General features: G+C 73.0%; 52 protein-coding genes (1 of these 52 only partly in view). 20 read left to right on the top strand and 32 right to left on the bottom strand.

Annotation, left to right across the window (positions count from 1 at the left end; translation table 11 throughout):
* From hypF to ABT095_RS13490, 12 genes are all read right to left on the bottom strand, one after another.
* Window positions 1-43, bottom strand: the beginning of a protein-coding gene (gene hypF, locus ABT095_RS13540; protein WP_350529523.1) for a carbamoyltransferase HypF. Its footprint begins 2,288 nt before the window's first position; the window shows 43 of its 2,331 coding nt (coding positions 1-43); it begins with the start codon at window positions 41-43; its stop codon lies beyond the left edge, outside the window.
* Entirely contained in the window at window positions 40-783 is a 744-nt protein-coding gene (gene hypB, locus ABT095_RS13535; protein ID WP_350529522.1) for a hydrogenase nickel incorporation protein HypB, read from the bottom strand. The genes hypF and hypB overlap by 4 nt, the downstream gene beginning before the upstream one ends.
* 6 nt (window positions 784-789) lie before the next feature.
* Entirely contained in the window at window positions 790-1,161 is a 372-nt protein-coding gene (locus tag ABT095_RS13530; protein ID WP_502884870.1) for a hydrogenase maturation nickel metallochaperone HypA/HybF, read from the bottom strand.
* 127 nt (window positions 1,162-1,288) lie between these two features.
* Window positions 1,289-1,393, bottom strand: a complete 105-nt coding sequence (locus ABT095_RS38850) for a DUF6893 family small protein (RefSeq protein ID WP_502884869.1) — start codon at window positions 1,391-1,393, stop codon at window positions 1,289-1,291.
* Window positions 1,387-1,893: a hydrogenase maturation protease gene (locus ABT095_RS13525; protein WP_350529520.1), complete on the bottom strand. Its 507-nt coding sequence runs from the start codon at window positions 1,891-1,893 to the stop codon at window positions 1,387-1,389. The genes ABT095_RS38850 and ABT095_RS13525 overlap by 7 nt, the downstream gene beginning before the upstream one ends.
* A complete protein-coding gene (locus ABT095_RS13520) occupies window positions 1,890-3,248 on the bottom strand; it encodes a hypothetical protein (protein WP_350529519.1) in 1,359 nt (452 codons plus the stop codon). The genes ABT095_RS13525 and ABT095_RS13520 overlap by 4 nt, the downstream gene beginning before the upstream one ends.
* A complete protein-coding gene (locus ABT095_RS13515; RefSeq protein WP_350529518.1) occupies window positions 3,245-3,889 on the bottom strand; it encodes a DUF6084 family protein in 645 nt (214 codons plus the stop codon). The genes ABT095_RS13520 and ABT095_RS13515 overlap by 4 nt, the downstream gene beginning before the upstream one ends.
* Window positions 3,886-4,533: a DUF5947 family protein gene (locus ABT095_RS13510; RefSeq protein ID WP_502884868.1), complete on the bottom strand. Its 648-nt coding sequence runs from the start codon at window positions 4,531-4,533 to the stop codon at window positions 3,886-3,888. The genes ABT095_RS13515 and ABT095_RS13510 overlap by 4 nt, the downstream gene beginning before the upstream one ends.
* Window positions 4,530-4,997, bottom strand: a complete 468-nt coding sequence (locus tag ABT095_RS13505; RefSeq protein ID WP_350529517.1) for a NifU-related iron-sulfur-binding protein — start codon at window positions 4,995-4,997, stop codon at window positions 4,530-4,532. The genes ABT095_RS13510 and ABT095_RS13505 overlap by 4 nt, the downstream gene beginning before the upstream one ends.
* A complete protein-coding gene (locus ABT095_RS13500; protein ID WP_350529516.1) occupies window positions 4,994-6,778 on the bottom strand; it encodes a nickel-dependent hydrogenase large subunit in 1,785 nt (594 codons plus the stop codon). The genes ABT095_RS13505 and ABT095_RS13500 overlap by 4 nt, the downstream gene beginning before the upstream one ends.
* Before the next feature lie 82 nt (window positions 6,779-6,860).
* Entirely contained in the window at window positions 6,861-7,916 is a 1,056-nt protein-coding gene (locus ABT095_RS13495; RefSeq protein WP_350529515.1) for an NADH-quinone oxidoreductase subunit B family protein, read from the bottom strand.
* A 138-nt stretch (window positions 7,917-8,054) separates the two neighbouring features.
* On the bottom strand, window positions 8,055-9,713 hold the full coding sequence (locus tag ABT095_RS13490; protein WP_350529514.1) for a hydrogenase maturation protein: 1,659 nt from the start codon (window positions 9,711-9,713) through the stop codon (window positions 8,055-8,057).
* 263 nt (window positions 9,714-9,976) lie between these two features.
* On the opposite strand from ABT095_RS13490, the gene ABT095_RS13485 reads away from it, so the two are divergent.
* From ABT095_RS13485 to ABT095_RS13455, 7 genes are all read left to right on the top strand, one after another.
* Window positions 9,977-10,126 carry a hypothetical protein gene (locus ABT095_RS13485; protein WP_350529513.1) on the top strand — a complete coding sequence of 50 codons (150 nt, stop codon included), beginning with the start codon at window positions 9,977-9,979 and terminating at the stop codon, window positions 10,124-10,126.
* 114 nt (window positions 10,127-10,240) lie between these two features.
* Window positions 10,241-10,405, top strand: coding sequence for a hypothetical protein (locus ABT095_RS13480; protein WP_350529512.1), 165 nt, complete (start codon window positions 10,241-10,243; stop codon window positions 10,403-10,405).
* Between the two features lie 87 nt (window positions 10,406-10,492).
* The gene (locus ABT095_RS13475) at window positions 10,493-12,838 is read left to right on the top strand and encodes a DUF4135 domain-containing protein (protein ID WP_350529511.1); all 2,346 of its coding nucleotides are present in this window, start codon (window positions 10,493-10,495) and stop codon (window positions 12,836-12,838) included.
* Complete coding sequence (locus ABT095_RS13470) at window positions 12,835-14,019, top strand: hypothetical protein (RefSeq protein ID WP_350529510.1); 1,185 nt, start codon at window positions 12,835-12,837, stop codon at window positions 14,017-14,019. The genes ABT095_RS13475 and ABT095_RS13470 overlap by 4 nt, the downstream gene beginning before the upstream one ends.
* Complete coding sequence (locus ABT095_RS13465; protein ID WP_350529509.1) at window positions 14,016-15,341, top strand: JmjC domain-containing protein; 1,326 nt, start codon at window positions 14,016-14,018, stop codon at window positions 15,339-15,341. The genes ABT095_RS13470 and ABT095_RS13465 overlap by 4 nt, the downstream gene beginning before the upstream one ends.
* Before the next feature lie 74 nt (window positions 15,342-15,415).
* Window positions 15,416-15,973: an RICIN domain-containing protein gene (locus tag ABT095_RS13460; protein ID WP_350529508.1), complete on the top strand. Its 558-nt coding sequence runs from the start codon at window positions 15,416-15,418 to the stop codon at window positions 15,971-15,973.
* Between the two features lie 19 nt (window positions 15,974-15,992).
* Window positions 15,993-16,547: an RICIN domain-containing protein gene (locus ABT095_RS13455; protein ID WP_350529507.1), complete on the top strand. Its 555-nt coding sequence runs from the start codon at window positions 15,993-15,995 to the stop codon at window positions 16,545-16,547.
* Between the two features lie 118 nt (window positions 16,548-16,665).
* On the opposite strand, the gene ABT095_RS13450 is transcribed toward ABT095_RS13455, so the two are convergent.
* From ABT095_RS13450 to ABT095_RS13430, 5 genes are all read right to left on the bottom strand, one after another.
* Window positions 16,666-17,412, bottom strand: coding sequence for an MBL fold metallo-hydrolase (locus tag ABT095_RS13450; RefSeq protein WP_350529506.1), 747 nt, complete (start codon window positions 17,410-17,412; stop codon window positions 16,666-16,668).
* A 110-nt stretch (window positions 17,413-17,522) separates the two neighbouring features.
* Window positions 17,523-18,497 (bottom strand): GlxA family transcriptional regulator, encoded by a 975-nt coding sequence (locus tag ABT095_RS13445; RefSeq protein WP_350529505.1) that lies wholly within the window; start codon window positions 18,495-18,497, stop codon window positions 17,523-17,525.
* Between the two features lie 100 nt (window positions 18,498-18,597).
* On the bottom strand, window positions 18,598-19,644 hold the full coding sequence (locus tag ABT095_RS13440; protein ID WP_350529504.1) for an NAD(P)-dependent alcohol dehydrogenase: 1,047 nt from the start codon (window positions 19,642-19,644) through the stop codon (window positions 18,598-18,600).
* 203 nt (window positions 19,645-19,847) lie between these two features.
* Window positions 19,848-21,512: a flavin monoamine oxidase family protein gene (locus ABT095_RS13435; protein ID WP_350529503.1), complete on the bottom strand. Its 1,665-nt coding sequence runs from the start codon at window positions 21,510-21,512 to the stop codon at window positions 19,848-19,850.
* A gap of 79 nt (window positions 21,513-21,591) precedes the next feature.
* On the bottom strand, window positions 21,592-22,350 hold the full coding sequence (locus ABT095_RS13430; RefSeq protein WP_350529502.1) for a TetR/AcrR family transcriptional regulator: 759 nt from the start codon (window positions 22,348-22,350) through the stop codon (window positions 21,592-21,594).
* Between the two features lie 107 nt (window positions 22,351-22,457).
* On the opposite strand from ABT095_RS13430, the gene ABT095_RS13425 reads away from it, so the two are divergent.
* The 6 genes from ABT095_RS13425 to ABT095_RS13400 are packed head-to-tail and all read left to right on the top strand — an operon-like array spanning window position 22,458 to window position 29,394.
* Window positions 22,458-24,143, top strand: a complete 1,686-nt coding sequence (locus tag ABT095_RS13425) for an amidohydrolase (RefSeq protein WP_350529501.1) — start codon at window positions 22,458-22,460, stop codon at window positions 24,141-24,143.
* Between the two features lie 17 nt (window positions 24,144-24,160).
* Window positions 24,161-25,789 carry an ABC transporter substrate-binding protein gene (locus ABT095_RS13420; protein ID WP_350529500.1) on the top strand — a complete coding sequence of 543 codons (1,629 nt, stop codon included), beginning with the start codon at window positions 24,161-24,163 and terminating at the stop codon, window positions 25,787-25,789.
* Window positions 25,786-26,739, top strand: a complete 954-nt coding sequence (locus ABT095_RS13415) for an ABC transporter permease (RefSeq protein ID WP_350529499.1) — start codon at window positions 25,786-25,788, stop codon at window positions 26,737-26,739. Before ABT095_RS13420 ends, ABT095_RS13415 begins: the two co-directional genes overlap by 4 nt.
* A complete protein-coding gene (locus ABT095_RS13410) occupies window positions 26,736-27,581 on the top strand; it encodes an ABC transporter permease (protein ID WP_350529498.1) in 846 nt (281 codons plus the stop codon). Before ABT095_RS13415 ends, ABT095_RS13410 begins: the two co-directional genes overlap by 4 nt.
* On the top strand, window positions 27,578-28,564 hold the full coding sequence (locus ABT095_RS13405) for an ABC transporter ATP-binding protein (RefSeq protein ID WP_350529497.1): 987 nt from the start codon (window positions 27,578-27,580) through the stop codon (window positions 28,562-28,564). Before ABT095_RS13410 ends, ABT095_RS13405 begins: the two co-directional genes overlap by 4 nt.
* Window positions 28,561-29,394: an ABC transporter ATP-binding protein gene (locus tag ABT095_RS13400; protein ID WP_350529496.1), complete on the top strand. Its 834-nt coding sequence runs from the start codon at window positions 28,561-28,563 to the stop codon at window positions 29,392-29,394. The genes ABT095_RS13405 and ABT095_RS13400 overlap by 4 nt, the downstream gene beginning before the upstream one ends.
* On the opposite strand, the gene ABT095_RS13395 is transcribed toward ABT095_RS13400, so the two are convergent.
* From ABT095_RS13395 to ABT095_RS13380, 4 genes are all read right to left on the bottom strand, one after another.
* Window positions 29,375-29,632 (bottom strand): hypothetical protein, encoded by a 258-nt coding sequence (locus tag ABT095_RS13395; protein ID WP_350529495.1) that lies wholly within the window; start codon window positions 29,630-29,632, stop codon window positions 29,375-29,377. The two genes, ABT095_RS13400 and ABT095_RS13395, sit on opposite strands and share 20 nt — an antisense overlap.
* Window positions 29,633-29,779: 147 nt before the next feature.
* Window positions 29,780-32,506: an Ig-like domain repeat protein gene (locus ABT095_RS13390; RefSeq protein WP_350529494.1), complete on the bottom strand. Its 2,727-nt coding sequence runs from the start codon at window positions 32,504-32,506 to the stop codon at window positions 29,780-29,782.
* A gap of 118 nt (window positions 32,507-32,624) precedes the next feature.
* Window positions 32,625-33,050, bottom strand: a complete 426-nt coding sequence (locus tag ABT095_RS13385) for a carboxypeptidase-like regulatory domain-containing protein (protein WP_350529493.1) — start codon at window positions 33,048-33,050, stop codon at window positions 32,625-32,627.
* 85 nt (window positions 33,051-33,135) lie between these two features.
* Window positions 33,136-35,250 carry an alpha-galactosidase gene (locus tag ABT095_RS13380; RefSeq protein ID WP_350529492.1) on the bottom strand — a complete coding sequence of 705 codons (2,115 nt, stop codon included), beginning with the start codon at window positions 35,248-35,250 and terminating at the stop codon, window positions 33,136-33,138.
* Window positions 35,251-35,416: 166 nt separating this feature from the next.
* Between ABT095_RS13380 and ABT095_RS13375 the strand changes: the two genes are divergently transcribed.
* Genes ABT095_RS13375 through ABT095_RS13365 form a run of 3 tightly spaced genes read left to right on the top strand, consistent with a single transcriptional unit; the run spans window position 35,417 to window position 37,551 of the window.
* Window positions 35,417-35,908, top strand: coding sequence for a MarR family winged helix-turn-helix transcriptional regulator (locus tag ABT095_RS13375; protein WP_350529491.1), 492 nt, complete (start codon window positions 35,417-35,419; stop codon window positions 35,906-35,908).
* Window positions 35,898-36,749, top strand: a complete 852-nt coding sequence (locus ABT095_RS13370) for an ATP-binding cassette domain-containing protein (protein WP_502884867.1) — start codon at window positions 35,898-35,900, stop codon at window positions 36,747-36,749. The genes ABT095_RS13375 and ABT095_RS13370 overlap by 11 nt, the downstream gene beginning before the upstream one ends.
* The gene (locus ABT095_RS13365) at window positions 36,709-37,551 is read left to right on the top strand and encodes an ABC transporter permease (protein WP_350529490.1); all 843 of its coding nucleotides are present in this window, start codon (window positions 36,709-36,711) and stop codon (window positions 37,549-37,551) included. The genes ABT095_RS13370 and ABT095_RS13365 overlap by 41 nt, the downstream gene beginning before the upstream one ends.
* A 204-nt stretch (window positions 37,552-37,755) precedes the next feature.
* Here the strand turns inward: ABT095_RS13365 and ABT095_RS13360 are convergent, their stop codons facing one another.
* The 3 genes from ABT095_RS13360 to ABT095_RS13350 form a co-directional block, all read right to left on the bottom strand.
* Window positions 37,756-38,697: an alpha/beta hydrolase fold domain-containing protein gene (locus ABT095_RS13360; RefSeq protein ID WP_350529489.1), complete on the bottom strand. Its 942-nt coding sequence runs from the start codon at window positions 38,695-38,697 to the stop codon at window positions 37,756-37,758.
* Window positions 38,698-38,776: 79 nt separating this feature from the next.
* Complete coding sequence (locus ABT095_RS13355) at window positions 38,777-39,955, bottom strand: glycoside hydrolase family 1 protein (RefSeq protein ID WP_350529488.1); 1,179 nt, start codon at window positions 39,953-39,955, stop codon at window positions 38,777-38,779.
* Window positions 39,956-39,982: 27 nt separating this feature from the next.
* Window positions 39,983-41,227 (bottom strand): MFS transporter, encoded by a 1,245-nt coding sequence (locus tag ABT095_RS13350; protein ID WP_350529487.1) that lies wholly within the window; start codon window positions 41,225-41,227, stop codon window positions 39,983-39,985.
* A gap of 130 nt (window positions 41,228-41,357) precedes the next feature.
* On the opposite strand from ABT095_RS13350, the gene ABT095_RS13345 reads away from it, so the two are divergent.
* Complete coding sequence (locus ABT095_RS13345; RefSeq protein ID WP_350529486.1) at window positions 41,358-41,969, top strand: TetR/AcrR family transcriptional regulator; 612 nt, start codon at window positions 41,358-41,360, stop codon at window positions 41,967-41,969.
* Between the two features lie 54 nt (window positions 41,970-42,023).
* Here the strand turns inward: ABT095_RS13345 and ABT095_RS13340 are convergent, their stop codons facing one another.
* Window positions 42,024-44,018, bottom strand: coding sequence for a ricin-type beta-trefoil lectin domain protein (locus tag ABT095_RS13340; protein WP_350529485.1), 1,995 nt, complete (start codon window positions 44,016-44,018; stop codon window positions 42,024-42,026).
* A gap of 294 nt (window positions 44,019-44,312) precedes the next feature.
* On the opposite strand from ABT095_RS13340, the gene ABT095_RS13335 reads away from it, so the two are divergent.
* From ABT095_RS13335 to ABT095_RS13325, 3 genes are all read left to right on the top strand, one after another.
* Window positions 44,313-45,569, top strand: a complete 1,257-nt coding sequence (locus ABT095_RS13335; protein WP_350529484.1) for an extracellular solute-binding protein — start codon at window positions 44,313-44,315, stop codon at window positions 45,567-45,569.
* An 89-nt stretch (window positions 45,570-45,658) separates the two neighbouring features.
* Window positions 45,659-46,612, top strand: coding sequence for a carbohydrate ABC transporter permease (locus ABT095_RS13330; RefSeq protein WP_502884866.1), 954 nt, complete (start codon window positions 45,659-45,661; stop codon window positions 46,610-46,612).
* Window positions 46,612-47,436, top strand: coding sequence for a carbohydrate ABC transporter permease (locus ABT095_RS13325; RefSeq protein WP_350529483.1), 825 nt, complete (start codon window positions 46,612-46,614; stop codon window positions 47,434-47,436). The genes ABT095_RS13330 and ABT095_RS13325 overlap by 1 nt, the downstream gene beginning before the upstream one ends.
* A 33-nt stretch (window positions 47,437-47,469) precedes the next feature.
* Here the strand turns inward: ABT095_RS13325 and ABT095_RS13320 are convergent, their stop codons facing one another.
* The 7 genes from ABT095_RS13320 to ABT095_RS13290 all read right to left on the bottom strand — a co-directional run bounded on the left by ABT095_RS13320 (window position 47,470) and on the right by ABT095_RS13290 (window position 56,257).
* Window positions 47,470-48,453, bottom strand: a complete 984-nt coding sequence (locus ABT095_RS13320) for a zinc-binding dehydrogenase (RefSeq protein ID WP_350529482.1) — start codon at window positions 48,451-48,453, stop codon at window positions 47,470-47,472.
* 87 nt (window positions 48,454-48,540) lie between these two features.
* Window positions 48,541-49,125, bottom strand: a complete 585-nt coding sequence (locus ABT095_RS13315) for a TetR/AcrR family transcriptional regulator (RefSeq protein WP_350529481.1) — start codon at window positions 49,123-49,125, stop codon at window positions 48,541-48,543.
* Window positions 49,126-49,181: 56 nt separating this feature from the next.
* Window positions 49,182-50,507, bottom strand: a complete 1,326-nt coding sequence (locus ABT095_RS13310; protein ID WP_350529480.1) for a serine/threonine-protein kinase — start codon at window positions 50,505-50,507, stop codon at window positions 49,182-49,184.
* Window positions 50,504-51,250 carry an FHA domain-containing protein gene (locus ABT095_RS13305; RefSeq protein WP_350529479.1) on the bottom strand — a complete coding sequence of 249 codons (747 nt, stop codon included), beginning with the start codon at window positions 51,248-51,250 and terminating at the stop codon, window positions 50,504-50,506. The genes ABT095_RS13310 and ABT095_RS13305 overlap by 4 nt, the downstream gene beginning before the upstream one ends.
* A gap of 136 nt (window positions 51,251-51,386) precedes the next feature.
* A complete protein-coding gene (locus tag ABT095_RS13300) occupies window positions 51,387-53,408 on the bottom strand; it encodes a DUF8189 domain-containing protein (RefSeq protein WP_350529478.1) in 2,022 nt (673 codons plus the stop codon).
* Between the two features lie 15 nt (window positions 53,409-53,423).
* A complete protein-coding gene (locus ABT095_RS13295) occupies window positions 53,424-54,872 on the bottom strand; it encodes a DUF8189 domain-containing protein (protein WP_350529477.1) in 1,449 nt (482 codons plus the stop codon).
* Between the two features lie 11 nt (window positions 54,873-54,883).
* A complete protein-coding gene (locus ABT095_RS13290) occupies window positions 54,884-56,257 on the bottom strand; it encodes a DUF8189 domain-containing protein (protein ID WP_350529647.1) in 1,374 nt (457 codons plus the stop codon).
* Window positions 56,258-56,340 lie beyond the last annotated feature (83 nt).

Raw genomic sequence — 56,340 nt, 5'->3', positions numbered from 1 at the left:
CGACCCGCCGCCGCTCGGCCGCCTCGGCCTGGCCGACCGTCACGACAGGTCCACCGGTACGGCGTGCGCGTGCGAGTGGCCGTGCTCGTGCGCGGGGGCGCCGGCCATCACCGGCCGGTGCGCGGGAGCACCGTCCAGCACCGCGCAGGCCCGGTCGAGCAGTGCCCCGGCCCCCTGCCCGGTACGGGCCGAGGTGAACACCACCTCCACCCCGGGGTTGACCCGGGCGACGTTCGCCAGGAAGGCCGGCCGGTCGAACTCCACCGCCGCCGCGAGGTCGGCCTTGGTGACCAGCACCAGGTTGGCCAGCCCGAAGGCGGTCGGGTACTTGAGCGGCTTGTCCTCGCCCTCGGTGACGGAGGCGAGCGCGACCCGCAGCGACTCGCCGAGGTCGTAGGAGGCGGGGCAGACCAGGTTGCCGACGTTCTCCACGAACAGCAGCCGGGTGCCGGCGGGCAGCCAGCCGTCCAGCTCCGCGGCGAGCATCGCCGTCTCCAGGTGGCAGAGCCCGTCGGTGAGCACCTGCTTGACCGGCGCGCCCGAACGGGCGAGGCGCCGGGCGTCGTTCTCGGTCGCGAGGTCGGCGGTGAGCGCGGCGACCGCGAGGCCGCGCTCCCGGGCCAGAGCGAGCTCGGCCTCCAGGAGGGCGGTCTTGCCGCTACCCGGGCTGGAGAGCAGGTTCACCGCCACGGTGCCCTGGGCGGCGAGCCGCGCGCGCAGCTCGCGGGCGCCCTCGTCGTTGCGGGCCAGCACCGCCTGCCGGAGTTCCACCGTGCGACACATGGGTTCTCAGCCTTCCTGTCCGGCCCCGGCCGCCGCCGGGCGCTCGGCCCAGTCGACGCCGAGGATCTGCAGCTCGCGGCCCGCCAGCAGCTCGACCCGGGAGCCGGCGCAGCCCGGGCACCCCAAGTCCGGCGGCATCCCGACCGCCCACTCGAGCTCGCAGGGCAGGCACCTGGCGCGGGCCGCCACCGCCTCGGTCTCCAGCACCGCGCCCGCCACCAGCGTCCCGGTGCAGGCGAGTTCGAAGCAGAAGTCGAGGGCGGAGGGCACCACCCCGGCCAGCTCGCCGACCTGCAGCCGCACCCGTGCCACCGCGCTCACCCCGTGCTCGCGCGCGGCGGCGTCCACCTGCTCGACCACCGCCGTCGCGATCGACATCTCGTGCACCGGCCCCGCTCCCGCCGCTGGAGGGCAATGGGCTCCATTACAGAAGGTGGCGGCGGCAGCGGCCCGAAGCCGCGCCGCCGCCACACCCGGGGCTACGCCGTTCGCAGCAATCCGGACCTCACATCCGCGAGATCCGCAGGTAGCGCTTCAGGTCGTCCAGGTTCTGCCGGACCAGCGCCGCTACGCCCGCCAGCACGGCCAGGCCGAACAGGTACTTCACCATCTCGATGCCTCTCTCTCCACGGGCGCCTCGGCGCCGACCACTTCGAGGACCAGGCGGACCGCCTCCTCGACGGCGGCGGCCACCGGTGCGCTCAGCCCGATCCCCTCCGCCAGCGACTGCGGCTCGCAGCCCACCACCAGCACCCGCTCCGGCGGCGAGCCGTCCGTCCCGGCGGCCAGGGTGCCGAGCAGGGCGAGCACGGAGTCCGGCCCCATCCGGTGACCGTCCATCACCAGCTCCTCCACCGGGCCGGCCTCGGGCTCGATCAGGTAGACCGTGCCAGGCTCGCCGCCCCGCGCGGTGGCGTCGACCAGCACCAACAGCCGGTATCCGTCGAGGACCTGGTAGGCCAGGTGGACCCCGCGTACCCCGACGTCGAGCAGCTCGACCGCCGGCGGCAGCGGGTGCTCGCGCAGCCGCCGCAGGGTCTCCACCCCGAAGCCGTCGTCGCTCAGGAAGATGTTGCCGATCCCGGCGACCAGCACCCGGCCCGCACTCACGGCCCCTCCAAGGGGGAGATCTCGTCCGGCTGGAAGTACCGGAAGCGCCCCTGGGCCCGCCAGAGGTCCGCCCCGGGGTCGTCCTCCACCGTGACCGCCAGGTGCACCGAGCCGTCCACGTCGTGCAGCACGGCCTCCACCACGGCGGTGCGCCCGGCCAGGAAGAGGTCCTGGGCGTCGGTACGCCGCTGCCCGGGCCGCAGCAGCACACGGCTTCCGGCGCCGACCTGCCGGCCGTCGACCACCACCTGGTCCTTCGAGGGGTCGACCCCGGGGTCGTCACCCGGATCCCACCAGGGCTGGTCGGGCGCGTTGCCGGTGACTTCGCGCAGGCCCCGGACGGCGCCGTGCAGCCGCTCGAGCACCTCCGGCGGCAGCGAGTCGGCGAGGTCGATCACGGCGCCGGCCCGCTCGTCGGTGCCCCGGGCCTCGCGCTTCTCGCGGTCGGTCAGGGCGGCCGTCCGCAGGGCGAGGATCTCGTCGATCTCGGTGGCGTCGTAGAGCGCCCCCGGGCTCTCGGGGGCCACCGCCGGGTGGTCCTCCAGGATGATCGGCGAGGAGAGCAGCACCCGCCCGCGCCCGGGCGGCCCGGCCAGCACCGGCCAGGTGTGCTCGTTGCGGCACTCGGCCACCGCCCCCTTCGCCCACTCGGGCGGGTCGGTCACCGACAGGAAGGAGCCCTGGCCGAGGCCGAGCAGCAGGTGCGCCGAGACCAGCGAACGCGGCAGCGCCGCCTCACGGTCCGCCCCCGGCTCCGGCCGCCAGGTGGCGGTGTTCTGCACCACCACCGTCAACCGCTGCGCCCCGTAGGGCCCTTGGAGTTGCCGGACGGCCAGCCGGAGGCTGCCCTTGACCTCCTCGCGCCGCCGCCGCAACCGGCCGACGGGCACGCCGCCCTGCTCGAGGACTTCCGTCTCGTGGCCGGCCGGGAGGCGGAACGGATGCACCAGCTCCTCGGCCAACTCGTCGAGGCTGACCAGGAGTTCGATCCGCTCCTCGACCCCCTCGTCCCACGGCACCAGGACCCGGTCGGCGAGTTCCAGCGAAGTGACCGGCTCGAAGCCGTCGGCCGTGGCCCGCTCGACGGTACGCCGCTGCGCGCGCAGGAAGCGCAGCTCGACGGCCAGGCTGTCCCCGGCGCGCGGCTCGATCAGGCACTCGGTGCGCTGGTGGGAGTGCTCGCCTTCGTCCGAGCCGTAGCCGGGCGGGACGAGCACGCCGAACTGCCAGCGCAGCCGGTTCTTGGCCGCCGAGGCGCGGTAGGGGTAGAGCACGTACCCCTCGAAGAGCACGGCGTCGGCGATCTGCCGGGCCTGGGCGAACCGGGACTCGGTCTCCGGACCGAAGAGGCTCATCCGGCCACCTCCGCGAACTCGGCCGCGCCGAGCAGCTCGCGCACGGTGGCCTCCCAGGAGGGCAGGGCGCGGCGGGAGCGGTAGGCGAGCAGCGCGTCCATCACGTCCGAGGGCAGGCGCAGCCAGCCGCAGCCGGGGAAGTGGTGGTCCATCGCCTGCCGCCAGACCTCGACCGGCATCCGGACGGCGGCCTCGCGGTCCCAGGCCACGGGGGAGACCTGGAAGCCGCCGGGGCCGGTGAACGCGGTGCCGGAGAAGAGCAGCAGCAGCGGCACCTCGCCGCCCTCCAGCGCCTTGAGGTAGCGGGCCGAGGCGATGTCCATGTCGTAGGTGCACGGCACGGCCAGGTCCACCTCGGTCTCGCCGGTGAACCCGGGCACCATCAGCGGGACTTGGGCGAACTGCACCGGGTTGAGCGTGCTGCCCCAGCGTGAGCGTTCGCCGAACAGGTCGGCCAGCCGCTCGCCCTCCGCCTCGCCGTAGGAGCGCCGGGCGGGCTCGATGCGCAGCTGGCAGCGCAGGGCCAGGGCGTGCACCCGGTCGGTAACGGGGGTGGTGATCCGCAGGCGGAACAGCAGGGTGGGCCCGGCGGCGTGCGGGTCGGACCGCACTCCGGTGCAGGCGAAGGCGAGCTCGGTCACCGGGTGAGGTCCTCTCGCAGGGGCCGGGCGCGGTCGGCCAGCCGGGTGAAGAAGGCGTCGAGCTCGCCCCGGGCCTCCGCGCCGCCGTCGAAGCCGCGCCAGCATCGGCGCAGCCGCCCGACCAGTTCGTAGCAGGCGTCGATCGGCACCAGCAGGCAGTCGACGCCCTTCTCGGTGTGGCGCAGCAGCAGCGCCTCCACGTCGGGTTCGAGCACGGTGGCGAGCCGGCTGCCGCTCAGCGCGCTCTGCCAGGCCGCTTCGTCCGGTTCGCTCTCGGTGGCTCCGGCCGGGCCCGGGTAGAGCACCACGAGCCGGCCCTGCCGGGCGTTGCGGAACAGGAACGCCGTGCCGACCGGGATACCCAGCGCCGCCCAGGCGGCCTCGCCGATCCGGTGCTCCGGGTCGTTCAGGTACCGGTCGGGGACACTGCGGTAGCGGCCCCCGGCGGCGCCGGGCTGCTGGAAGAGCAGCCCGCAGCCGGTGCAGACGCAGGTCAGCGCCTGCTCCTCGGTGTCCACCAGGTGCCGGTGCGGCTGCGGGACGCGCTGGTCGCAGAAGGCGCAGCGCTCGGGCTGCGGCGGCGCGGGCTCGCGCAGCCGGCGCAGCAGCGCGGTGCCGGGCCGGTCGAGCTGGCGGGCGCTCACCGGGCCTGCGCCGGGGCCGGCGGGCGGGAGCCGATCTGCAGCAGCTGCGGAGCCTGCTCCAGCAGGACGGAGGCCACCTCCGGTGCGTGGCAGGCGAGGGCGGCTTCGACGTCCTGCTCGGCACAGCCGCAGCCACCGCGGGTGCGCCGCAGCCGGACGCTGCCCGTCGCGGCGTCGTAGCCGGTCAGCTCCACCGGCTCCGGCAGCGAGGCCAGCGCCCGGCGGATCCTGGTGGCGGTGTCCTCGGGGTGCAGCTCGTGCAGGACGAGCAGCCCGGCCACCGCCGGGTCGTCGAGCAGCCGCTCCAGCGCGGCGGCGGGCAGGGCCCGGACCAGCCGGGCCAGGCCGTCGCCGTACATGGCCATCAGCTCGCGGACCAGCTGCTCGCCGGCCTCCTGCGCGCCGCCCTCGGCCAGCTGGTCCAGCGCCTGCTGGATCCGCAGGCCGGTCTGTTCCGCCGTCATGCGGTGAGCCCGCTCAGACCGGTGGGCACGTGCATCTTCTGCAGGGTCTTCCCGCCGCCCACGTACATGTGCACGCCGCAGGGCAGGCAGGGGTCGAAGCTGCGGACGGCCCGCATGATGTCGATGCCCTTGAAGTTCTCCGGGGAGTTCTCCTCGAAGATCGGGGTGTTCTGCACCGCGTCCTCGTACGGGCCGGGGGTGCCGTAGCTGTCGCGGACGCTGGCGTTCCACGGGGTCGGCGGGTACGGGTGGTAGTTGGCGATCTTGCCGTCCCGGATCACCATGTGGTGCGAGAGCACACCGCGCACCGCCTCGGTGAAGCCGCAGCCGATCGACTCGTCCGGCACCTCGAAGCGCTCCCAGGTCTGGCTGCGCCCGGCGCGGACCTCCTCGAGCGCCTTCTCGGCGAAGTGCAGGGCGGCCGCGGCGGCGTAGGCCTGGAAGTAGGTGCGGGCGCGGTTGCGCTCGATCGCGTTGCTCCACTGAGGGATCTTCCACTCGAAGGTGACCTCGGGCTTGGTCATCGAGCGGGGGAGGTTGATCTGCACGCTGTGCCCGGTGGCCTTGACGTAGCCGATGTCGACCAGGCCGGAGAGGGCGGTGGACCACAGCCGGGCGATCGGGCCGCCGCCGGTGTCCAGCGCCAGGTGGTCCTTGCCGTCGAACCAGCGCGGGGACATCACCCAGCTGTACTTGTCCTCGAAGTTGCGCTTCTGCGGCTGCGGCACCGTGTGCTGGTTCCACGGGTGCCGGGGGTCGACCGGGTTGCCCAGCGGGTCGTGGGTGACGAAGAGTTCCTTGCCCGCCCAGTCCTCGTAGTAGGAGCTGCCGAGCAGGATGCGGATGCCGAGGTTGATCTCGGTGAGGTCGTTGGTGACCAGCTTGCCGTCCACCACCACGCCGGGGGTGACGAACATCTTGCGGCCCCAGTCCGTCATGTTCCGGTACGTGAAGTCGCAGTGGTCGGGGTCGTTCAGGCTGCCCCAGCAGCCGAGCAGGACGCGGCGGCGGCCGACCTCCTCGTAGCCGGGCAGGGCCTGGTAGAAGAAGTCGAAGAGGTCGTCGTGCAGCGGCACGACCTTCTTCATGAACTCCACGTACCGCATCAGCCGGGTGAGGTAGTCGGTGAACAGCTGCACGGTGGCCACCGTGCCGACCCCGCCGGGGTAGAGCGTGGAGGGGTGCACGTGGCGGCCCTCCATCAGGCAGAACATCTCGCGGGTGTAGCGGCTGACCTGCAGCGCCTCGCGGTAGAACTCGCCCTCGATGGGGTTGAGCGAGCGCATGATGTCGGCGATCGTCTTGTACCCGTGGTCGCCCGCGTGCGGGGATTCGGTGCGCTCGGCCAGCTCCAGGACGCCCGGGTTGGTCTCGCGGACCATCTTCTCGCAGTAGTCGACCCCGACCAGGTTCTCCTGGAAGATGTTGTGATCGAACATGTACTCGGCGGCCTCGCCGAGGTTGATGATCCACTCGCCGAGGTGCGGGGGTTTCACGCCGTACGCCATGTTCTGGGCATAGACCGAACAGGTGGCGTGGTTGTCGCCGCAGATGCCGCAGATCCGGCTGGTGATGAAGTGCGCGTCGCGCGGGTCCTTGCCGCGCATGAAGACGCTGTAGCCGCGGAAGACCGAGGAGGTGCTGTAGCACTCCGCCACGCGCTTCTGCTTGAAGTCGATCTTCGTGTGGATGCCCAGGCTGCCCACGATCCGGGTGATCGGGTCCCAGGACATCTCCACCAGGCCGCTGCCGTCCCCGGCTGCCTTGCTGGTCGGTGCCATCGTGTCTGTCGTGCCCTTCTGAAGGGGGGTGGGTGGAGCGACGGACAGGCCGCCGCGCGGGGTGAGCGGCGGCCCGCCTGTTTCACCAAGGGGGGCGGTAGCCGGTCGCCAGCTTGCGGCCGGTGCGGCGCCACTTGGGTTCCTTGTCGACGGTCTTGAGGGTGATCGCGCGCAGCCGCCGGATGACCGAGCCGTACGCGGAGCTCGCGGCCGTGGAGACCGTCGAGCCGGGCGGCGCGTCCATGAACGGCATGAACTTGTCGGGGAAGCCGGGCATGGTGCAGGCGATGCAGATGCCGCCCACGTTCGGGCAGCCGCCGACCCCGTTGATCCAGCCGCGCTTGGTGACGTTGCACTTCACGACCGGGCCCCAGCAGCCGAGCCGCACCAGGCACTCGGGCGTGCCGTAGTCCGTGGCGAACTGGCCCTGCTCGTAGTAGCCGCCGCGGTCGCAGCCCTCGTGCACGGTGGCGCCGAACAGCCAGGCCGGCCGCAGCTTGTCGTCCAGCGGGATCATCGGCGCCGAACCGGCCAGCTGGTAGAGCAGGTAGGTCAGCGTCTCGGCGAAGTTGTCGGGCTGGATCGGGCAGCCGGGCACGCAGACGATCGGCAGGCCCGCCTTGGACTTCCAGTTCCAGCCCAGGTAGTCCGGCACGCCCATCGCGCCGGTCGGATTGCCCTCCATGGCGTGGATACCGCCGTACGTGGCACAGGTGCCGATGGCGACCACCGCGGTGGCCTTGGGGGTGAGGCGGTCCAGCCACTCACTGGTGGTGATCGGCTGGCCGGTGCGCGGGTCGTCCCCGAAGCCGCACCAGTAGCCCTCCTTCTTGATCTGCTCGTTCGGGATCGATCCCTCGACGACCAGCACGAACGGGTCGAGCTCACCGCGGTCGGCCTTGAAGAACCACTCCACGAAGTTGTCGGCGCCCTGCACCGGCCCGCACTCGAAGTCGATCAGCGGCCAGTGGACGGCGACCTTCGGCAGGCCCGGCAGGGTGCCGGTGACGATCTCCTCGATGCTCGGCTGCATGGCGGCGGTCAGGGAGACCGAGTCGCCGTCGCAGCTGAGACCCGCGTTGATCCAGAGAATGTGCACCACGTCGGTCTCGGTGGCGCTCGTTGCTGCAGCACCCATGAGGATGCCTCCTCGGCAGTGTTTCACTAAGAACCGGGAGCCGTGACTCGACGGCTCACGTCTGTCTTAACAGTGCTCGGCCCGGTCCGCCGGTCCACGGCCGGCGGGCGCGGGCGCAAGCCGGGTGGGCCGAACGGGTCAGACGCCTGGGCCCGGCTGCTTGCGGACGAAGGCGGTGCGCAGCGCGTGGTACGGCTGGGCGGGGTCGAAGAACTGGCGGCGCATCACGGCCAGCTCCTCGGCCCGGTACTCGGCGAGCGGCCGCAGGCGCTCGTCCGCCTCGCGGGCGGCCTTCTTCGCGGCGGTCCGGCCGAGCAGCGTCGGCGAGTCGGCGCTCAGCCGGGCCAGCCTCGCCGCCTGGCGGCCGAACTCCTGCGGCGGACACGGCAGCACACGGTCCACCAGACCGCTGCGCAGGCCCGCCCCGGCGCCCACCGGGAGCGCCTGCTCGGTGAGCCGCCTGGCCTCGGCGCCGCCGACCCGGCGCGGCAGCGAGTAGGTCCAGTACTCCGAGCCGTACAGCCCCATCAGCCGGTAGTGCGGGTTGAGCACCACGCCCTCGCGGCACCACACCTCGTCGGCGGCCAGCGCCAGCATCACCCCGCCCGCCGCCGCGTTCCCGCCCAGCGCCGCCACGGTCAGGCGGTCGGTGGTGGTGAGGACGGCCTCGACCAGGTCGTCGATGGCGTTGATGTTCGCCCAGGACTCCGCCGCCGGGTCGGCCGCCGCCTCGATCACGTTGAGGTGGATGCCGTTGGAGAAGAAGTCCCGGCCGCCGCCGAGCACCAGCACCGAGGTCGGCCGCTCCAGCGCCTCCCGGTAGGCGGCCAGCAGCCGGCGGCAGTGGTCGGTGCTCATCGCGCCGCCGGGGAAGGAGAACCGCAGCAGGCCGACCGGGCCGTCCTCCGCGTACCGGATGTCCGACCAGTCGTCACGGTGGAGCGCCGGCGCCTCGGGCAGGTGCGGCAGCGCCGAGCCGAGCGCCGTCACGGCGGGCAGCTTGAAGGTGGCCGGACCGCCGGGGGAGCGGCGGCGGCGCAGCTCCGGCAGCCACACCGCGCCGTCGGCGGTGGCCCGGCAGAGGGCACCCGCCCTGGTCGCCAGCAGCGCACCGGGCCGCCCGCGCAGCGCCCGCTCGGGGTGGCCGCCGTGCAGGAACCACTCGGCGCCGAGCAGCTCGTCCAGCACCCCGGGCTGGGAGTCGGCGGCCCGCAGCTTGCGGACGACCGCCTCGGTGCCCTCCCGCTCCCAGTCGATCCGGCGGGTCTCCTGGCGCAGGTACGGGCGGGTGTGGTCGGGCGCCCGCCAGCCGGGGCCGTGCTGCGGCTGCGGTTCGTACGTGCCGGAGGCGAAGCGCGCCACGGCCTCGAGCACCGCCCGGACGGCCGCGTCCGAGACCTCGCCCCGGTACAGGTCGCTCTTGGCCAGCGGCGGCAGCGGGCAGGAGGCCTCGGCCCAGACCGGGCCGGCGTCCAGCTCCGCATCCGCCTGAAGCACCGTCACACCCCAGTCGGCGGCGCCCTCGTGAATCGCCCAGTCGAGCGCGGACGGGCCGCGGTCACCGGGCGGGCCCGGGTGCACGATCAGGCAGGGGAGCGCGGACCAGACGTCCGCGGGCAGCGCCGTGCGGAGCATCGGCGCGACCACCAAGTCCGGGGCGTCGGCCCGGACGGCGGCCCGCAGCTCCTCGTCGGCCCCGGCCAGCTGGACCGTCACCGTGTGCCGTCGCTCGCGCAGTTCGGCGTGGAGGCGCTGGGTGAGGCTGTTGAACGCGCTGGCGACGAGGAGGATGCGCATGAGCGACTCCGACGGTGTGGGCGACCCCCGAGTCCCCCGATGGTGCCCCGCCCCGCCCGGCGCCCGGCGGCGCCGCGCCGCACGTTCACCCGTTCGAGAGCGATATGCCGTTGAGCTACTGTTCCGTCCCGATTTCGGATAATCGAATTCTGTGTGCGAGTGCGGACTTTCTGTTGACGATCCTGTCGGGGCTGGGCAAGACTGGCTGGCGGTCCCGCCCATGCGCGGCCGGGGCGTATTCCACACTTGTCAGGAGGATTCTCATGGCAGCTCCCACTCTTCAGGCGCGCCAGGGTGACACCCTCGGCGCCGACGCGGAGTTCGATCTCGTGATCGGCGAACTGGAGCAGGACGTTCCGCAGAGCACGTCGGAAGCCGGTACCTGCATCCGCATCTACTGCGTTCTCCAGTAGTCGTTTCCGAGGATTTCCCCGGGGAGCATCTCCCCCCCCAGATCAAAATCGCGGTACCGTCGATCAGGCGGTGCCCGACTCCTGAAGTGCCACTTCTAGTGTCAGGGGATTTCGATGGAGAATTCGACGCTGGTCCGGCCGGGCGACGCCCTCACCGCGGACGCGGAGTTCGACCTGGTGATCGGTGACCTGGAGCAGGACGTTCCGGAGCACCGGCAGACCAGGATGGAGAGCTTCCCGCACTCGTCCTCGTGTGCGGGCGTCTACTGCTGTTTCTAGGCAGGGTGCAGCACCACGACGCCGCGCGGCACGGCCTGACCGGCCGCGCCGCGCGGCCGTGACCTCGACCGCCCGGGGAGGGGCCGAATGGAACTGCGCGATCTCGGCGGCACGTCCCGTGCTCCCGAACTCCCTGCCACAACGACGGAGTTGCTGACAGCCCTGGCCGAGGGCCGGGCGGGCCGGGCATTCCCACCCGTGGCCGTCCCCGGGCCGGACGGCACGCTCGCCGTCGAACGCCTGCTGGGCGGCCCGTCCGATGCCCGGGCCCTGGCGTTCGCGCTGGCGCACCCCCGCTTCGCGCCGCTGCACGAGGTGCTGCGGAAGATCGACGCGTGGTCCGCGCGAATCCCGGCCGACACCGGGCGGTTCGATCCGCGGGTGCTCCGGGCGGAGAACGCTGAGCTGTTCGGCCCGCTGCTCAGCGAGACCCTGGAGAGCTGCGCGGCCGGGCCGCCCGAGCAGGCCGCCGCGTCCGCCGCCGAACGGACCGCGCAGTACCTGGACTTCCTGAGCCTCTTCCTCGAGCGGCTGGCCCGCGACCAGCCCGCCGACCGCAAGGTCACCGGCCTGTGGGCGAACGGCGAGGAGACGCACAACGGCGGCCAGCGGGTGCTGCGCGTCGACTTCGCCGACGGCGGCCGGCTCGCGTACAAGCCGCGCCCGGCGACCGGCGAGCTCCTGTTCCTGGCCGCCGAGGGCTCGGTGTTCGCCCGGCTCAACGCGCTGCCGCCGGCGTCCGGCGACATCCGGCTGCCGACGATGCGAGTCCGGCCGGGCACCGGCCCGGACCACGCGTGCTACTCCTGGCAGGAGTGGATAGAGCCGCCGGACGCCTGGGGCGTGCTGCGTGCCGAGGGCTCGCTGAGCCTGCGCGGCGCCGTCCTGGACACCGGGGCGGCGGACCGCTACTGGCACCGCGCCGGATCGCTGGCCGCCGCCGCGTTCGGGTTCGGGATCGCGGACCTGATCGGCGGCAACGTACTGATCGGTCAGCGCCCGGGCGACGGCGAACCGTTGCCGTACCCGGTCGACCTGGAGGCGTACTTCGCCCAGCTGGAGCGCCTGTTCGAGACCGGGCTGGTGGTCGACCCCGCCATTTCCACCCACCACCACGCCGGGCTGGAGAACGCCGCCCGCTGGTGCGAGCTGGACGGCCCCGCGACCTGCTGGCGCCCGCAGCCGGACGGCTCGCTGCGACTGGAGCGGCGGACCCGCTCCCTGACCCGGACCGAGACCCGTACGGTGGTCGGCGACACCGAGGGCCGCATCGGATACGGCCCCCACCTGACGGCGATGCTGCGCGGCATGTTCGACGCCTGGACCCTGATGTGCCGTCATCGCGCCAGGATCGCGGAGTTCATCGGCGAGCGGGCCGCCGGGCACGTGGTGCGGGTGATCGCCCGCCCGACGGCCGAGTATCCGGACGGAGGAGAACTCCCGTTCACCGAAGGCGAGTCGGAACAGCTCGCCCGTGGCGACGTCCCCTACTTCTTCCGCGCGGCCGACGGCGGCCCGCTGCTGGCGATGCGGATGCCGCCGGGCCGCGAGCTGCGCACCTACCCGGCCGACGCCCCCGGTTGGGGAGAGGACCGGCCCTGGCCGCCGGTCGCCGCCGTCCGCCAGGGCGGGAAGCTGGACCTCGCCGGGCTCGGCATCGCCCTGCGCGACGCGGTCGAGTACGTGCACGGCGGCCCGGAGCAGCCCGGCGAACTGTCCGACCCCGGGCGCGGGGTCCGGATCGACCTGCGCGGCCCCCGGGAGGGCGAGGTCTCCTTCGACTGGCCGGAGGCGGGCCGCCGCATCACGTACTCCTGGAGCGAGACGAAGCTGCGGCTCCGTGTCGACCCCCTGACCGGCACCGGAGACGTCCGTCCCGGCACGGCTGTCAGGACAGCCGACGGGATCCGCGACCGGCTGCTGCGCCTGGGCCGGACCGACGCCGCGCTGCGGGCCCCCTGGGCCGCCGGGGGCTTCACCGACACCGAGCTGGAAGCGCGGCTCGACCGGCTGACCGGCGCCGGGATCGCCTGGCTGCGCGGCGTGGTCGCCGAGCACGGCTGGCCCGGCCACGCCCTGGTCGGCCCGGAGGCCGCCACGGTGGCCGGCGCCCTGCTCCAGCACCACAGCGGCGACCTGGAGTTCCAGCGCGAGTGCCTGGCCCTGATCGAGGCCGCGGCCGACAAGGGCGACATGCTCCGGCGCGACGCCGCCTACCTCACCGACTCGCTGCGCCGGGCCGAGGGCCGCCCGCAGCTGTACGGCACCAAGTTCGAGCGGGCCGCGGACGGCGGGCTGCGGCCCTGCCCGATCGAGGACGAAGGCCGGGTGGACGAGCGCCGCGCGGCCGCCGGCCTGGAGCCGCTGGCCGCCTACGCGGCCCTGCTGGCGGCGAAGTACCCGGCGCCCGAGAACGAAGGGGTACAGGCGTGACCGAGACCGACTGGACCGAACTCCTCGGCCAGGTCTGGGGCAAGGAGCCGGCCCTGCTCCCGGCCGCCGCACCCGCGGACCAGGCGCACCTGCACCGCACGATCGTCGCCGCCTGCGAGGCCTTCCGGGCCGGCACGGTGTTCCGGACCTTCCCGCAGGTGCGCTTCCACACCCCGCTCGGCTGGCTCGGCGCGCCGGGGCGGCTGCTGCCCGACGCCGCCGACCGGGACCTGGCCTGCTACCGGCACCGGCTGCGCCGCGAGCCGCCCGGCAGCGGGCCGGACGCGGGATTCCTGCTCAGTGTGCGCCAACCCCTGCACACCGACTACGCGTTGTGGTCGGCGGTCCGGGACACCCTGGCCGGGCTGTGGCGCCAGGTCGGCTGGCCGTGCCTGCCGGTCGAGGCCGAGCTGACCGAGGGGGACGGCTTCACCCGCGTCCGGGGCCTGGCCGTCGCCTCCGAGCACGCGGTGCTGACCTGGGTCCTCGAAGGCTCCCTGGAGGCCGAGCTGCACGAGGCCGACGGCTCGCTCCGCGTCCTGCGGGCCGGCGCCGGTGACCTGCTGTACTGGCCGGAGGGCTCCCGCTGGCGCGAACACCACGACGGCTGCCTGAGCTTGCGGATCTCCGTCCCGCGCGCACAGCGCCTGGCGACCGGAGCGGTCAAGAACCTGCTGGCCGAGGAGGTGCGGGACCGTCTGGAGTACGACGGCACGGTGCCCTGTCTGCCCTACCCGCCCCCCGACGGTGAGCCGGCCGCCCCCATGCTCGCCATCGGCGAGGCGGCCCGCGCCGCAGCGGCAGGAGCGGAGCTGCCCGCCGCGCTGCGGACCCGGTGGGCGGCCTGGTGCTCCTCGGCCGGTCTTGAGCCCGCGCCCGAGCCGCGCGCCGACGTGGCTCTCGTCCCCGGGCAGCGGCTGCGGGTGGTGCGCGAGATCGTGCGGCAGCCGGACGGGCCGGGGCGCCGGATCTGGGCGGTCAACGGGCACGCCTTCCCGGTCGGCGGGGAGGCGGGCGAGCGGATCGCCCGACACCTGCTGCCCGGACGGGAACTGACGGTCAGTCAGCTGTGCGAGGCGGTGGGAGCGGACGAGCGGAACGGCGCGGTGACCGCACTGCTGCGCAAGCTCTACCGGCTGCGTGGGATCGAGTTGGCCGACAGCGGGAGGACGGACGGATGACCACGGCACCTGCGAGCGAGCTGGCCGTTGTCCAAGGCCCCCTCGACTGGGACGAGTTCGCCGCGCGCTACTGGGACCAGCGACCGGTGCTGATCAAGGGCGTCCGCCCGGCGCCCTACGAGCTGGGCGAGGTCTTCGCGACCGCCGTGCTCTCCACCCGGCCGCCGAGCCCGTACCTGATGCCGCCGAACGCCCAGTTCGCGGTCGGGCGCTTCCAGCAGTCCGAGCCCGCGGGCTGGTTCCCGTGCGCCGAGGACGGCAGCTTCGACGGCTACCGGCGGCGGCTGGACACCGAGTTGGCGGCCTTCTCGAAGGAGACGCGGTACGCGTTGACCGTGCACGCCTTCCACGCCTTCCACGCCGGGCAGTGGGAGCGCCAGCGGGCCTTCTTCGAACCGCTGTGGGAGCGCACGGGCCTGCCGCTGTCGGGGGCGATCACCACGCTCTTCCACGGCAACTACGAGCACACCCCGGTCGGCGTCCACAAGGACCGCTTCGCGACCTTCCTGTTCGCCCTCGAGGGCCGCAAGCGGATGCGGTTCTGGCGGGAGCGCCCGTGGACGGCGCCGGTCACCACCGTGCTGGACTACCAGCCCTACCTGGCAAGCTCGTTCACTGCCGAGCCCGAGCCCGGCGACCTGCTGTACTGGCCGGCCGACTACTACCACGTCGGCGAGAGCGTCGACGGCGGGTCGGCGACCAGTGTCAACGTCGGTGTGCCGCGGGAGGCGCACCGGGCGGTCTACGACGTGGACGACCTGCTGCTCGGCAAGACCTCGGACGCGATGGTCGACCCGGACGCCGGCCTGGTGCGGCTGCCCGCCGCCACCGCCCCGCTCTCGGTGCCCGGACCGCCGGCGGACGGCGCGCTGCCCGAGGCGCTCGAGCAGACCCTGCGGGTCTTCCAGGAGTACCGCGACCCCGACCGGATGCGGGACCGGGTCACGGCCGTCTCGCTCCGCAACCTGACCGCCTCCGGCCTGTGCCCCGCGCCGCCGCCCGAGCCACCGAGGCCCTTGGACGACGCCACGGCGGTGCTGGCCCGCACCCGGGTGCTGCACGCGCCGGCCGGGGGAGCCCTGCTGTGCGCCGCCAACGGGCACGTGACCCGCACCGCGCTGACTCCTCAGCAGCTCGACCCCCTGCTGCACCGCCTCGCCGCCCGGCCGCCCGTACCGGTCGGCGAGCTGCTGGCCGCCCTGCCGCCCGCGGCCCGGGAGGACGCCCGCCGCCTGCTGGAGGAACTGGAGACCTTCCGGGCGCTGACCCGCGGCCAGGGTCTGTCCGGCCTGCGTCGTGTACTGCCTGTACACAAGCTGTAGACACTCCTCGGCCAGCCTCTCTTCCAGCAGCGTGCAAGGGCCGCTGCACACACCGTTCATCGGAGGAGAGAGTCGTGAGAAGGAGCGCAGCCGCCGTGGCCACCGCCGTGCTGACCGCCACTGCGGCGGCCGGCACGTTGATGCTGGCATCGCCCGCGAGTGCCGACGTCCCGCAGGGGTGGGCCCACATCCAGAACGTCGGCACCGGCCAGTACCTCGACGACTACGCGCACAACACCAACCAGGGCGCGGCGGTCTACACCTGGCAGCAGACCGGGCAGTCCAACCAGTGGTGGTGGGTGGCGAACAACCCCGGCTACACGGTCAGCTTCTCGTCGTACGAGACCCAGCAGTCCGGTGGCCTCAACGCGTGGTGGTACCGCAACCTCACCCGCAACAGCAACAACCAGGGCGAACTCGGCCCGCAGCAGGTGTGGGTCGGGGGCAGCGGCTTCTCGCGCGGCCTGCCGGGTGAGGAGAAGTGGTGGTACGCCGCCGGGGACGCCGGGACCTACATCCACTCCGACGCCTGGAACAACGACTGCCTCACCGCGCACCCGACGGGCCAGGTCACCGTCGAGGGCTGCCGGACCGGGGACCACAGCCAGCAGTGGAACATCATCTACAACTGAGCCGACGGGGGATCAGCACGTGAAGAAGATCAGAAACACCATCGCCGCGACAGCACTGGCCGCCGCCGCTCTCGCCGGCACCATGGCCGTGAGCACACCGGCACAGGCCGCCGTCCCGAACGGCTGGGTCCACGTCCAGAACGTCGGCACCGGCCAGTACCTCGACGACTACGCGCACAACACCAGCCAGGGCGCGGCGGTCTACACCTGGCCGCAGAGCGGCCAGTCCAACCAGTGGTGGTACGTCACGATGACGTCCACGAACACCGTCGTGTTCTCCTCGTACGAGACGCAGAGCTGCGCCAACCTCCTGTGCGACAGCAAGAGGTACGAGAACCTCCGCCGAGGGTTCTCCGACACCGCCGAGCTCAGCGAGTCCAACGTCTGGTACAACCCGTACGACAACACCGCGACCCGGGCCCGCTGGTGGTACGCGGCCGGCGACGCCGGGGCCTACATCCACTCCGCCGACGGCGACCAGGGCTGCCTCACCGCACACCCCTGGGGCCAGGCGACCATCGAGGGCTGCCGCACCGGCGACCACAGCCAGCAGTGGAACGTCGTCTACAGCTGACCACCCGCCGAACCGGTCGGCGGCCCCGCAGCGGTCTCGCGCACCCTTCCCGGCGTGCGAGACCGCTGCGGGACGTGGCCTCTCCGGGGCAAAATTCCCCTGGAAACGCCGCCTGTTGTCACCCGGTGCGGGTGGGGAGGCGGTCGGCGGCGTCGAGGGCGGTGAGGCGGTCGTACTCCCGCTCGGCCCAGCGGCGGACGCGGGCGGGGTCGAGGGCGCTGCCGTGGCCGACGTGGAGGGCGGTGGGGCCCAGGTCGAGCATGGCGCGCAGGCTGGCGAGGTTCTGGCGGGGGTCGTCGTGGAAGGGCGGGTTGGCGGGCCTGGTGGGGAGGAGGCCCATGAAGGAGCCGGCGATCAGGTCGCCCGCGACCAGGTCGCCGTCGTCGGTGAGGACGGAGACCGAGCCGGCGGTGTGGCCGGGGGTGGGCATGATGCGGGCGGCGAGGCCGAAGTCGTCCAGGCTGGTGGTGCCGCTGACGAGGACGGCGGGTTCGAAGGGCTCGGCCTTGACGTGGAGCTTGCGGTTGCGGGCCATCACGCGGCCCATCGGGCCGGTGGGCAGGTAGGGCTCGCGGACCTGGCCCGAGCGGTACTGGCCGAGGTCGGCGACGTGGCCGGCCAGCGGGGCACCGGTGAGGCGGTGGAGCTCGGCGGCGGAGCCGAAGTGGTCGATGTGGCCGTGGGTGATGACGATCAGTGAGATGTCGGCCGGGTCGACGCCGTGGGCGGTGACCTGGTCGAGGATCTTCCGGCCACTGCCGGGCGTACCGGCGTCCACGATGACCGGACGGCGGCCGAGCAGCAGGTAGGCGTTGATGTTGTGCCGGCCCATGACCGGGATCGGGACGACCTTCGTGCGGGACATGGCTTTCCTCGGTCTGTCTGCTGGTGGGCACGGCGGAGCGCGGCCGGTGGGTGCCGGCCGTCGGGCGGGGACGCGGGGATGCGGGGATGCAGGAGTGTGGTGATGCGGGGTCAGAACCGGCGGCGGTACTCCGCCGGGGTGGTGCCCAGCCGTCGGCGGAAGACGCGGTGCAGTGTCTCGACGGAGCCCAGTCCGCTCGCGGCGGCGACCTCGGGCAGGCTGTGGTCGGTGTCCTGGAGCAACTGCCGGGCGGCCTCGAGGCGGGCGGCTTCCACGTAGGCGCCCGGGGTCGTGGCGGTGTGCCGCTGGAACAGGCGGGTGAAGTGACGTGGGCTCAAGTGGGCTTGAAAGGCGAGGACCTCGAGCGACAGGTCCTCGGTGAGGTGCTCGGTGATCCACCGGCACAGCTTGTCGATCCGGTCGTCCGAGGAGGTCTGGACGGACAGCGGGACGCTGAACTGGCTCTGCCCGCCGGAGCGTTTGACGTACATCACCATCATCCGGGCGGTGGCGAGCGCGAGGTCCTGGCCGTGGTCCTCCGCGACCATGGCCAGCGTCATGTCCATCCCCGAGGTGACCCCGGCGCAGGTCCACACCCGGCCGTCCCGGATGAAGATCGGGTCCGGGTCGACCCGGACCCCGGGGTGGTCGGCGGCCAGCCGGCCGGCGGTGAGCCAGTGGGTGGTGGCGGGCCGGCCGTCCAGCAGCCCGGCGGCGGCCAGCAGGTGCGCCCCCGCGCAGATCGAGCCGGTGCGCCGGGCCAGCGGCGCCGCACCGCGCAGCCACCCGACCACCTGCTGGTCGATCACCGGCTGCACAGCGCCGCCGACGTGCTCGACGGCCCCCGACACCAGCAGGGTGTCGACCGGGCCGGCCACCTGGTCGAAGGCCAGGTCCGCCATCAGCCGCAGGCCGCTGGAGGTGGTCACCGGGCCGCCGTCGGGCGTCGCGACCTGCACGAGATAGCCGGGGTGCTCGCCGCCGCCGACCCGGGAGGCGACGGAGAACACCTCGGCCGGTCCGGTGGCGTCCAGCAGTTCGATCCCCTGGAAGGCGACGATCACGACGCGGTGCGGTGAGGGCATGCCCTGATCATTGCGCCCGGCCACGGAGGGCTGCAACGACCAGGATCTGTCAGATCAGGCCATCGAGTCCTGGTCGGCGGCGGGTGCGCCGGGGGCGGCGTCAGATCGTGGCGGTGTCGATGACGAAGCGGAAGCGGACGTCGCTGGCCAGCACACGCTCGTAGGCCTCGTTGACCTGGTCCGCGCGGATGAGCTCGATCTCGGCCGCCACGCCGTGCTCGGCGCAGAAGTCCAGCATCTCCTGGGTCTCCGCCATGCCGCCGATGCCCGAGCTGCTCATGCTGCGGCGCAGGCCGCCCAGCGACTGGAGCCTGACGAGCACCGGCTCCTCCGGGAGGCCGACGTTGACCATGGCGCCGTCGGTGCGCAGCAGCGAGAAGTAGGCCGCGAAGTCGAGCGGTGCGGAGACGGTGTTGAGGATGAGGTCGAAGCTCCGCTTGAGCTGCTCGAAGGTCGCCGGGTCGGCGGTGGCGTGGTAGTGGTCGGCGCCCAGTCGCAGGCCGTCGTCCTTCTTGCGCAGCGACTGCGAGAGCACCGTCACCTCGGCGCCGAGCGCGTGCGCGAGCTGCACCCCCATGTGCCCGAGCCCGCCGAGGCCGACCACGGCGACCTTCTTGCCGGGGCCGGCCTGCCAGTGCCGCAGCGGGGAGTAGGTGGTGATGCCCGCGCAGAGGAGCGGCGCGGCCGCGTCCAGCGCGAGCGCGTCGGGCACCCGGACCACGAAATGCTGGTCCACCACGACCTGCTTCGAGTAGCCGCCGTAGGTGGGCTGCCCGTCCCGGCCGAGGGAGTTGTACGTCCAGACCGGGCCGCCGCCGGTGCAGTACTGCTCCAGGCCCGCCACGCAGTTCTCGCAGGTGCGGCAGGAGTCGACCATGCAGCCGACCCCGACCCGGTCGCCGACCGCGAACGCCGTCACACCCGGCCCCACCTCGGCCACCACCCCGGTGATCTCGTGCCCGGGCACCATCGGGAAGATCGCCGCACCCCACCCGGCCCGGGCCTGGTGGATGTCGGAGTGGCAGATCCCGACGAAGGCGATGTCGATCAGTACGTCCAGCTCGCCGACCGCGCGGCGCTCGACGGTGGTGCGCTCCAGCGGGGCGCCGGCGGCGGGCGCGGCGTAGGCGGCGACGGTGGTGCTCATGCGGATCCGTTTCCTTGGCGAGTGAGGTGCTGTCAGCAGTTCAGACAGTACTCCGCGAGGATCGGCGGTCCGTCACCTTGGCGACGAGCGTGGCGGCGGCCGGGCGCAGCCGGTCGGTGGCGGCGGACCGGGCGGCGGTGGGAGCCGCTCCGGCACCGAGGCCGGCGAACGGGCGGCGCCATCGGTGCCGGAGCGGCTGACGGTCAGACCTGCGCCGCGACCTCCGCCGCCGCCCGTTCGCCGCTGGCGACGGCCGAGTCGAGGGTGGCGTTGTCGACGTCGGTGTGTTCGCCCGCGAAGTGGACGCGGTTCTCCTGGACGGCTTCGTAGCCGGCGAAGGCGGTGTACTGGCCGGCCTGGTAGTAGTGGTAGGCGCCCAGGTGCCAGGGGTCGAGCGACCAGTGGTCCTCGTAGGCGAGGCCGGTGTACGCCGCCTTGGTACCGGGGTAGACCCGCTCGATCTGGTCGAGGAACCAGGCCACGTCGGCGGCCGGGGCCGGGCCGTGGGCGGTGCCGGTCAGGGTGGTGCGGGCGGTGTCGCCGCCGGGGAAGTTGACCAGCAGGGCCGGGCCGCCCTTGGGGCCGAGCTGGACGGAGCCGTCCCAGGCGGTCTGGTAGCCCGCCGGGGCGGTGTTGCTGACGCCGTTGTACTTGAGGGCGGGCCAGGTCTTGGTCTGCAGCTGGGTGACCAGTTTGGCGTTCTGCCCCATGCCCTGCTCCTTGATCGCGCGGAGCTTGAGCGGGGAGAGCCCGGCCCGGCTCAGGTCGACGGCGCGCAGGGTGCTGAACGGCAGGGCGAGCACGAGATGGTCGGCCCGGACGGAGACGGCGGGGGCGGCGCCGTCGGTGCGGTCGAAGGTGCAGGTGTAGCTGCCGTCGGTGTTCTGCACCACCGCGACCAGCTGGTGACCCTGCTGCACGGTGCCGGCCGGCAGGGCGGCGACCATCCGGCTGACCAGCTGGTCGTTGCCGCCGACCAGGTGGTACTTCTCGTCGAACCCGGCGGCGCCGTCGAAGGTCGAGGAGCCGCCCAGGAAGCCGATCATGCCCAGCGCCGAGGCCAGGCCCGGCTCGCCGCCGCTCTGCAACTGGACGGACCGGATGAGCTCGCCCAGCGCGGAGCCGGTGGGCAGGCCGATCTCGGCCAGGTAGTCGAGGCAGGAGAGCTGGTCGAGGCGGCGGGCCTCGGCGGTGGAGCCGTTCCAGCGCGGGGTGCCCATCGCGGCATAGGAGGCGGCGAAGGCGGAGTACGCCTCGGCGACCCAGTCGGCCTGCTGCTGCGGGCCGTCGTACCGGGCGCCGTCGAACCACCCGGCATAGGTACCGGAGTTGAGCTCGCCGCCGCCTGCGTACTCGGTCCTCAGGCCGAAGGCGTTGGCGAGGCCCAGCACGGCGGTGTCGGTGGAGCTGATGAACGAGCCGCCGTGCTCGCTCACCGTGCCGTCGCCGAAGAAGCCGCGCAGCGACCAGCAGCGGCCGCCGAGGTGGGTGGTGTCGGCCTCGTAGACGGTGGCGGCGAGCGGCCGGGGGCCGGTCCAGAGCCGGTGCGCGCAGCGCAGTCCGGCCAGGCCGGCGCCGACGATCACGATCCGGGGTGCGGTGGCGGGGTTGACGGCGGTGGGGTCGGGTGCGGCGGCGGCCGCGCGGGTGGGGGTGAGCGCCGCGGTGGCGGCCGCTCCGGCTCCTGCCGCGAGCAGCTGACGGCGCGTCAGGTGCTGTGCGGCCCGCTCGCCGGCTACTTCGGCGACGGGCATGCCGCGCCGTCGGGCCTCGCCCTCCAGGGCGAAGGCGAGGCCGAGCCCGGTCGGCAGGCCGGTCCGGGTGGTGGTGGGGGAGGTGGTACGCGGTCTGGCGGGTTCCTGGCCCATGGGGGAGCCCCTCTCCGGGAGATCGACCAGTGGGGGATCGATCGGTTGACCAGGAGTGAACGGCGCCGCAACGCCGTTGTCAACGGTGTTGCGCAGATTCGTCCCGAGCGGGCAGTACCGCCAGCTCCGCCGCGCGGCGCTCGATCGCCGTGATCAGCGCCTCGACCCGTACCCGGTAGACCCCGTCCTGGGTGACCTGGGCCAGCTCCCCGGCCACCGCCGTGATCTGCGGGAACGCCTCGGGGTCGACCGAGCGGTACTCGCGGGACCACGCGGCTTCGTCCGCCGCCCGGGCCTCGGGGGCGAAGAGCAGATAGGCCGCGCGCTGGCCGACCAGGGCGAGCAGCGAGTCGCCGACCATCCGGTAGTGCACCGCCGCCTCGGCGCCGGTCAGGCCGGCCTCGGCGACGGCGCCCAGGATCAGCTCGACCACCCGGAACTCGTTGGCCCGGCGGGTGGTGCGGCTGGCCATCGCCGAGGCGACGGCCGGGTACTTGAGCGCGACGGCCAGCGAGCCGTCGGCCAGGGCGCGGATCCGGTCCTGCCAGACCAGGCCCTCGGGGATGCTGTCGAGGACTTCGCCGAGCGTGCGGTCGGCGACCTCCAGGAGCAGCTCGTCCTTGTCGCGGAAGTGCCGGTAGACGGCGGTCGGGTCGGCGCCGAGCTCCTCGCCGAGCCGCCGCACGGTGAAGGCGTCGGCGCTGCCGCGGGCGGCGATCCGCAGGCTGGCTTCGATGATCATCTCGGGGCTGAGCTGGGTGCCCGAGCGGCGGTTGCGCGCCCGGGCCGGTGCGGCCGCGGTGGGCGGCGCGGGCGGGTTCGAGGCTGTATTCGACATGGTGCCGCCAGTGTAACGACGCAATTCCGGATCTGCGCAACACCGTTGACAACGGTGTTGCGCAGCGCTTCACTCCTCCTCACCACCACTCGGGGAGGAACCAGCCCATGGACCATGACGACCACTCACACCGCCCGGCGGACCTGCTCTTCCGGGGCGGACGCATCTTCACCGGCAAGAGTGGCAGCACCGGCAGCGGCGAAGAGCCCGTCGAGGCCGCCGTGGCCGTCCGCGCCGGACGCATCCTCGCCCTCGGCGACGAGCACGACCTACGGGAGCTGGTCGGCCCGCGGGCCGAGGTGATCGACCTCGACGGCGGCTTGCTCGCCCCCGGCTTCCAGGACGCCCACGTGCACCCCGTGGTCGCCGGGGTCCAGCTGCTGCGCTGCGATCTGTCCCAACAACGCAGCATCGACGGCTACCTGGCCACCGTGGCCCGTTACGCCGCCGGGCACCCGGACGCGGAGTGGATCTGCGGCGGCGGCTGGTCGATGGACGTCTTCCCCGACGGCATCCCCACCCGGGCCATGCTGGACGCGATCGTCCCGGACCGCCCGGTGCTGCTGACCAACCGCGACGGCCACGGCGCCTGGGTCAACTCCCGCGCCCTCGAGCTGGCCGGCGTCGACCGCCGCACCCCCGACCCGGCGGACGGCCGGATCGAGCGCGAGAGCGACGGCAACCCGATCGGCACCCTCCAGGAGGGCGCCATGGACCTGGTGGCCCGGCACGTCCCGGTGGCCACCCCCGCCGAGGCCCGGGCCGGGCTGATCGCCGCGCAGGAGTACCTGTTCTCGCTCGGCGTCACCGCCTGGCAGGACGCGATGATCGGCACCTTCCCCGGCAATCCGGACAACTTCCCGGTGTACGTCGAGGCCGCGCGCGAGGGCATCCTGAAGGCCCGGGTGGTCGGCGCCCTGTGGTGGGACCGGCGGCGCGGCACCGAGCAGATCCCCGACCTGGTGGAGCGGCGGCTGCACGGCCGGGTCGGCCGGTTCAACGCCACCACCATCAAGATCATGCAGGACGGCATCGCGGAGAACTTCACCGCGAGCATGCTGGAGCCCTACCTCGACGCCTGCGGCTGCGCCACCGCCAACGCGGGCCTGAGCTTCGTCGACCCGGCCGTCCTGCGCGCCGCCGTGCCGGAGCTGGACGCGCTCGGCTTCCAACTGCACTTCCACGCCCTCGGCGACCGGGCCGTCCGCGAGGTACTGGACGCCCTCGAGCTGGCCCGGGCAGCGAACGGCGGCAACGACAACCGCCACCACCTGGCCCACCTGCAAGTGGTCCACCCGGACGACCTCAAGCGCTTCGCCGAGCTCGGCGCCGCCGCCAACATCCAGGCCCTCTGGGCCGCCCACGAGCCGCAGATGGACGAGCTCACCATTCCCTTCCTAGGCCAGGAGCGCGCCGCCCTGCAGTACCCGTTCGGCGACCTGGCCCGGGCCGGGGCCCGGCTGGTCGCGGGCAGCGACTGGTCGGTGAGCAGCCCCAACCCGCTCTGGGGCATCCACGTCGCCGTCAACCGCCAGGTGCCGCACAGCACCGCGCACCCCCCGTTCTACCCCGAGCAGTCGCTCACCCTCGCCCAGGCCTTCACCGCCTACACGGCCGGCAGCGCCTGGATCAACCACCTCGACGCCGAGACCGGCACCGTCGAGCCCGGCAAGTGCGCCGACCTGGTCGTCCTCGACCGGGACCCGTTCGCCGGACCGCCCGAGGAGATCGGCGCCACCCACGTCCGGATGACCTTCGTGGACGGGCGCGCCGTCCACACCACCGCCAACTGACCGACCGGAGGCCCCCCTTGACCAGACCACGCAGAGCAGCCCTGGCCGCGCTCGCGGGCGTCTTCGCCCTGACGTCCTGCAGCGGCACCGCGAAGCCCGGCCCGTCCACCGACGCCGCCGCCTACCAGCTCACCGACCGCACCGCGCCCGGCGGCGAACTCGACTCCTTCACCTGGTCGCTGTTCGCCGAGCCGGTCTCGATCGACTACGCCCTCTCCTTCGACTACCCGCCCAACACCGTGCTCGCCAACGTCTGCGAGAGCCTGCTGCGCTGGAACCCCGACCTGACCACCTCGCCCGGCCTGGCCACCGCCTTCACCAACCCGACCCCCACCACCTGGGTCTACACCATCCGCGAGGGCGTGCACTTCCACGACGGCGCGCCGCTGACCGCCGAGGACGTGGTCGCCTCGCTCCGCCGCAACCTCGACCCGGCGGTCGGCAGCGACTGGGCCTACCCCTTCCGCAACGTGAAGTCGGTCGAGAAGACCGGCCCGATGCAGGTCACCGTCACGCTGAACACCCCCGACGCCACCTTCAACGAGTACCTGGCCGCGGCCCCCGGTACCGTCGAGTCCGCCGCCGCGCTGCAGGCGGCCGGCAAGGACTACGGAAACCCGTCCAAGGGCGTGGACTGCACCGGTCCGTTCTCCTTCGCCGGCTGGACGCCCGGGCAGTCGATCACGCTCAAGCGCTACGACGACTACTGGGACAAGTCGCTGCGGGCCAAGGCGAAGCAGGTGAAGTTCGTCTTCCTCCCCGATGCCACCGCGCGGGTCAACGCCTTCCAGAGCGGCGAGGTGGACGGCGGCTGGATGGTCCCGGCCGACTCGTACAAGCAACTGGGCGCGTCCGCCAAGGGCAGGCTCTACTACGGCCGCAGCACCACCGTGGCCGACGAGGTGGTCTCCAACCTGCAGGGCCCGCTGGGTGACGCCCGGGTGCGGCAGGCGCTGCTGATGGCGATCGACCGCAAGGGCATCGTCAAGGCCGGGGTGGGCGGGGTCGGCGAGGTGGCCGATGCGCTGGTCACCCGCAACAACTGGAACAACAGCCCCAAGGACACTGTCGATTCGCTGCTCGGCGGCCTCAAGCAGTACCCGTACGACCCGGCCAAGGCGAAGGAGCTGGCCGCGAGCGCCGGGGTGAACGGCCAGAAGGTGGTCATCGCCAGCAGCCCGCTCGACTCGCAGAGCACCATCATCACCCAGGCCGTCCAACAGGCCGCCACCGCCATCGGGTTGAAGCCCGAGATCGACAGCATCTCGCCCGACAAGTACACCGCGCTCTTCACCGACCCGGCCGCGCGCAAGGGCATCGACCTGTTCGAGACCTTCTGGTACACCTCGATCACCGACCCGCTGGACATGTACGGCTCGCTGCAGACCGGCGCGTTCAGCAACTACGGCAACTGGTCCGACCCGCAGTTCGACGCCGCCCTGAACGAAGCCGTCGGCGCCGCCGACCCGGCCGCCCGGGCCACCGCCACGGCCAAGGCCCAGCAGATCGCGATGGACCAACTGCCCTGGCTGCCGCTCTACACCGAGCCGGTCTCGGTCTTCCTCGGCAACCGCATCACCGGTCTGCAGCCCTCGATCGACTACCTGTACTACCCCTGGGCCGCCACGGTCGGGGCGAAGGGATGAGCCTCGCGCTCGCCCTCCTGCGACGGCTGGCCGGAACCGCCCTCACCCTGCTGGTCACCTCCTTCCTGGTCTTCTCCTCGCTCTACCTCGCGCCCGGTGACCCGGTCTCCTTCCTGGTCCGCGGCCGCAGCCCGAACCCGGCCGAACTCGCCGCGATCCGGCGGCAGTTCGGCTTCGACCAGCCCTTCCTGCTGCGCTACTGGCACTGGCTCGACGCGGCGGCGCACGGCGACTTCGGCCGCTCCTACCTGTTCCACGAGAACGTCGCCGCCGTGATCGGTGCCCGGCTGCCCGCCTCGCTGCTGCTCGTCACCGTCGCCACGGTGCTGATCGCCGTGGTCGGCATCGGCGCCGGCGGGCTCGGCGCACTGCGGCGCGGCAGCCGGACGGACGGCGCGGTGCTGCTGATGGTCACCGTGGGCGCGGCGATCCCGTCCTTCGCCGCCGCGATCCTGCTGCGCTCGGTGTTCGGGGTCAAGCTCGGCTGGTTCCCGACCATCGGCAACGGCAGCGGGCTCCTCGACCAACTGCACCACGTGCTGCTGCCCGCGGTCGCGCTCTCGGTGACCTTCATGGCGCTGGTCACCCGCGTCACCCGCAGCTCGATGATCGACCAACTCGGCCGCGAGCACGTCGAAGTGGCCCTCAGCCGGGGCGCCCCCCGGCTGGCCGTGCTGCGCCGGCACGTGCTGCGCAACGCGCTCGGCCCGATCGTCACCGTCTCCGGCCTGCTGGTCTCCGGGATGCTGGTCAGCACCGCGATCGTCGAGACCGCCTTCGGGATGTCCGGGATCGGCTCGCTGCTCGTCCAGTGCGTGGACCAGCTGGACTTCCAAGTCGTCCAGGCGCTGGTGCTGTTGGTGGTCGCGGCCTTCGTGCTGGTGAACACGGCCGTCGACCTGCTGTATCCGCTGATCGACCCACGGGTCGCGAGAAAGGAGACCCGATGAGCACCGTCGCGGTGCGGATCGGCCCGCTGCTGCGCCGGCTCGGCGGCGGGGAGCGGCTGTTCAAGGCCTGTCTCGGCGTGCTGGCGGCGCTGGTCCTGGTGGCGCTGCTCGCGCCCTGGCTGGCGCCGCAGGACCCGACGGTCGGCGACTTCGCCGACACCATGGCCGGGGTGAGCGCCCAGCACTGGCTCGGCACCGACCAGGGCGGGCACGACACCTTCTCCGCCCTGCTGCTCGGCGCCCGCACCAGCCTGCTCGGCCCCCTCGGCGTGGTGGTCTTCGCCGGCCTCGGCGGCATCGCCGTCGGCCTGTTCAGCGGCTGGCGCGGAGGCTGGGTGGACGCGGTGATCAGCCGCGTCCTGGACATCCTGTTCGCCTTCCCCTCACTGCTGCTCGCGATCCTCGCGGTCGCGCTGTTCGGCAAGGGCCTGGGCGCGCCGGTGCTGGCCATGGCCGTCGCCTACCTGCCGTACACGGCCCGGCTGGTGCGCGGCCTCACCGCGCAGGAGAAGACCCGCCCGTACGTCGCGGCGTACCTGGTGCAGGGCCACGCGGCGCCGTACGTCGCGGTGCGCGGCGTGCTGCCGAACATCGCGCCGACCGTGCTGGCGCAGTCCACCGTCAACTTCGGCTACGCGCTGCTCGACCTGGCCGCGCTCTCCTTCCTCGGGCTCGGCGTGCAACCGCCGACCCCGGACTGGGGCGCGATGATCAACCGGGCCCAGTCGGCCGTGCTGGCCGGGCAGCCGCTCTCGGCGGAGGTGCCGGTGGCGGCCGTCGTCCTGGCGGTGGTGGCGTTCAACGTGGTCGGCGAGCGGCTGGGCGAGAGGAGCGCGCGGTGAGCGGTGCACTGCTGGACATCGAGGAACTGAGGGTCGAACTCCCCGGCGCGGCGAGGCCCGTGCTCGACGGCGTGAGCCTGCGGGTGGCCGCGGGCGAGGTGGTCGGGCTGGTCGGCGAGTCCGGCTCGGGCAAGTCGGTGACGGCGCGGTCCGCGCTCGGGCTGCTCCCGCCGGGCGCCCGGCAGCGGGGCCGGGTGCTGGTCGACGGGCAGGACGTGCTCACGGCCGACCGGGCGGCGCTGCGCGGGCTCCGCTCCGGCGCGGTGTCGATGATCTTCCAGGACCCGCGGGCGGGCATCAACCCCGTCCGCCGGATCGGCGACTTCCTCACCGAACCCCTGCGGCTCACCCACCGGTGGCCGCGCCGCCGGGCCGAGGAGCGGGCCGCCGAGCTGCTGGCGGCCGTCGGGCTGCCGGACCTGCGACTCGACCGGTACCCACACGAGTTGTCCGGCGGCATGCTGCAACGCGTGATGATCGCCGGGGCGTTGGCGGGCGAGCCACGGCTGCTGCTGTGCGACGAGCCGACCACCGCGCTGGACGTCAGCACCCAGGCGGAGATCCTCGCCCTGCTCGGCGGGCTGCAGCGCGAACGCGGACTCGGCCTGCTGCTGATCACCCACGACATCGAACTCGCGGCGGCCGGCTGCGACCGGGTGTACGTGATGTACGCCGGCCGGATCGTCGAACACGCCCCCGCCGCCGAGCTGTTCGGCCACCCCCGGCACCCCTACACGATGGGCCTGCTCGGCTCGACCCCGCCGCTGCGCGGACCGCTGAAGCGGCTCGAGCCCGTGCCGGGCACGCCGATCGGCCTGGACCAGGCCGCTCCGGGCTGCGCGTTCGCTGCGCGGTGCGCCCACGCCCAGGCCGGGCGGTGCGAGACGGCGGTACCGGAGCTGCTGCCCCTGGCATCAGGGCGCGCGGTCGCGTGCGTCCGGGCCGTGGAACTCGCCGAGCCTGCCGAGGAGGTGCGGTCGTGACGGCGCTGCTCGAAGTGACCGGACTGCGCAAGACGTACGGCCCGACCGTGGCCGTCGACGGGGTCTCGTTCACGCTGCCGCCCGGCGGCGCGCTCGGGCTGGTCGGCGAGTCCGGCTCCGGCAAGACCACCACCGCGCGGATGCTGGTCGGCCTGGAACGGCCCGACGCCGGGTCGATCAGCGTGCTCGGCCGCCCGCTGGCACCCGCCGTCCGGGGCCGGGCCGCCCGGCTGGCCCGGGCCAAGGCGGTGCAGATGGTCTACCAGGACCCGTACCTCTCGCTGGACGCGAGGCTCACCGTCGGCGCCACCCTCGACGGCGTGCTGAAGCTGCACGGCCACCGCGACGCGGCGGCCCGGGCCGGGCGGGTGCGCGAGCTGCTGGCCCAGGTCGGCCTCGGCGAGCGGGAGGCCGCCTGCCGGCCGCGCCAGCTCTCCGGCGGTCAGCGCCAACGCGCGGCGATCGCCAGGGCGTTGGCGGTCGAACCGGCGGTGCTGGTGCTGGACGAAGCGGTCTCCGCGCTCGACGTCTCCGTCCAGGCGCAGGTGCTCAACCTGCTGACCGACATCCGCCGCGAGGCCGGCATCGGGCTGGTCTTCGTCAGCCACGACCTCGCCGTGGTGCGGTACGTCTGCGACGAGGCCCTGGTGCTCTGGCGCGGCCGACCGGTCGAGCACCGCCCGACGGCCGAGCTGCTCGCGGAGCCGGAGCACCCGTACACCCGCCTGCTGCTCGCCTCGGTGCCCCACCCTGGGTGGGATCCGGGGGAGATCGCCGCCCGTCGGCGGGAGCTGAGCGCGGCGGACCGGGTCAGTGGTGCCCGCCCATGAGCACCCACCCGACCACGGCGAGGACGGCGAGGACGGCCACGACGGCGAGGGAGAGGCAGCAGCCTTTCACCAGCGACGACGGCTTCCCGGTGGGCGGGGACGCGGAGGTCTCCTGCCCGTTCCACCACCGCTGGTTCGCCTCCTCCTGCGCGGCCCGGGCCCGTTGGGTGTCGGCGCTGCGGGCCGCGTCGTCCGCCGAAGGGTTCGTGCACGCGTGGCGGGAGAACATGCCTCCCATCCAGCGCTCCTGGCCGGGGCGCCCCCGGCACTTACGGGTGATGGGCAGGACGGGTGGTTGTCCGGGCACGTCGCCTCCCGTTCGAACGGACAGCGTGGAGCCCGGGTGTGCCCCACGGGGGTGGGGTACACCCGGGCTGTGGTCAGGTCAGAGCGTGGAGCACTGACCGGCGCGCGGGCCGTGCACCGTGTTGGGGTTGCCCCCGTTGGTGGGCGGCGGGGTGTTGGCGGAGCAGGAGAGGCCGCCGCCGATGGTGTTGTTCTCGATCTCGGCGCGGTCGTCCCCGGGGAACGGGCCGGTGCCGGTGGTGCCGTTCACCTGGACCGAGCCGGTGATGTGGTTGCCGATCACCTCGGTGCCGCTGTGGTTGTTCGACAGCAGGACCGAGCCGTTGACGGTGTTGCCGGCACAGCCGTCGTCTGCCGGGTCACCGACCAGCACGAAGCCGCTCGCCCCGGAGACGTTCACCGAGCCGCCGTTGACCGTGCTGCCGCACAGCGCGAACAGCGACCCGTTGGAGGAGAGCACGCTGCCCCGGACCGTCGAGTTGCTGATGAACAGTCCGCTGCCGGGGGCGCCGTGGACGGTGCCGTTGACCGTGGCGTTGATGAGGCAGGTGCTGCCGCTGCCGGCGAACACCGCGCCGTTCACCTGGCCGGTGATGGTCCGGGTGCAGGTCACCGTGTGGGTGATGCTCTCCAGGCCGCCCGCCAGGTAGTCGGTGTCACCGCTGTACTTCGCCGTGATGGTGTGGCTGCCGGGCAGCAGGTTGGCGAAGGTGATCTGGGCCTGGGCGCAGTGGGTGCCGCCGCCCGCCGCGAGGGTGCCGGTGCCGAGCAGCGTGGTGCCGTCGCGGAAGGTGACCGTGCCGGAGGGCGGCAGGGTCGGATCGGTGCTCGGCGCGGCCGGGCAGACGACGTCGGTGAAGGTCACCGGCTGGCCGAAGCCCGAGGGGCTGGGCGAGGGGGTCAGCGTGGTGGCGACGGCCGCCTGGTCGACGTGCTGCACCAGGGTGGCCGCGGTGCTGCCCTTGAAGTCGCCGTCCCCGCTGTAGACGGCCACCACGTTGTGGTCGCCCACGGTCAGCGAGGAGATGCTCGCCGAGGTGGCCTGCCCGGTCGTGGTGTCGACCGGGACCGCCGAGCCGAGCGCGTTGCCGTCGACCGTGAAGGAGACGGTGCCGCCGTCCGGCACCGGCTTGACGGTGGCGGTGAAGGTGACCGGCTGCCCGTAGACCGAGGAGTTGGCCGAGGAGCTCAGGGAGGTCTGGGTCTGCTGCGGGACGCTGAAGAACATCGCGTCCACCGCCGGGGTGCTGGTGGCGTTCGGGGTGGTGTTGCCCGGGAACACGCCGTAGAAGGTGGTGCCGACGGCCTTGAGCTGCTGGAAGTCGCCCAGCTCGCGCTCCTTCGAGGTGCCGTCGCTCTTCGGCGTGGCGAAGGACTGCAGCGTGGTGTCGCTGAAGGTCGCGCCGTGGTCGGTGCTGCGGGCCAGGTGCGCCGAGAAGGTCGGGAAGCCGGAGGTGTTGGTGCCGTCGGAGGTGGTGTACAGGACGCCGACCGTGCCGTCGCTCAGCACCGCGACCGAGGGCATCGCCGCGTTCGTCGAGGTGGAGACGTCGGAGACCGCCCCGACCGTCGGGTTGCCCGAGCCGTCGAAGGTGATCCGGCGGATCTTGATCTGGTTGTTGCCCGAGGCGTCCTGCCCGTAGACCACGTACACGTCGCCGTTGGAGGGGTCGACCGCGAGGTGGTCGACGCCGCCGAACAGGGCGTTGTTGCCGCCCCACTCGTAGGTCGGCGAGTTCTGGGTGTTGTTGACGAAGCCCTGGTCGCTGTTGACGGTGTCGACCACGACGCCGTCGCTGTTGCCGCCGAGGGTCCAGGTGCTGCCCGCGTCGGTCGAGCGGTTGAGCCGGTACGTCACGCTCCACGGGTCGGCCGTGCCGGAGGACTGCTGGTAGAGCGAGTACACCGTGCCGTTGCGCGGGTCACCCGCCACCCGCATGCCGCCGTTGGTGCCGGCCAGCGTCATGGTGCCGGCCTTGTTGTTCTTGGTGATGTTGACGGGGCTGGCGTTCTGGGTGGAGACACCGACCCGGGTGGTGGCGTTGCTGAAGTCCTGGAAGCCGACGTAGACGTTGTCCTTGGTCGAGTCGGCGGTGTCCCGGTTGACGATCAGCCAGGGCTGGTCGACGTTGGACGGGTTGGCCGTGGTCGAGACCTGGCTGCTGATGACCTGGGCGGGGTTGCCGTTCCAGCTCCAGGAGGACGCGTTGGTGGGGTCGGTGGTCGAGCCGGTGACGATCCGGGTCTTGGTGGACGTCACGTTGCCCATGCTGTCCGTCGTCTGCAGGTCGGTCAGGAAGGTGCCGTAGAGGCGGCCGTCCCGCCCGTAGTCGATGGTCTGGTCACAGGGGCAGCCGGCGGTGTCGTCCAGGCCGGGCGGCGCGGGGATGGTCGACTCCTCCGACCAGGTGATACCGCCGTCGGTGGAGTAGAGCAGGTCGGCGTTGCTGTTCCAGGGGAAGGTGAAGCGGGTGATCGCGATCTGCTTCGGGTTGGCCGGGTTGACCGCGATGGCCGGCTCCTGGCCGCCGCTGCTGCCGGCCGCGACGGTGGCGTCGAGGGTGAACACCCCGGCCGAGGAGAGCCTCGGCTGCGCCGTGCGCGGGCCGCCCGGGCTGACCGGGCGGTGCGGGCGGGTCTGGTAGCTGCTGACGTCCTGGTGGGCGGGTGCGGTCTCGGCGCTCGCCGGCTGGGGCAGCGCCGTCAGCGGGACGGCGGCGAGGCAGAGCGGGACGGCGGCGCCGAGCAGCCGTCTGATCGCCGAACGTGACGGGGGCTGGGCAGGGTTCGGCCCGGTGGGTGCCATGGCGGCTCCTGGTCGAGGGGCGGTTGTGCCGCCAGCCTGGCGAGCGGGCGAGCCCGCACGATGTCAGGCGCACGCCCCGGCCACTCGTTCGGTCACGCAGGACCACTCGGGTGGCCGATCAGCGGACCGGGGTCGAGCAGTCGCTCGGGACGGTCAGGGTCACGGAGGTGCTCCCGCCGGCGCGTACCTCGGCGTTCGCGCCGATGCCGAGGATGCTCTCGACCACCCGGTAGGAGCCCGGCAGGAGACTGAACGAGAACGAGCCGTCCGGGCCCGTTGCGGTGCTCGCCACGGCCCGGCCCCGCAGGTCGCGGGCCTCGACCGGGTCACCGGCGACCGGCGTGACCCCCGGCCCGCGGCAGAGCGTGCCGGGGCTGCCGCCGGGGTGCATGCCGCCACTGCGCGGATCCCGGCCCGCCGGGCGCAGCACCTGCCCGTGCAGCTCGCCGCGCGCCGCCGACCCGCCGCCGTGCGGCGAGGTGCAGCCGGCCAGCGATACGCCGGCCAGGGCGGCGCAGGCGAAGGCGCGCCAGGAGCGACCCATGCCTCCATCATCCTCCGGCCCGCCGTGGGGCGGGCAGCCCGCAGGGCCGGGGCGGCGGTGGCCGCCCCGGCCCTGCGGGGGCGGGTCAGGACAGGACGGTCCAGCTCTGGCCGGGGGCCGAGGAGTTGGCCGGGTCGGTCATGCCGTTGGAGCCGGCGGAGGTGCCGGAGACGTCCAGGGTCAGGCCGTTGCCCACGTTGGTGATGGTGAGGGCGCCGGAGGCGTTCTGGGTGACCTTCCACTTCTGCCAGGGGTTGTTGGCGCTCGGATTGAGCAGGTAGGCGGTGCCGACCCCGCCGCCGGCGGCGAGCACGGTGTGGCTCTGGGCGGAGGTGTAGCAGTTGGTGCTGATCGTCACGCTGCCGTCGCCGCCTGGTGCGAAGAGCCACTGCTGGGCGGCGTTGCCGCTCTGGTAGGCGCCGATGTCGGAGTTACCGCCGACGTTCGCGTAGCAGCCGCCCTGGATCTCCAGCGCCTGGCCGCCGGTGCCGCCCGCGCTGATCGCGTGGTACTTGCCGTCGCCGACGATGCTCGCGCCCTGCGTGCCGGAGCCGCCCGAGCCGCCCGAGGTGTTACCGGCGCCGATGATCCGGAGCAGGGTGGTGCCGTGGGCGGGGATCCAGGCGCCGCCGACGGTGCCGGAGACGGTGCCGGTGGAGCCGGTCCAGACGTCCCGGTAGCTGTAGGAGGAGCCGGTCAGGCCGAGCTGGGCGAAGGTCGCGCTGGGCATGGCCCAGTTGTTCGGGTCCTGGTTGACCAGGGCGACGGCGAGGTCACCGTTGGCCAGAGTGCGCTTGAGGATCACCGGCGCGGTCTGCGAGGCCGGGTAGTTCGGCATGGTGCCGACCAGGGTGGCGGGCTTGGCCAGCGAGTCCTGGTCGATGGCGATCACATCGGGGTTCTTCATGATGGCCAGTGCCGAGGAGGTGATCCCGGTGGACCAGGTGTAGCCGTTCGCGCTGTGCTGGGCGTCGGCGTTGGCGCGCAGGTCGGCGCCGGAGACCAGCGGGGCGGCCATCATCGAGAGGATGGACAGCTCGGTGCGCGACTCGTCGTCGGTGAAGGGCTTGTTGCCGGGGTAGTTGTCGGTGACACCCCAGACGCCGTTCACGTCCTGCCAGCCGGCGAACATCATGTCCAGGTCGTTCCAGCTGCCCGGGTGGACGTTGCCGGGGTACTTGAGCGCGGTCTGCAGCTGGCCGTTGTAGAGCACGCCGTCCAGCTGGCTGTTGCGGTCGCCGCCGATCCGGCACATGTTGGCGACCTGGCCGCACCAGACGCCGGTGGGGGAGTAGCCGGGGGCCTGGTGCGCCGGGGTGGGGCCAGCGGCGAGGATCGCCGGGTCCGTGCGGGCCGGGTCATTGGCGTTCAGCAGGTACGGGATGCCGGTGTGCGCGGGCTGGGCGGAGAGGCTGAGGGTGACCTTCGGCTTGCCCTGGGCGTTGGTGGCCGCGTCGAGGGCGCGCTGGAAGGTCTGGGTGCGGGCGTAGATGGACTGGGTGAGCTCCTTGCCCTGGCCCTGCGGGTAGTACGCGTAGCCGTCGGGCCCGTAGATGGTCGGGCCGTAGGGGCAGTCGTCGTACTTCACGAAGTCGACGCCCCAGTTGACGAAGTCGGTGGCGTCGACCGACTCGTGGCCCAGGCTGCCGGGGTGGCCCTGGCAGGTGGTGTACGTGTCGGTGGCGTACAGGCCGAACTTCATGCCCTTGCTGTGGGCGTACCAGGCCAGGTACTGGATGCCGTTGAGCGTCTGCCCGTTGACGGTCTGGTTCGGGAAGTTGCGCGGGTCGGGCACCAGGTGGCCGCTGGTGGTGTCGTTGCCGTTGCCGTCGGTGCCCGAGACCGGGTTGCCGTAGTTGTCGTACAGCTGCATCGCGCCGTCGGCGGTCTTGGCGAAGTCGGTGGTCTGGCCGTCGCGGTGGCGGTTCGACCAGCCGTCGTCGATGGTGACGGTGTTGTACCCGGCCTGCACCAGGCCGTTGGCGGACATGAAGTCGATGGTCTGCTTGACCTGCTGCTGGTTGACCTGGGTGCCCAGGCTGTTCCAGGAATTCCAACCCATCGGCGGGGTGAGGGCGTTGCCGTTGCCCAGGGCGGCGGCGGGGGTGGCCGCGCCGAGGGTGAGGGCGCCCAGACCCGAGGCGGCGAGCGCCAGGGTGGCCATCGCGCCGGTGAGGCGGCGGTGGAGAGAGGTGCGCATGAGGGCTCCAACGTGGGGGTACCGCCGTCCCGGCGGCGGTGCCATACGATATTGCACACAACAGGAGCGAACAAGAGTCAACACAATCGACCGTCCGGGCGGCTTTCGGGCGTCTTGCGGTGCGGAGTCCGGTCAATTAGCTCCCAATTAGAGCTAATATGGCGATGTGACTTCAATCGGCGTGCCCGGGGAGGCACTTGGCGGAGAACTGGCCGGGCTGCTGGTCGGCATCCAGCGGCTGGTCCGGCGCAGGCTGCGCGAGGGGCTGACCGAGCCCCGGCTGCGCGGGGCGCAGGTCGAGCTGCTGCGGCTGGTGATCGACGCACCGGGGCTGCGGGTCTCGGCGGCGGCGCGCGAGCTGTGCCTGGCCGACAACTCGGTCTCCACCCTGGCCAACCAGTTGATCGTGCTCGGCCTGTTGCGGCGCGAGACCGACCCGGCGGACCGGCGGGCGGCACTGCTGTACGCCACCCACGAAGCGGTGGTGCGGTTGGACGACTGGCAGGTCCGGCGGACGGCCCTGGTCTGCGACGTGGTGGCGGAACTGCCCGCCGGGCAGCGGGCCGCGCTGGCCGCCGCACTGCCGGCGCTGCTCGCCGTGGCGGACGGCCTGCGGGGCCGGGGCCCGGATCAGGAGGGCGGGCGAAGTGACCGATAACGCGGTGGAGTGCAGTGGCCTCGAGTACACCTTCCACCGGGGCCGCCGCAAGGACGCGGGCACCCGGGCGGTGGACGGGGTGGACCTGGCGGTGCGCACGGGCGAGGTGTTCGGCCTGCTCGGCCCGAACGGCGCGGGCAAGACCACCACCATCCGCGCCATCACCACCCTGCTGCCGACGCCGGCGGGCATGGTCCGGGTGTTCGGCCACGACACCGCGCGCGAGCGCACCGAGGTGCGCCGCCTGCTCGGGTACGTGCCCCAACAGCTTTCCGCCGACGGGGGGTTGACGGGCCGCGAGAACGTCGAGCTGTTCGCCCGGGTCTTCGACGTACCCCGCGCGGAGCGGGCCGCCCGGGTCGCCCAGGCGCTGGCGGCGGTGGACCTGACCGAGGCGGCCGACCGGATGGCCGGGACGTACTCCGGCGGCATGGTCCGGCGCCTCGAGCTGGCCCAGGCGCTGGTCAGCGCGCCCCGGCTGCTGGTCCTGGACGAGCCGACGGTGGGCCTCGACCCGATCGCCCGCGCGGGCGTGTGGGAGCGGGTGGACGCGGTGCGCCGGGCGACCGGGATGACCGTCCTGGTCACCACCCACTACATGGACGAAGCCGACCGGCACTGCGACCGGATCGCCCTGATGGACCGCGGCCGGATCCGCGCCCTCGGCACCCCCGAGGAGCTCAAGTCCCGGGTCAGGGAGCAGGATCCGGCCGCGGGTGACCCCAGTCTGGACGACGTGTTCCGGCATTTCTCGGGCCGCGGGCTCACCCGCGGCGAGGCCACGGAAGGAGACATCGGCGATGTCCGGCGCACCCGTCGCACCGCAGGCCGAGTCGGTTGAGCTCGGACTGCTCCTGGTCCCGCCGAGGGCGCGTACCGGCTGGCGGGTGGTGCCGGCCCGGGTGGTGGCGATGTGCACCGTGGAGCTGCAGAAGCTGCGCCACGACCGCACCGAGCTGTACACCCGCGCCGTCCAGCCCGCCCTCTGGCTGCTGATCTTCGGCGAGACGTTCACCCGGCTGAGGGCCGTCCCGACCGGTGGCATCCCCTACCTCGACTACCTGGCGCCGGGGATCATCGCGCAGTCGGCGATGTTCATCGCGATCTTCTACGGCATCATGATCATCTGGGAGCGGGACTCCGGGGTGCTCACCAAACTCCTGGTCACCCCGACCCCTCGCGCGGCCCTGGTCACCGGCAAGGCCTTCGCGGCCGGGGTGAAGGCCGTCATCCAGGCGGCGGTGGTGGTCGTGCTGGCGGCGGTGCTCGGCGTCGGCATGACCTGGAACCCGCTGCGGCTGCTCGGCGTGGCGGCCGCCGTGGTGCTCGGCTCGGCCTTCTTCTCCTGCCTGTCGATGGCGATCGCCGGGGTGGTGCTCACCCGGGACCGGCTCATGGGCATCGGCCAGGCCATCACCATGCCGCTGTTCTTCGGCTCCAACGCCCTCTACCCGGTGGAACTGATGCCCGGCTGGCTCCAGGCCGTCAGCCGCGCCAACCCGCTCAGCTACCAGGTCGACGCGCTGCGCGGCCTCCTGATCGGCACCCCGGCCCACCTCCCGCTGGACTTCGCCGTCCTGGCCCTGGCCACCGCCGCGGGGATCACGGTCGCTTCGGGTCTGCTGGGCCGCCTCGCCCGGTAGACTCCGCCTGCCCTGTACCGATCCCGTGGACCGCACAGGGGCGGGGCTGAGTGTTCCAGGGGGAGAACTTGAGCCCGTACCAGAGGCGTTGGCGTGCTCGGCGGCCGAGAGCGCCGCACCGCCCGGCCGTCTTGTTCGCTGTACTGCTCGCCGTCCGCTCTGCCTCAACCTCGACCGCAAGGGCTGAAGGCTCCTGGCCCGGCCTCAGCCCCGGGGGCCGGTCAGGTGGTGGGCGAGGAAGCCGACGCTGCGCGCGACCAGGCCCTTGACGTCCACGGCGTCGACGAAGATGTGGTCGGCGCCCGGGACGGGGATCAGCTCGACGCTGCTGTGCGGGGCGAGGCGGTCGGCGAGGAGCGTGCTCTGGGAGTAGGGGACGATCTGGTCCGCCGTGCCGTGGATGATCAGGAGGGGCGGTGCGGGCTCGTCGGCGTAGGTCACCGGGCTGGCGGTGCGCAGGAGTCCGGGCTGGGTGTCGGGCCCGCCGCCGACCAGGGTGAGGGCCGGATTGCCGAGGGGCGACTCGGTCAGGGCGGCGGGGAAGGCCGCAGCGCCGGAGACGAGCTCGGTGGGGCCGTACCAGTCGACGACGGCGGTGATGTCACCGCTGGAGGGCCCGGTGACGCCCTGGTCGCCTTCGAGGTCCGTGCCGCCCGGACCGGTGGCGGGTGCGAGTGCGGCGAGCAGGGCGAGATGAGCCCCGGCGGACTCCCCCCAGAGGGCGAGGCGAGCGGGGTCGAGGCCGAGCTCGGCGGCGAAGTGGCGCAGGTAGCGGATCGCCGCGCGGACGTCGTGGAGCTGGGCCGGGAAGGCGGCCTCGAGGCTGTGCCGGTAGTCGATGGTGGCGACGGCGAGACCGGCGCTCAGCACCGAACCGAACAGGAGCTCGGGCGAGACGGTGGGCGGCGGGTACCGGCGGTCGCCGTCGGCCCAGCCGCCGCCGTGGATCCAGACCACGACGGGCACGGCCTGGTCGGTCGCCGGCCGGTGGAGGTCGAGGAGGCGGGGGCGGTAGCCGGGCGTGCTGGCGTAGGTGATGCCGTCGTGGTGCGTGGTCCCGTCGGGGGCCGTCACCGGCTCGGTCGGGGGCAGGAGGACGGGCGGCAGGAGGGGGGCCTGCGGTGAGACGGACGGCTGCTGGGACACGGGGTCTCCTCTCCGGACGGATCGATCATCGGGCGGGGCCGGGGACGGCCTCGGCAGGTGGGGCGGCGTGTCGGCCGGGCTACAGCGGGAGGACGCGGTTGCGGGCGATCCGGCCGAGCCAGTGGGCGGACGGTTTGGGGGCGCGCAGGAAGGTCCGCGGGTCGACGGCGATCAGGCCGAAGGTCGGCCGGAAGGAGCCCCACTCGTAGTTGTCGAGCGCGCTCCAGTGGAAGTACCCCCGGACGTCGATGCCGTCCGCGAGGGCCCGGGCGAGCTCCTCGAGGGCGCCGCGGGTGTAGCTGACCCGGCGGCCGTCGTCGTGGGTGGCGATGCCGTTCTCGGTGACGATCACGGGCACGTCGCCGACCACCGAGGCGGTGTGACGGATCGCCTCGCCGAGCGCGGCCGGGTAGAACTCCCAGCCGGTGAGGGTGAGTTCGGCGCCCTTCGGGACGGGGAGCGGGCCGTGGCGGCCGATCCTGGTCCGGGTGTAGGCCTGCACGCCGATCCAGTCGTCCGCGCGGGCCGCCTCCAGGAAGACGTCCTCGCGGGGGCGCCGGTAGGCGGCCGCGACCTCCTCGGCGCCGGGCACGGCCTGGTACACCTGGTTGGCCACGGACCAGCCGGTGCGCAGGGCCGGTGCGGCCGCCTTGACCGCGGCGGTGGCGGCCCGGTGGGCCGCGATCAGCGTGGCGGTCAACTCCGGGTCGGGCAGCGGGAGTCCGGGAGCGGGGGCGGCGTCGGCGGTGAGGGTGGCGAGCAGGTTGGGCTCGTTGATGGTGCACACGTGCCGGACGCCCTCGCGCAGGACGGGCTCCACGGCTTCGGCGTAGCGGGCGAACAGGCCGACGGCGTCGGGGGCCGTCCAGCCGCCGCGTTCGGCGAACCAGCGCGGCAGGGTGAAGTGGTGCAGGGTGACCATGGGGCGCAGCCCGCGCTCGAGGGCGCCGTCGACCATGCGGCGGTAGTGGTCGGTCGCGGCGCGCGAGAAGCGGCCGGGCTCGGGCTCGATCCGGGCCCACTCGATGCTGAACCGGTAGTCGGTGAAGCCGAGTTCGGCGAGCAGGTCCATGTCGACGGGCCAGCGGTGGTAGCTGTCGGCGGCGTCGCCGCTGGGCTCGGCCAGCGGGGTGCCGGTGCGGTGCTCCAGCTGCCACCAGTCGCTGTTGGTGTTGCCGCCCTCGGTCTGGTGGGCGGAGGTGGAGGCTCCGAACAGGAATCCGTCCGGGAGCGGGGTGCCTTCGGCGCAGGCGAGCATGGCGGGGCCTTCCAGGGGTGGTACGGGTCAGCGGACGCGGCGGATGGGGAGGATGCAGGCCGCTCCGGCGACCGCGGCGGTGGCGGCGAGCAGGAACAGGGCGTGGAAGCCGAGCGCCGGTACGGCGGCCAGGGCGATGGCCGGCCCGGCGATCTGGGGTGCGGTGTTGGCGATGTTGAGGATGCCGAGGTCCTTGGCGCGGTGCTCCTGGTCGGGCAGGACCTCCGCCATCAGCGCCTGGTCGACGGCGAGGTAGGCGCCGTAGCCGAGGCCGCCGAAGGCCATCACCGCGTAGAACGCGCCCAGGGAGGGGGTCACGGCGAGCGGCAGTACGGCCAGGCCCATGAGCAGCGCGGCGGCCGTCACGAACACCTTGCGCCGGCGCCACCGGTCGGACAGCGGCCCGGCGACCGCGACGGCCGTGCCGGAGCAGACGGCGAGGACCACGCCGCTGGTGGCCAGGGCCCCGGCGGTGGCGGCGGGGGAGAGCCGGAGGTAGTCGGTGAGGGTGTAGAGCTGGTACAGCAGGACGATCGACAGGCTCAGCACGGCGAGGAACCGGCCGGCCAGCGCCCAGGCGAAGTCGGCGTCGCGCGGCGGCCGCAGGGCGCGCAGCAGCAGGGCGGGGGAGAACGGCTCGCGCGGCTCGCCACGCCCGGAGCGGTCCGGGGCGAGGAGGAAGAAGGCGACGGCACCGGCGGCGATCAGCCAGGGCACCCAGCGCAGCCCCGCCTCGGGAACGGCCAGGAACCACCCGGCGACCACGCCGCCCAGGCTCTGCGCGAGGAGCTGGCCGACACCGACGTAACTGGAGGCCTGGCCGAGCTCGGCGGGGTCCACCCGGTCCGGCAGGACGGCGAGCAGCGGGCCGAGGAGGGCGTTCAGGGCGATCTGGAAGACCAGCCAGAGGGCTGCCAGCGCGGTGAAACCGTGCACGAGCGAAGTCGCGCTCAGCGCGGCCGAGGCGGTCAGGCCACCGGCGAGGATCCACGGGTTGCGGCGCCCGAAGCGGGAGCGGGTGCGGTCGGAGAGCACGCCGAAGGCGAGGTTGGCCAGGGCCGCGGCCACCGCTCCGACGGTGCACAGGGTGGCGTAGTGCGCCAGCTTCGCCGCGGGGTCGGTGCGGGCGAGGAGGGCCTGGATCAGGGTCGCTCCGGCGGCGGTGGGCAGCAGCCAGCCGAAGTGTGCCAGGAGCAGCAGGATGCCGAGCCGGCCGAGGCGGGCGGGCCGCGGGGGCGCGGCGACCTCGGGTGAGAGGGAGAGTACGGGCATCGCCAGGCTCCTTCACTGCGCTGCCGATGGGGACCGGCGGCTGTGGGCGCGCTCGGTCCTGCCACGGTAAATGCCAAAACCTTGAGAGGCAAGGTTTTGATGGAAGGGCCGGGCGGGCTAGATTGCTCCGGTGACTACTCGTGGCCCTCGGGGCCCCTACGCGAAGAGCGCGGCCAAGCGGCAGCTGATCCTCGAGGCCGCGCTGGCGGCGTACGCGGAGGCGGGCAGCCGGGGGGTGTCGGTGCGGGACATCGCCGAGCGGGTCGGCCTGACCGACGCGGGCGTGCTGCACCACTTCGGCGGCCGGGAGGCGCTGCTGACCGCCGTCCTGGAGGCCCGGGACACGGCCGCTGCCGAGAAGTACGGCGAGGGAGAGGCGCTCTGGCGCCCCGACATGCTCGCCGAGAACGCCCGGACGCCGGGGCTGGTCAAGCTCTTCGTGGACCTGGCGGCGGCCGCCGCCGAGCCCGGGCACCCCGGACACGCGTACTTCACCGAGCGCTACGACGTCCTGCGGCGGCGTTGGGCCGAGCAGTTCGCCGCCGGCCGTCCGGCGGACCAGCCCGAGACCACGATCGGTGCGGATCCCGAGTGGGCCGCCCGGATCCTGATCGCCGCCACCGACGGGCTCCAGCAGCAGTGGCTGCTCGACCCCTCGGTGGACATGGCCGGAGACATCGCCCGGCTCCGGGATGTCCTGCTCGTGGCGCTGGAGCATGCCGCCGACCGGCCGAGGCCGTGACGTACGGAAGCGGGGGTGCGGGCCCGGCGGCCCGCACCCCCGCAGCGGTAGGGGTCAGGCGCCGGGCGGGGCGTTGAAGGGGGCGGCCCAGGTCTGGTTGGTCTGGATCGCGTCGGGTGCCGCGCCGCAGCTGTACAGGTCGACCGGGGTGCCGGGCGTGGTGGTGGTACCGCTGTAGACGTCCAGGCAGAGGCCGGTGCCGGCGAGCTTCAGGTTGCCGTCCCGGTTGTAGGTCCAGCTCTGCAGGCCGGGGGCGGAGCCGCAGGCGGCGACGCCCACCCAGCGGCCCTGCTGGCCGTTGATCACGCCGGCGCCGGTGCCGCTCTGCGCGGTCAGGCAGAGGCCGGAGGTGCCGGTCTGCAGCAGCTGGACCGAGCCGTCGGCGTTCAGCTGCCACTGCTGGTTGGAGCCGCCGGTGCAGTTGTACACGTCGACGGCGGTGCTGCTGGTGCGCGACTGGTAGTTGTCCAGGCAGAGCGAGGCCTTGGACCAGGTGTTGCGGGAGACGGTGAGCTGGCCGCGCGGGGTGGAGGTGGCGCCGCTCGGCGGGGTGATCCGCAGCATCGCGCTGTCGTGCGAGCCGATGGTGAGCGCCACCGTGCCGGTCGAGGCGGACGTGGCGTGCGCCCACAGGTCGCGGACGGTGTAGGAGCCCGAGCCGTTGAAGCCGAGGGCGCTCAGGCTGAGGTTGTAACTCGCGGTCGAGGCACCCTTGTTGGTCACCACGACGGCCTTCCCGCCGTCGGCGAGCGGCTTGACCACGACGTCGATGCCGCTGCTCGCCGCCGGGGTGCCGTCGGCGTTGGCGCCGCCGCCCGAGACCCGGTAGCCGCCGGCGCCCAGCGAGTCCTGGTCGACCGCGATGACCTCGGAATTGCCCAGGATGGCAATGGAGTTCTGCAGGTGCGCCGCCTCGGACGGGTGGGCGGCGAGGTAGGCGGGCTCGAACTTGCGGGCGTCGGTGGAGATGACCAGCGGGGCGGCCATCGCGGAGAACAGCGACATCTGGCTGCGCTCCTCGGCGGTGGTCATGCCGTTGTCGCCGATGAGCAGCATGTCGGCGTCGTTCCAGGTGCCGGGGCCCTGGTAGCGGCTGAGCTCCAGCGTGTTGTCGACGCTCTGGTAGGCGCCGAAGTTGTAGCCCGACTGGACGCCCAGCGGCTGGTTCCACGGGTCGGTGGCGCCGTTGTCGTAGTCGTTGAAGATGTCCGGGCCGACCCGCCAGAGCTGGCCGAGCGGGCGGACCCACTCCATCGCGGAGAACTTGGTGGCGCCGTTGCCGTAGCCGGCCGGTGCGGAGATGTTGAACATGACGTTCGGCGTGGGCGTTCCGCCGTTGTTCGCGTTGGTGACGGCGGTGGCGAGGTCGCCCGCCATCCGGCTCTCGAGGGTCTGGGCCGGCTCCTGCTGGCCGCAGTTGTCGTACTTGAGCTCGTCGACTCCCCAGGAGACGAAGGAGTTGGCGTCCGCCTGCTCGTGGTACTCGCTGCCGTTGGCCTGGTTGGGCGAGGTCGGTGTGGTGGTGGAGCAGGTGTGGGTGCCGGAGGTCTCGTAGATGCCGAAGTTCGCGCCGAGGCTGTGCAGGTAGGCGCCGTAGCCGGAGAGCTCGTAGTCGAAGCCGGGCTGCTTGGTGGTGTCGCGCACGTCGGTCAGGCCGCCCCAGTTGAGCGCGCCGTGCAGATAGCCCGAGCTGTTGCGGTACATCCAGCAGTCGTCGACCGTCACGGTCTTGTACCCCGCGGCGATCAGGCCGGTGTCGGCCAGCGCCTTGGCGTTGTCCTCCATGTACTGCTGGAACGAGTAGTTGATCCGCGGCGAGCCGTCGAGCGGGGCCTGCGGGGTGCACTGGGCCCGGCTCCAGTTGTTGAAGCCCATGGGGGGAGCCGCGGCGATCGGCCCCTGCGGGGTGGCAGCCGTGGAGTAGTTGGCGGCCGGGCGGCTCACGCCGTCGTTCGCGCCGGCCGGGGCGGCCACGAGGGCGGAGCCGGTGGTGAGCAGCGCCGTACACAGCAGCGCGGGTACGGCCCGGGGGAGGGTGCGCTTGGTCACGGTGGGGGATCCTCTCGGTACTGAGTGAAGCTGCACTAATCTGGGGTTGATCGTGCAATTTCACTCATGCATGGCGCACAGCTTCCGGGCTCCGGTCCCCCGCGTCAAGGCGTCGGGCTCAATCGGCTGATCAGGGCAACACTTTGGTAACGCCTACTGGCTAGTGGCGCGAAGGCGCGGCAGACTCTCGGCATCGACGCTCATAGCTGATCGAAACTGCGTCGCTTCGCTCAACTTCACGCATTCCGGTGCGTACACCTCCCCTCGCTGCTTCGTGCAAAGGCGGTACCCGCGATGAATCGTCGCTCCCTCGTCCTCCCGGCCGCCGGTCTGACCGCCGCGCTCGCGCTCTCGGCCTGCAGCTCCGGCGGCGGCTCCGGCTCCTCGGCCGACGGCACCACGACGATCCGGTTCGTCGCGGCGGACTACGGATCCAACGGCCAGAACCCGACCCAGGCGTACTGGCAGGGTGTGATCTCGGCGTTCGAGCAGCAACACCCGAAGATCAAGGTCGACCTCCAGGTCATCAACTGGAACGACCTGGACACCCAGGTCAAGACCATGGTGCAGAACGGCAACCAGCCGGACATCCTGCAGACCGGCGGCTACGCCGACTTCGCCAAGAACGGCCTGCTCTACCCCGCCACCGACGTGCTCTCCGGCGCCACCCAGCAGGACTTCATCCCCGCGATGTCCCGGGCGGGCGAGCAGGAGGGCACCCAGTACGGCATCCCGTTCGTCTCCAGCGCCCGGATGTTCCTGGTCAACAACGCCCTCTTCCGCAAGGCCGGGCTGGACCCCGCCAAGCCGCTCAAGACCTGGGACGACATCACCGCCGCCGCGACCGCGCTGAAGAAGGCCGGGGTCGAGGTGCCGCTCGGGGTGCCGCTCGGCAAGGAGGAGGCGCAGGGCGAGTCGTTCATCTGGATGCTGGAGAACCACGGCGGGTACCAGGACGCCTCGGGCCACTACACCGTCAACTCGCAGGCCAACATCGACACCTTCACCCAGCTCAAGACCTGGGTCGACGCCGGGCTGACCGAGCAGAGCCCGGCCGCCGTCAACCGCACCGACCTGCAGAAGGACTTCGCCTCCGGCAAGGTCGGCATGGAGAACGGCTTCCCGGGCCAGCTCGCCGACCTGAAGGGCATGGACGTCACCTGGGCCGCGATGCCGAGCAAGGACGGTGCCACCAACGCCACCCTCGGGGTCGGCGACTGGGTGATGGCCTTCAAGAAGGGCGGCCACAAGGACCAGATCAAGGCCTTCCTCGACTTCGCCTACGGCAAGGACAACACGGTGAAGTTCGAGAAGGAGTACAACCTCCTCCCGGTCACCCAGTCCGCCGCCGCCGCCCTCCAGGCCGACCCGGAGGAGAAGGCACTGGTGCCGTTCCTGAAGATCCTGCCCACCGCGAGCTTCTACCCGCTCAGCGACCCGACCTGGCCGGGCGTCTCCGCCCAGATCAAGACCCAGATCGGCAGCGCCGTCAGCGACCCGAAGAAGGCCCTGGACGCCCTCCAGCAGGCCGCCCAGCAGGCCGGGCAGTAAGCCGGACCCCCAGCTGGAGGCCGGCCGGCGCCCCGACCCCTGCCGTCGGCCGGCCTCCGTACCACCGCACTACGTCGGAAGCAGATCCCGTGTCCCACAGCACCACGACCGCCGTACCGCCGGGCCGCGCCGCCCGGCGGACGGCCGCCCCCGAACCACCCGTCCGCCGCCGTTCGCTGTTCCAGCGGCTCGGGCCGTTGCCCTGGCTGGCTCCGGCCGTCCTGCTGATCCTGGGAGTGGTCGTGTGGCCGGTGGTCGAGATGGTCAGCACCTCGCTGCGCCGGATCGACACCACCGGCACCGACCACGGCCCGGCCGGCCTGCTGAAGTACCACAAGCTGTTCGGTGACCCCAGGCTGCCGGCCGTGCTCGGCTGGACGGCGGTGTGGACGGTTGCCGTGGTCGGCCTGACCATGCTGATCTCGCTCGCGCTGGCCCAACTGTTCAACCAGCAGTTCCCCGGCCGCCGGATCACCCGCTGGGCGCTGATCGCCCCCTGGGCGGCCAGCGTGCTGATGACGGCGATCGGCTTCCGCTGGATGCTCGACCAGGTCGCCGGTGTGCTCAACCGGCTGCTGCTCGACCTCGGCCTGATCGACCACTCCAGGGCCTGGCTCGGCGACGCCGCCCACGCCAGGCCCTGGCTGGTCGCGGTCGCCGTCTTCGTCTCCCTGCCCTTCACCACCTACACCCTGCTGGCCGGCCTGCAGACCGTCCCCGCCGAGGTGTACGAGGCGGCCAGGGTCGACGGCGCCACGCCCTGGCAGACCTACCGCAAGGTCACCCTGCCGCTGCTGCGCCCGGCCTTCCTGGTCGGGCTGGTGATCAACCTGATCAACGTCTTCAACTCCTTCCCGGTGATCTGGGGCATGACCCAGGGCGGGCCGAACGCGGACACCGCCACCACCACCGTGTTCATGTACATGCTGCGCGGCTACGACGTCGCCGAGTCCGCCGCGATGTCGGTGGTCAACTTCGGCGTGGTGATCCTGATGGTGATCGTCTTCCTCAAGGTCAGCCGCTGGAACGGGGAGGAGAACTGATGAGTGCTCGACGAACCGGCCGGACGGCCGTGCTGGCGGTCACCGCCTGGGCGCTGGCCGCGCTCTTCCTCCTTCCGTACCTGGAGATGCTGGTCACCGGCGGCCGCCCGGCCGACCAGCTGCGCGACAACTCCTACCTGCCGACGCACTTCGACTGGTCCGCCTTCACCAAGGTGTGGACCGACACCACCCTCGGGCAGAACCTCCAGGTCACGCTGCTGGTGGCCGGCGGGTCGACGCTGCTGGTGCTGTTGGTGGCGCTGCCCGCCGCGTACTACACCGCTCGGGTCAGGTTCCGCGGGCGCAAGGCGTTCCTGCTGCTGGTGCTGATCACCCAGATGTTCCAGCCCACCGCACTGCAGGTCGGTCTCTACCGCGAGTTCTACGCGCTCGACCTGCTGGACACCCAGCTGGTGCTGGTCCTCGCGAACGCGGCCTTCAACCTGGCCTTCGCGATCTGGATCCTCAGCGCCTACATCGGCTCGATCCCGGTGGAGCTGGAGGAGGCCGCGATGATCGACGGCAACAGCCGGATCGGCGCGCTGTTCCGGGTCACCCTGCCGCTCGCGCTGCCCGGTGTGGTCACCGCGGTGATCTTCACCTTCATCTCGGCCTGGAACGAGTTCATCATGGGCCTGACCCTGACCAACTCGCCCGACCGGCAGCCGTTGACGGTGGGCATCAACAACATGATCGGCGCCTACAGCGTCCAGTGGAACTACGTCTTCGCCGCCTCGATCGTCGCCATCATCCCCGTCGTGATCCTCTTCGCCCTGATCGAACGCCACGTGGTGTCGGGGCTGACGGCGGGATCGGTGAAGTGAGGCGCGCGAAGGCCCGGCGGCGCCCCCCGCCGGCTACCGGTCGAGGGTGACGACCAGCTTGCCCAGGGCGGTGCCGGACTCCATCAGCCGGTGTGCCTCGACGATCTCCTCGAAGCCGAACACCCGGACAGGCCGGGCCCGGAGGGTGCCGTCCGCGACCTTGGCCAGGATGGTGTCGAACGGGACGTCGGAGAGCGGGAATTCGGGCGTGCCGAGGACGAACGCGCTGCCGAAGAAGCTCAGTTGGACACCTGTCGGCAGATCGGTGAGCGGCGCGAAGTCCGGGACGGGGGCGAGGCCGCCGAGGAAGCCGAGCTGGCAGACCCGGCCGCGCGGGCGGACGGTGGCCAGTGAGTCGCGCAGCGCGCTGTTGCCCACGATGTCGAGGAGGGCATCCACCGCGATCCCCTCGTGCCGGACCTGGGCGGCCAACTGCCCGTCGTCGACCAGGACATGGGAGGCGCCGAGCGAGTGGAGCAGCTCGGCGTTCCGGGCGTCGCGGGTGGTGGCGACCACGCTCGCACCGTGGTCGTGTGCGAGGTCGACGGCGGCCTGGCCGAGCGAGGAGGTGGCGCCGCGGACCAGTACGGTCTCGCCCGGCCGCAGGGCGAGGTTGCCGTGCAGGGCGCTCCAGGCGGTGGCGTACACCTCGGGGACGGCGGCCAGCTCCGCCCAGTCGAGCGAGGTGCTCACCGGCACCACGTTGCTCGCCGGGACGGTGACCAGCTCGGCGTAACTGCCGTTGCGGGTACGGCCCATGCCGCCGAGCAGGGCGAGCACGGGGGTGCCCGCCGCGAGCCGCCCGCTGGGGTCGTGCTCGACCGTGCCGGCGCACTCGATGCCGGTGACCGGGGCAACCTCGCCCCAGGCGCCGCCGCGCATGTACGTCTCGGCGTGGTTGAGGCCGAACGCGCGGACCCGGACCAGTACTTCGCCCTCGCCCGGGCGCGGGTCGGGCAGTTCGGTGTGGGTGAGGACCTCGGGGCCGCCGTAGGAGGAGATGACGATGGCGCGCATGGGGCTGTCTCCATTCTTGAGCGTTCATTCAACTATGAGGCCGAAAAAACGGCCGCCGCGTGGTGCGACGGCCCTTCGACGGGGTGTTCAGGCCAGGCCGGCAAAGGCGTTGTCCACGATCGCCCGCAGCACGGTGCCGTCCGGGTTGGCCTTGCCCACGACCATCAGGCCCTGGCAGGTGGCGACCAGCAGTCGCGCGGTACCGGCCGGATCGAGTCCGGCCCGCACCTCGCCGCGCCGTTCGGCGGTGGTCAGGGCGCGGGTCATGCAGTGCTCGAGCCGGGCCAGGTGGCCGCGCACCACGGCGGCGGCCTCGTCGTCCTCGGCGGCGTTCTCGATCGCGGTGTTGACCAGCAGGCAGCCCTGCCGCCCCTCCGGGCTCAGCAGGTCACGGACCAGCCCGTCGAAGTAGCCGCGGACCTGCGCCACCGAGGCGCCGGGGGTGTCCAGCTCGCCGAGCTTCTGCGGCACGACGAGCTTGGCGTAGCGCTCCAGCGACTTGAGGAACAGGGCGCGCTTCCCACCGGGGAAGGCGCTGTAGATGCTCCCCGGCTTGACGCCGGTGGCCTTGACCAAGTCCTCGATGGACGTGGCCCGGTAGCCGCGCTCCCAGAAGCGCCGCATGGCAGCGTCCAGGACCTGCTCCGGCTCGAACTCCCGTGGTCGTGGCATGGGAGGAGCATAACTGAGTGTTCATTCAAGAACCAGCCCCTGGTCGGACCCGGCGGTCACGGACAGCGGCGGAGGGCCGGGCGGTCCTTGGTGCGGACGGCGGGGAGCCAGGCGGTGGTGGGGCCGGGGAGGCGGACGCGGTACCAGAGGGTGGAGGTGAGGTCCTCCTCGTCGATGACCGGCAGGCCGGCGGGGAGCTCGCAGTCGGCGTCGAGGGCGTCGCCGTTCCACACCCGGGTGGGGACGACGTTGTCGGCCGTGTACGGGCGCAGCGGGTCGACCGCGAGGCCGAGGCTGCACTGCGGGTCGCGGTCGGTGCGGTCCTGGCAGCCGCGTTCGGCGTTGAAGACCCGGATCGTGGCCGGGTGTTCGGCCGGTTCGTGGTCGAGCCAGAGGGCCGCGGTGCCGACGACGGCGGCGCAGGCGGCCAGGGCGAGCAGCGCGGTCCGCGGGCGGGGGCGGCGAAGGCGCCGGCCGGCCCGGTGGGCGCGGATCCGGGCGAGCAGGCGCTCGGCGGTGTGCGGGGCGCGGTCGGCGTGGGCGGGGGCGAGGCAGTCGGTGACCAGGGCGCGCCAGAACGGCGGTACGGCCGGGTCGAGCCGCAGCTCGGCCCGGCCCTCGGCGTACTGCTGGGCGGCGGCGCTGCGGGCCGCGGGCGTCGCGCCGGGGAAGGGCGGCACTCCGGCGGCGAAGATCTCGTGGATCACGATGCCGAGTGCCCAGATGTCGGCCGTGGTGCGGACCTTGACGCCCTGCAGGCCGATCGGCTCCCGCCGGCGCTCGGGCGGGAGGTAGTCGGGGGTGCCCATCGGGGCGCAGAGGCCGTGGGTGCCGCTGAGCTCGATGGCGAGGCCGAAGTCGGCGAGGCGGACTTCGCCGTCCTGGCCGATCAGCACGTTCTCGGGCTTGAGGTCGGTGTGCACCCAGCCGGAGCCGTGCAGGTGGGCCAGGCCCTCGCAGATCCCGGCGACGATCCCGGCCGCCTCGGCGGGGCCGAGGGGGCCGGCCGCGAGCAAGTCCCGCAGGGTGCACCGGGCGCGTTCCATCACCAGGACGATCGCGCCGTCCAGCGCGGGGTGCTCCGGTGCGGCCAGGGTGAAGGTGTCGAGCAGCCGGACCAGCCGGGGGTGCGGGGCGGTGCGCCCCAACTCGGCCTCGCGGCGGGCAGCTTCGGCGACCTGGCGGGCCTGGCGGGGGGCGAGCCCGGCGGTCGGCAGCACCTTGAGGGCGACCGCCTCGCCCGGGCCGTCCGAGGGGCGGGCCGCGTAGACGGTGGCCCAACCGCCTTCGCCGATCAGCTCGGTGACGGTCCAGGCACCGGCCCGGTGGCCGGGCGGCAGCAGCACCTCCCCGTCCTCCCGGAAGGCCACTCTGGCCTTCACCGGAGGTCCGGGCCCGGGAGCAGCGCGAGGTGCTCCTCCCGGACGATGCCGAACTTCAGGGCCACCCCCACCACGGCCTCGCGCTTGCCGCCGCGTCGCTCCGGGCCCTCGGGCAGGTCGATCCGGAGCTTCTCGTCGGCGAGGTAGTCGAGGTGCGAGCTGACGGCGCGGGCGGTGAGCCGGGCGCAGCCGGGGTGGTGGCGCAGCCGGGCGACCACCTGCGGTGTGGTGGGCACGGCGGCGGGGGAGTGGTCGCGCAGCCAGGGCTCGCAGAGCGCGACCAGGACCAGGAAGTAGGTGGCGGTCTCGTCCAGCGAGTACGCCGTCATGGTACGGCTCTCCCAGGAGCCGGCGCCACGGGCGTGCGCGTCGAGGTAGACGTGGTCGGGGGCGAAGACCTGGAAGGAGAGCGGCGTCTGGCGCCGGGAGGGCAGCACCACCCGGGAGAACTCGAACGGGATCGGCGCGCCGATCCGGCGCGGCGGCACCCGCAGGTACTCACCGGCCCCCTCCGGGTTCTCCACCAGGTAGGCGTGGGTGCTGCTGAGGTTGCTCAACTGCCAGTGGTCGTCGGTGGCGTGGATCTCCCCGGCCAGCCGGGAGACGGCCTCGTCGCCGAGCCGCAGCTCCACGGGCGCGTCGGCCGAGCCACGGCCGAACCGGGCCCGCTCGCCCGGCCCCAGCCGCAGGCTCACCGCCTCCTCGCCGGCCCCCTCGGGCAGGTGGACGAGAATGCCGCTCACCGTTCCTCCGCCTCGCGCACCGTTCCCCCGTTCCGTGTGCCGACCGTCACGGCACGGAGCAACGGTACCTCTCTGTGCATGACAGTAAACCGGAGAGTGGCGCAGACCACGTGACAGTGCGCCGGCCGGGCGGCCGTCAGACCAGCGGCGCCACCGCGTGGTCGCCGAAGGCGGCCCACGGCCGCCAGCCGCCGCCGGGCCGGTCCTGGACCCGGGTGCGCAGCCGCCCGTCCGCGGCGACCGCGAAGACGTGCAGCCGCCCGGTGGGGTCGAGCGCGGCGGAGGGCGGTCCGGCGAGTGCCAGGCCCGGCTCGCCGAAGTCCTCGCCGGACACCCCGGCCGGCGCCCAGGCCCCGGCGGGTGCCAGCTGCCAGCGGTGGGCGAGCCGTTCGCCGCCGGGGGCCAGGCTCAGCGCCTCCAGCCGTCCGTCGGCACCGGCGACGGTCAGCGGCGCGGCGGCGGACCAGCCGAGGAGCGGCTGCCAGGCGTCCCAGCCCCCGCTGGGGACGGACTGGCGGCGCTGGAAGGCCGCCGTCCCGGACGGGGCGGTCGCGGTGACGTTCAGCCGCCCGGTGCCGTCCCGCGCGACCCGGGGCGCGCCGCCGGCCGGGGTGCCGAACTGCTCCCAGCCGGACCAGGCGCCGCCGGGCGAGGTCTGCCACCGGTGCGTCAGCCCCGCGCCGCCGGGGGTGAGTACGAACACCTCGAGGCGCCCGTCGGCGTTGGCCGCCACGGCCGGTGGTGCGCCCACCGGGCCGCCGAAGCCCGCGTCCCAGTCGTCCCAGCCGGCCGAGCCGGGGGAGGTCTGGCGCCGGTGGGCGATCAGGGCGCCGCCCGGGCCGGGCGCGAAGACCTCCAACCGGCCGTCGGCGCCCAGGGCGACGGCGGGAGAGGCCGCGGCCGGGCCGCCGAACCGATCCCAGTCTGCCCAACTGCCGTCCGCCCGTTGGATCCGGTGGTCCAGCGCGAGGCCGCCGGGCGCGAGCGAGAACACCTCCAGGCGGCCGTCCGCGTTCCGGCCCAGCGCGGGAACCGCGCCGGCCGGGCCGCCGAACACCTCCCACTCCGACCACCCGTCGCCCGCCGGATCGAGCTGCACCCGGCGCAGCATCGAGCAGTCGGCCGCGTCCAGGGCGAACAGGTTCAGCCGGCCCTGCGCGTCCAGCGCGGCGACCGGGTTGTCCGGGCTCTGCCAGGGCGGCGGGGTGGACTGCCAGGTCAGCGGGGCCAGGGAGAGACCGTGCCGGAACCAGCCGGCGGCGCTCGCCCACCACTGCTGCCCGTCGGTGACCACCTCCACGGCGTGACCGGGGAGGTGGCCGGACCAGCCGTCCAGGGTGAAGCGGAACGGGTCCGGCGAGGCGAGCACGTCGGTGCCCTCGTAGCCGCCCCGGGGCCCGAGGAAGAGGTAGTAGCAGCCGCCCTGCGCCACCACGAAGGGCGACTCGGTGACCGAGACGCCGTCCGCGGCGGTGGACGGGTCGGTGAAGGCGGTGCCGGGAGCGCTCCAGTTCAGCAGGTCGGCCGAGCGCCGGTAGCAGACCTGGTGGTGGCCGTCGGCGGCGGAGAGTTCGGTGTAGTACATGACCCACTCGGTGCCGATCCGCAGCACCATCGGATCACGGGCGGCGTTGCCCCGGAACAGCGGTCCGGACGGCAGTCTGGTCCAGTTGAACAGGTCGGTGGAGGTGGCTGCGTTGATCGCGGCGCCGCCGCGCCCGCCCGCCGCGTAGAACATCCAGTACCGCCCGTCGGCCTCGACCACGTGCGGGGCCCACAGGTGCTCCTCGCCGAAGTAGGACGGGTCGACGGTGAGCGCGTCCGGGTGGGTGGTCCACGGCCCGGTGAGGGCCGGAGCCGAGGCGTGCGCGAGGGAGACCTCGGCCGAACTGTCGGGGGCCTGCCCGGGCGGCGCGCTGTCCCCGACGATGCTGAACAGGTGCCAGCCGCCCCCGACTCGGATCAGCGAGTGGTCGTTGAGATAGCGGGGGCGGGTGGTGGAGGGGTCGTAGACCCGGGTGAACGGGCCGGTGGTGACCCACTGGTGGGCCGGGAGGGTGCCCGCGGCGGCCGGGGTGGCGGAACGGCCCGCGAGCGGGAGCACGAGGGCTCCCGCTCCGGCCGCCCGCAGCAGGCCGCGCCTGCTGACGGGGTGCATCGCTGTCGCTCCAGGTCAGTTGACGGCCGGCCCGGCGGTGGAGTTGAGCCAGGCCCAGTCCGACCAGGTCGAGAAGCCGGTCTGCCACCGGTGGTAGACCCCGGCGTTGCTGGTGCCGAAGACCTCGATCCGGCCGTCGGCGTTGGCCGCCGCCGTGATCTCCGTCCCGGCGCCGCCGAAGGTCTGCCACTGGCCGTACGGCGCGTTGACGTCGTTCTGCCAGAGGTGCTGCGCGGTGCTGCCGTTGACGGCGAACACCTCCACCCGGCCGTCCGGCGAGGGCGAGCTGGTCAGCTGGGAGTCGGCGGGGCCGCCGGTGGCCTCCCAGTCGGACCAAGTGGTCGGGTTGGTCTGGTACTTGTGGAAGACGCCGGCGGGGCCGGAGGCGAAGACCTCGAGGCGGCCGTCCTGGTTGTGGTCCACGGTGAGGTCGTGTCCGCCGCCGCCGAAGGTCTCCCAGGGTGACCAGCCGCCGTTGACGGCGGTCTGCCACTGGTGCTGGAAGGTCGAGCCGTTGAGCGCGAAGACCTCCAGGCGGCCGTCCGGCGCCTTGCCGACCTCGACCTCGCTGTTCGCCGGGCCGCCGCCCGCCGGCTCCCAGTCGGACCAGCCGCCGTTGGGTGCGGTCTGGTACCGGTGGAACAGGCCGACCGGGCCGGAGGCGAAGAGCTCGAGGCGCCCGTCCTGGTTGGCGCCCACCGCGAGGTCGTGCCCGCCGCCGCCGAAGGTCTCCCAGCCCGACCAGCCGCCGGAGGGCTGCAGCTGGTAGCGGTGCTGCAGCGTACTGCCGTTGAGAGCGAACATCTCCAGCCGGCCGTCGGCGTCCGCGCCGATCGCCAGCTCCGCGCCGCCCGGGCCGCCGAGCGACTCCCAGTCCGACCAGGCACCGTTCACCGCCGTCTGCCAGGCGTGCGAGACGCCGTTCGCCCCGGCCGCGAACACCTCCAGGCGCCCGTCCGCCGACCGGGCCGAGACCACCCGGCCGGACTGCGCCGGGTACACCACCGGCGCCGGGCCCGGGCCGGGGTGGCCCAGCCGGTCCGCGGCGGCCCGCGCCGCGTCCATCCAGCGCAGGTGCGCGCCCTCGACATAGGTCGACCAGGGGCGCCAGTTGGTGCCGCCGTTGGAGATGCGGAAGGCCGCGTCGGCGTTGCACCGCGCGTCGTAGGCGCAGGCGTCGCTGACCTCGGAGTGCCAGTAGCTGTTGATCTCCCACAGCCCGCGGTCGGTGGACGGCGGGGTGTTGTTCTGGACGTTGGAGGCCAGCGGGTTGCAGCTGGACTCCGCCATGCCGACGGCGATCGCCGTCACCAGGGCGTCACCCCGGAAGCCCGCGTCGTAGCCGACCTCGGCGCACAGGTCGATGCCGGTGGCGGCCGACACGGGAGTGGCACCGATGGCCGACCCGGCCGTCACGCCCAGCATGACGAGACCGGAGAGCAGGGTGCGGCGGATGCGTTTCATCTGTTGGCTCCTCAACTGACGGCCGGTCCGGCGGTGGTGTTGAGCCAGGCCCAGTCGGACCAGGTCTGGAAGCCGGTCTGCCACTTGTGGTAGACCCCGGCGCTGCTGGTGCCGAAGACCTCGATCCGGCCGTCGGCGTCGGCCGCCGCGACGATCTCGGTGCCGGCGCCGCCGAAGGTGTCCCAAGGGCTGTACGGGGCGTTCAGGTCGCTCTGCCAACTGTGCTGCGCGGTGCTGCCGTTGATGGCAAACACCTCGACCCGGCCGTCGGCGGTGGGCTGGCTGCTGAGCTGCGAGTCGGCCGGCCCGCCGGCGCGCTCCCAGTCGGACCAACTGGTGGGGTTGGTCTGGTACTTGTGGAAGACGCCGGCGGGGCCGGAGGCGAAGACCTCGAGGCGGCCGTCCTGGTTGTGGTCCACGGTGAGGTCGTGTCCGCCGCCGCCGAAGGTCTCCCAGGGTGACCAGCCGCCGTTGACGGCGGTCTGCCACTGGTGCTGGAAGGTCGAGCCGTTGAGCGCGAACACCTCGAGCCGCCCGTCCGGGGCCTTGCCCAGGCCGACCTCGCTGTCGGCGGGCCCGCCACCGGCCGGCTCCCAGTCGGACCAGCCGCTGTTGGGCGCGCTCTGGTAGCGGTGGAAGAGGCCGACCGGGCCGGAGGCGAAGAGCTCGAGGCGCCCGTCCTGGTTGGCGCCGACGGCCAGGCTGTGCCCGCCGCCGCCGAAGGTCTCCCAGCCCGACCAGCCGCCGGAGGGCTGCAGCTGGTAACGGTGCTGCAGGGTGCTGCCGTTGAGGGCGAACAGCTCGAGCCGGCCGTCGGCGTCCGCGCCGATCGCGAGCCGGGCGCCGCCCGGCCCGCCGAGGGTCTCCCACTCGGACCAGGCGCCGTTGGCGGCGGTCTGCCAGGCGTGCGAGACGCCGTTCGCCCCGGCCGCGAACAGCTCCAGGCGCCCGTCCGCCGACCGGGCGGACACCACCCGGCCGGGTTGCGCCGGGTACACCGGCGGTGCGGGGCGCGGGCGGGATCCCGGCGTGCAGGGCACGGTGAGGCCGCGCTCCGCGAGGTAGGGCTCCGGGTCGGTGCGGACGGTCGCGTTCGAGTCCGCCCAGACCCGCAGGTGCAGGTGCGGCCCGTCGGCCTCGCCCTCGGCGCCCACCAGCGCGATCTGCTGACCGGCCGTCACATGGTCGCCGGTGGCCACGTCCCGCTCGTACATGTGGCCGTACTCGGTGATGGTCCCGTCCGGGTGCAGGATGCGGATCCACTGGCCGTAGCCCTGCGCGGTGCCGGAGACCAGCACCTGGCCGTCACCGACCGCGTAGATGGGGCTGCCGTAGGCGGCGGCGATGTCGATGCCGTTGTGCTCCTGGGAGTAGTGCTGGGAGATGTACCCGGCGGCACAAGGCCGACCGCCGTGGCCGTTCGGCCCCGCTGAACATGGTCATCACCGAGACCGGTGCCGCCTCGGCC

It is taken from the genome of Kitasatospora sp. NPDC002227, assembly GCF_040296285.1.
Classification (GTDB): Bacteria; Actinomycetota; Actinomycetes; order Streptomycetales; family Streptomycetaceae; genus Kitasatospora.
This window is presented reverse-complemented; position numbering and strand designations above follow the sequence as displayed.

Bases quoted from the DNA above. Each gene is read 5' to 3' on its own strand.
- ABT095_RS13500 (WP_350529516.1), bottom strand. From the start codon at position 6,778: ATGGCACCGACCAGCAAGGCAGCCGGGGACGGCAGCGGCCTGGTGGAG.
- ABT095_RS13465 (WP_350529509.1), top strand. From the start codon at position 14,016: ATGACCACGGCACCTGCGAGCGAGCTGGCCGTTGTCCAAGGCCCCCTC.
- ABT095_RS13295 (WP_350529477.1), bottom strand. From the start codon at position 54,872: ATGAAACGCATCCGCCGCACCCTGCTCTCCGGTCTCGTCATGCTGGGC.
- ABT095_RS13320 (WP_350529482.1), bottom strand. From the start codon at position 48,453: ATGCGCGCCATCGTCATCTCCTCCTACGGCGGCCCCGAGGTCCTCACC.
- ABT095_RS13335 (WP_350529484.1), top strand. From the start codon at position 44,313: ATGAATCGTCGCTCCCTCGTCCTCCCGGCCGCCGGTCTGACCGCCGCG.
- ABT095_RS13530 (WP_502884870.1), bottom strand. From the start codon at position 1,161: ATGTCGATCGCGACGGCGGTGGTCGAGCAGGTGGACGCCGCCGCGCGC.
- ABT095_RS13380 (WP_350529492.1), bottom strand. From the start codon at position 35,250: ATGCGCACCTCTCTCCACCGCCGCCTCACCGGCGCGATGGCCACCCTG.
- ABT095_RS13490 (WP_350529514.1), bottom strand. From the start codon at position 9,713: ATGCGCATCCTCCTCGTCGCCAGCGCGTTCAACAGCCTCACCCAGCGC.
- ABT095_RS13315 (WP_350529481.1), bottom strand. From the start codon at position 49,125: ATGCCACGACCACGGGAGTTCGAGCCGGAGCAGGTCCTGGACGCTGCC.
- ABT095_RS13350 (WP_350529487.1), bottom strand. From the start codon at position 41,227: ATGCCCGTACTCTCCCTCTCACCCGAGGTCGCCGCGCCCCCGCGGCCC.
- ABT095_RS13495 (WP_350529515.1), bottom strand. From the start codon at position 7,916: ATGGGTGCTGCAGCAACGAGCGCCACCGAGACCGACGTGGTGCACATT.
- ABT095_RS13485 (WP_350529513.1), top strand. From the start codon at position 9,977: ATGGCAGCTCCCACTCTTCAGGCGCGCCAGGGTGACACCCTCGGCGCC.
- ABT095_RS13415 (WP_350529499.1), top strand. From the start codon at position 25,786: ATGAGCCTCGCGCTCGCCCTCCTGCGACGGCTGGCCGGAACCGCCCTC.
- ABT095_RS38850 (WP_502884869.1), bottom strand. From the start codon at position 1,393: ATGGTGAAGTACCTGTTCGGCCTGGCCGTGCTGGCGGGCGTAGCGGCG.
- ABT095_RS13445 (WP_350529505.1), bottom strand. From the start codon at position 18,497: ATGCCCTCACCGCACCGCGTCGTGATCGTCGCCTTCCAGGGGATCGAA.
- ABT095_RS13520 (WP_350529519.1), bottom strand. From the start codon at position 3,248: ATGAGCCTCTTCGGTCCGGAGACCGAGTCCCGGTTCGCCCAGGCCCGG.
- ABT095_RS13435 (WP_350529503.1), bottom strand. From the start codon at position 21,512: ATGGGCCAGGAACCCGCCAGACCGCGTACCACCTCCCCCACCACCACC.
- ABT095_RS13505 (WP_350529517.1), bottom strand. From the start codon at position 4,997: ATGACGGCGGAACAGACCGGCCTGCGGATCCAGCAGGCGCTGGACCAG.
- ABT095_RS13440 (WP_350529504.1), bottom strand. From the start codon at position 19,644: ATGAGCACCACCGTCGCCGCCTACGCCGCGCCCGCCGCCGGCGCCCCG.
- ABT095_RS13475 (WP_350529511.1), top strand. From the start codon at position 10,493: ATGGAACTGCGCGATCTCGGCGGCACGTCCCGTGCTCCCGAACTCCCT.
- ABT095_RS13385 (WP_350529493.1), bottom strand. From the start codon at position 33,050: ATGGGTCGCTCCTGGCGCGCCTTCGCCTGCGCCGCCCTGGCCGGCGTA.
- ABT095_RS13480 (WP_350529512.1), top strand. From the start codon at position 10,241: ATGGAGAATTCGACGCTGGTCCGGCCGGGCGACGCCCTCACCGCGGAC.
- ABT095_RS13365 (WP_350529490.1), top strand. From the start codon at position 36,709: ATGTCCGGCGCACCCGTCGCACCGCAGGCCGAGTCGGTTGAGCTCGGA.
- ABT095_RS13425 (WP_350529501.1), top strand. From the start codon at position 22,458: ATGGACCATGACGACCACTCACACCGCCCGGCGGACCTGCTCTTCCGG.
- ABT095_RS13325 (WP_350529483.1), top strand. From the start codon at position 46,612: ATGAGTGCTCGACGAACCGGCCGGACGGCCGTGCTGGCGGTCACCGCC.
- hypB (WP_350529522.1), bottom strand. From the start codon at position 783: ATGTGTCGCACGGTGGAACTCCGGCAGGCGGTGCTGGCCCGCAACGAC.
- ABT095_RS13355 (WP_350529488.1), bottom strand. From the start codon at position 39,955: ATGCTCGCCTGCGCCGAAGGCACCCCGCTCCCGGACGGATTCCTGTTC.
- ABT095_RS13410 (WP_350529498.1), top strand. From the start codon at position 26,736: ATGAGCACCGTCGCGGTGCGGATCGGCCCGCTGCTGCGCCGGCTCGGC.
- ABT095_RS13300 (WP_350529478.1), bottom strand. From the start codon at position 53,408: ATGCACCCCGTCAGCAGGCGCGGCCTGCTGCGGGCGGCCGGAGCGGGA.
- ABT095_RS13395 (WP_350529495.1), bottom strand. From the start codon at position 29,632: ATGGGAGGCATGTTCTCCCGCCACGCGTGCACGAACCCTTCGGCGGAC.
- ABT095_RS13430 (WP_350529502.1), bottom strand. From the start codon at position 22,350: ATGTCGAATACAGCCTCGAACCCGCCCGCGCCGCCCACCGCGGCCGCA.
- ABT095_RS13390 (WP_350529494.1), bottom strand. From the start codon at position 32,506: ATGGCACCCACCGGGCCGAACCCTGCCCAGCCCCCGTCACGTTCGGCG.
- ABT095_RS13450 (WP_350529506.1), bottom strand. From the start codon at position 17,412: ATGTCCCGCACGAAGGTCGTCCCGATCCCGGTCATGGGCCGGCACAAC.